At 71.1% G+C, this 50300-nt stretch carries 40 protein-coding genes (1 of these 40 cut by a window edge); 32 read left to right on the top strand and 8 right to left on the bottom strand.

Annotation, left to right across the window (positions count from 1 at the left end; translation table 11 throughout):
• From ACHFIV_RS05945 to serA, 4 genes are all read left to right on the top strand, one after another.
• Positions 1 to 769, top strand: the 3' portion of a protein-coding gene (locus ACHFIV_RS05945; protein WP_398964415.1) for an acetolactate synthase large subunit. The gene continues 1088 nt to the left of window position 1, outside the view; 769 of the gene's 1857 nt are visible here — the last part of the coding sequence; its start codon lies off the left edge, out of view; it ends in the stop codon at positions 767 to 769.
• A 23-nt stretch (positions 770 to 792) separates the two neighbouring features.
• Positions 793 to 1320 carry an acetolactate synthase small subunit gene (gene ilvN, locus ACHFIV_RS05950; RefSeq protein ID WP_398964418.1) on the top strand — a complete coding sequence of 176 codons (528 nt, stop codon included), beginning with the start codon at positions 793 to 795 and terminating at the stop codon, positions 1318 to 1320.
• Positions 1321 to 1425: 105 nt separating this feature from the next.
• The gene (ilvC, locus tag ACHFIV_RS05955; RefSeq protein WP_398964419.1) at positions 1426 to 2427 is read left to right on the top strand and encodes a ketol-acid reductoisomerase; all 1002 of its coding nucleotides are present in this window, start codon (positions 1426 to 1428) and stop codon (positions 2425 to 2427) included.
• A 300-nt stretch (positions 2428 to 2727) separates the two neighbouring features.
• On the top strand, positions 2728 to 4320 hold the full coding sequence (gene serA, locus ACHFIV_RS05960; protein WP_398964421.1) for a phosphoglycerate dehydrogenase: 1593 nt from the start codon (positions 2728 to 2730) through the stop codon (positions 4318 to 4320).
• 143 nt (positions 4321 to 4463) lie between these two features.
• Here serA and ACHFIV_RS05965 read toward each other — a convergent pair whose 3' ends face one another.
• Positions 4464 to 5603, bottom strand: coding sequence for a PucR family transcriptional regulator (locus ACHFIV_RS05965; protein ID WP_398964423.1), 1140 nt, complete (start codon positions 5601 to 5603; stop codon positions 4464 to 4466).
• A gap of 177 nt (positions 5604 to 5780) precedes the next feature.
• Here ACHFIV_RS05965 and ACHFIV_RS05970 point away from each other — a divergent pair, with 177 nt between their 5' ends.
• The gene (locus tag ACHFIV_RS05970; RefSeq protein ID WP_398964425.1) at positions 5781 to 6707 is read left to right on the top strand and encodes a proline dehydrogenase family protein; all 927 of its coding nucleotides are present in this window, start codon (positions 5781 to 5783) and stop codon (positions 6705 to 6707) included.
• Between the two features lie 81 nt (positions 6708 to 6788).
• Positions 6789 to 8420: an L-glutamate gamma-semialdehyde dehydrogenase gene (pruA, locus tag ACHFIV_RS05975; RefSeq protein WP_398964426.1), complete on the top strand. Its 1632-nt coding sequence runs from the start codon at positions 6789 to 6791 to the stop codon at positions 8418 to 8420.
• 123 nt (positions 8421 to 8543) lie between these two features.
• On the opposite strand, the gene ACHFIV_RS05980 is transcribed toward pruA, so the two are convergent.
• Positions 8544 to 10835: an exo-beta-d-1,3/1,6-glucosidase gene (locus ACHFIV_RS05980; RefSeq protein WP_398964427.1), complete on the bottom strand. Its 2292-nt coding sequence runs from the start codon at positions 10833 to 10835 to the stop codon at positions 8544 to 8546.
• A gap of 171 nt (positions 10836 to 11006) precedes the next feature.
• Between ACHFIV_RS05980 and ACHFIV_RS05985 the strand changes: the two genes are divergently transcribed.
• From ACHFIV_RS05985 to ACHFIV_RS06075, 19 genes are all read left to right on the top strand, one after another.
• A complete protein-coding gene (locus tag ACHFIV_RS05985; protein ID WP_398964429.1) occupies positions 11007 to 11606 on the top strand; it encodes a TetR/AcrR family transcriptional regulator in 600 nt (199 codons plus the stop codon).
• Positions 11607 to 11875: 269 nt separating this feature from the next.
• Positions 11876 to 12004: a hypothetical protein gene (locus ACHFIV_RS05990; protein WP_398964431.1), complete on the top strand. Its 129-nt coding sequence runs from the start codon at positions 11876 to 11878 to the stop codon at positions 12002 to 12004.
• Positions 12005 to 12115: 111 nt separating this feature from the next.
• Positions 12116 to 13159: a 3-isopropylmalate dehydrogenase gene (locus ACHFIV_RS05995; RefSeq protein ID WP_398964433.1), complete on the top strand. Its 1044-nt coding sequence runs from the start codon at positions 12116 to 12118 to the stop codon at positions 13157 to 13159.
• 293 nt (positions 13160 to 13452) lie between these two features.
• On the top strand, positions 13453 to 14556 hold the full coding sequence (locus ACHFIV_RS06000; protein ID WP_398964435.1) for a branched-chain amino acid aminotransferase: 1104 nt from the start codon (positions 13453 to 13455) through the stop codon (positions 14554 to 14556).
• Between the two features lie 125 nt (positions 14557 to 14681).
• Positions 14682 to 15371 carry an urease subunit gamma gene (gene ureA / locus ACHFIV_RS06005; RefSeq protein ID WP_398964436.1) on the top strand — a complete coding sequence of 230 codons (690 nt, stop codon included), beginning with the start codon at positions 14682 to 14684 and terminating at the stop codon, positions 15369 to 15371.
• Positions 15371 to 17053, top strand: a complete 1683-nt coding sequence (locus tag ACHFIV_RS06010) for an urease subunit alpha (RefSeq protein WP_398964438.1) — start codon at positions 15371 to 15373, stop codon at positions 17051 to 17053. The genes ureA and ACHFIV_RS06010 overlap by 1 nt, the downstream gene beginning before the upstream one ends.
• Before the next feature lie 7 nt (positions 17054 to 17060).
• The gene (locus ACHFIV_RS06015) at positions 17061 to 18083 is read left to right on the top strand and encodes an agmatine/peptidylarginine deiminase (protein ID WP_398964439.1); all 1023 of its coding nucleotides are present in this window, start codon (positions 17061 to 17063) and stop codon (positions 18081 to 18083) included.
• A 4-nt stretch (positions 18084 to 18087) separates the two neighbouring features.
• A complete protein-coding gene (locus ACHFIV_RS06020; RefSeq protein ID WP_398964441.1) occupies positions 18088 to 18729 on the top strand; it encodes a TetR/AcrR family transcriptional regulator in 642 nt (213 codons plus the stop codon).
• 279 nt (positions 18730 to 19008) lie between these two features.
• The gene (gene cimA / locus ACHFIV_RS06025) at positions 19009 to 20616 is read left to right on the top strand and encodes a citramalate synthase (protein ID WP_398964442.1); all 1608 of its coding nucleotides are present in this window, start codon (positions 19009 to 19011) and stop codon (positions 20614 to 20616) included.
• A gap of 814 nt (positions 20617 to 21430) precedes the next feature.
• The gene (locus tag ACHFIV_RS06030) at positions 21431 to 22405 is read left to right on the top strand and encodes a LacI family DNA-binding transcriptional regulator (protein WP_398964443.1); all 975 of its coding nucleotides are present in this window, start codon (positions 21431 to 21433) and stop codon (positions 22403 to 22405) included.
• 127 nt (positions 22406 to 22532) lie between these two features.
• A complete protein-coding gene (locus tag ACHFIV_RS06035) occupies positions 22533 to 24212 on the top strand; it encodes an ABC transporter substrate-binding protein (RefSeq protein ID WP_398964445.1) in 1680 nt (559 codons plus the stop codon).
• 196 nt (positions 24213 to 24408) lie between these two features.
• Complete coding sequence (locus ACHFIV_RS06040) at positions 24409 to 25464, top strand: ABC transporter ATP-binding protein (protein ID WP_398964447.1); 1056 nt, start codon at positions 24409 to 24411, stop codon at positions 25462 to 25464.
• Complete coding sequence (locus tag ACHFIV_RS06045) at positions 25461 to 26441, top strand: ABC transporter permease (protein WP_398964449.1); 981 nt, start codon at positions 25461 to 25463, stop codon at positions 26439 to 26441. Before ACHFIV_RS06040 ends, ACHFIV_RS06045 begins: the two co-directional genes overlap by 4 nt.
• Positions 26442 to 26446: 5 nt before the next feature.
• Positions 26447 to 27532: an ABC transporter permease gene (locus ACHFIV_RS06050; protein ID WP_398964451.1), complete on the top strand. Its 1086-nt coding sequence runs from the start codon at positions 26447 to 26449 to the stop codon at positions 27530 to 27532.
• Entirely contained in the window at positions 27529 to 28515 is a 987-nt protein-coding gene (locus ACHFIV_RS06055) for an ABC transporter ATP-binding protein (protein ID WP_398964454.1), read from the top strand. The genes ACHFIV_RS06050 and ACHFIV_RS06055 overlap by 4 nt, the downstream gene beginning before the upstream one ends.
• Before the next feature lie 52 nt (positions 28516 to 28567).
• Positions 28568 to 29980, top strand: coding sequence for a GH1 family beta-glucosidase (locus ACHFIV_RS06060; protein WP_398964456.1), 1413 nt, complete (start codon positions 28568 to 28570; stop codon positions 29978 to 29980).
• A gap of 21 nt (positions 29981 to 30001) precedes the next feature.
• A complete protein-coding gene (locus ACHFIV_RS06065; protein WP_398964457.1) occupies positions 30002 to 31876 on the top strand; it encodes a discoidin domain-containing protein in 1875 nt (624 codons plus the stop codon).
• 49 nt (positions 31877 to 31925) lie between these two features.
• Complete coding sequence (locus tag ACHFIV_RS06070) at positions 31926 to 35021, top strand: glycoside hydrolase family 3 N-terminal domain-containing protein (protein ID WP_398964459.1); 3096 nt, start codon at positions 31926 to 31928, stop codon at positions 35019 to 35021.
• A 70-nt stretch (positions 35022 to 35091) separates the two neighbouring features.
• A complete protein-coding gene (locus ACHFIV_RS06075; RefSeq protein ID WP_398964461.1) occupies positions 35092 to 36474 on the top strand; it encodes a hypothetical protein in 1383 nt (460 codons plus the stop codon).
• On the opposite strand, the gene ACHFIV_RS06080 is transcribed toward ACHFIV_RS06075, so the two are convergent.
• Positions 36471 to 37064, bottom strand: a complete 594-nt coding sequence (locus ACHFIV_RS06080) for an MSMEG_1061 family FMN-dependent PPOX-type flavoprotein (protein WP_398964462.1) — start codon at positions 37062 to 37064, stop codon at positions 36471 to 36473. The genes ACHFIV_RS06075 and ACHFIV_RS06080 overlap by 4 nt on opposite strands.
• Positions 37065 to 37323: 259 nt before the next feature.
• Here ACHFIV_RS06080 and ppk2 point away from each other — a divergent pair, with 259 nt between their 5' ends.
• Positions 37324 to 38274 carry a polyphosphate kinase 2 gene (ppk2, locus tag ACHFIV_RS06085; protein ID WP_398964463.1) on the top strand — a complete coding sequence of 317 codons (951 nt, stop codon included), beginning with the start codon at positions 37324 to 37326 and terminating at the stop codon, positions 38272 to 38274.
• A gap of 6 nt (positions 38275 to 38280) precedes the next feature.
• Here the strand turns inward: ppk2 and ACHFIV_RS06090 are convergent, their stop codons facing one another.
• Together ACHFIV_RS06090 and ACHFIV_RS06095 are read right to left on the bottom strand one after the other, a co-directional pair.
• Positions 38281 to 38904, bottom strand: a complete 624-nt coding sequence (locus ACHFIV_RS06090) for a DUF4097 family beta strand repeat-containing protein (RefSeq protein WP_398964465.1) — start codon at positions 38902 to 38904, stop codon at positions 38281 to 38283.
• A gap of 535 nt (positions 38905 to 39439) precedes the next feature.
• Positions 39440 to 40813 carry a cellulase family glycosylhydrolase gene (locus ACHFIV_RS06095; protein WP_398964466.1) on the bottom strand — a complete coding sequence of 458 codons (1374 nt, stop codon included), beginning with the start codon at positions 40811 to 40813 and terminating at the stop codon, positions 39440 to 39442.
• A gap of 748 nt (positions 40814 to 41561) precedes the next feature.
• On the opposite strand from ACHFIV_RS06095, the gene ACHFIV_RS06100 reads away from it, so the two are divergent.
• The 4 genes from ACHFIV_RS06100 to ACHFIV_RS06115 all read left to right on the top strand — a co-directional run bounded on the left by ACHFIV_RS06100 (position 41562) and on the right by ACHFIV_RS06115 (position 44895).
• Positions 41562 to 41786, top strand: coding sequence for a hypothetical protein (locus tag ACHFIV_RS06100; protein ID WP_398964467.1), 225 nt, complete (start codon positions 41562 to 41564; stop codon positions 41784 to 41786).
• A gap of 124 nt (positions 41787 to 41910) precedes the next feature.
• Positions 41911 to 42966: a sigma-70 family RNA polymerase sigma factor gene (locus tag ACHFIV_RS06105; RefSeq protein WP_398964468.1), complete on the top strand. Its 1056-nt coding sequence runs from the start codon at positions 41911 to 41913 to the stop codon at positions 42964 to 42966.
• Between the two features lie 262 nt (positions 42967 to 43228).
• Positions 43229 to 44266, top strand: coding sequence for an NAD(P)/FAD-dependent oxidoreductase (locus ACHFIV_RS06110; RefSeq protein ID WP_398964470.1), 1038 nt, complete (start codon positions 43229 to 43231; stop codon positions 44264 to 44266).
• Positions 44263 to 44895: an SAM-dependent methyltransferase gene (locus ACHFIV_RS06115; protein ID WP_398964472.1), complete on the top strand. Its 633-nt coding sequence runs from the start codon at positions 44263 to 44265 to the stop codon at positions 44893 to 44895. The genes ACHFIV_RS06110 and ACHFIV_RS06115 overlap by 4 nt, the downstream gene beginning before the upstream one ends.
• A 151-nt stretch (positions 44896 to 45046) precedes the next feature.
• On the opposite strand, the gene ACHFIV_RS06120 is transcribed toward ACHFIV_RS06115, so the two are convergent.
• Positions 45047 to 45661, bottom strand: coding sequence for a YceI family protein (locus ACHFIV_RS06120; protein ID WP_398964474.1), 615 nt, complete (start codon positions 45659 to 45661; stop codon positions 45047 to 45049).
• Between the two features lie 232 nt (positions 45662 to 45893).
• On the opposite strand from ACHFIV_RS06120, the gene ACHFIV_RS06125 reads away from it, so the two are divergent.
• On the top strand, positions 45894 to 46418 hold the full coding sequence (locus ACHFIV_RS06125; protein WP_398964476.1) for a hypothetical protein: 525 nt from the start codon (positions 45894 to 45896) through the stop codon (positions 46416 to 46418).
• A gap of 176 nt (positions 46419 to 46594) precedes the next feature.
• Here ACHFIV_RS06125 and ACHFIV_RS06130 read toward each other — a convergent pair whose 3' ends face one another.
• A complete protein-coding gene (locus ACHFIV_RS06130; RefSeq protein ID WP_398964478.1) occupies positions 46595 to 47281 on the bottom strand; it encodes an SDR family oxidoreductase in 687 nt (228 codons plus the stop codon).
• A gap of 103 nt (positions 47282 to 47384) precedes the next feature.
• On the opposite strand from ACHFIV_RS06130, the gene ACHFIV_RS06135 reads away from it, so the two are divergent.
• Entirely contained in the window at positions 47385 to 47945 is a 561-nt protein-coding gene (locus ACHFIV_RS06135) for a TetR/AcrR family transcriptional regulator (RefSeq protein ID WP_398964480.1), read from the top strand.
• A 124-nt stretch (positions 47946 to 48069) separates the two neighbouring features.
• On the opposite strand, the gene ACHFIV_RS06140 is transcribed toward ACHFIV_RS06135, so the two are convergent.
• Positions 48070 to 49281, bottom strand: coding sequence for a glycoside hydrolase family 64 protein (locus tag ACHFIV_RS06140; protein WP_398964484.1), 1212 nt, complete (start codon positions 49279 to 49281; stop codon positions 48070 to 48072).
• Positions 49282 to 50300: the final 1019 nt, after the last annotated feature.

A 50300-nucleotide genomic window follows, 5' to 3' on the forward strand; every position in this document is an offset into this window, starting at 1 on the left:
CACCGAGGGCAACACCGGTGACTACGGCGCCTGGTGGAAGGACCTCAACCGCTGGCGCGAGACCTACCCGGTCGGTTACGACCTGCCGGAGGACGGCAGCCTCTCGCCGCAGCAGGTCATCCAGCGCATCGGTGAACTCGCCCCCCAGGGCACGATCTTCGCGGCGGGCGTCGGCCAGCACCAGATGTGGGCCTCGCACTTCATCCAGTACGAGCAGCCCGCCACCTGGCTGAACTCCGGCGGCGCCGGAACCATGGGGTACGCCGTCCCGGCCGCGATGGGCGCCAAGGCGGGCATGCCCGACCGCGCCGTCTGGGCGATCGACGGCGACGGCTGCTTCCAGATGACCAACCAGGAACTCACCACCTGCGCGCTCAACAACATCCCGATCAAGGTCGCGATCATCAACAACGGCGCACTCGGGATGGTCCGCCAGTGGCAGACCCTGTTCTACAACCAGCGCTACTCCAACACCGTGCTGCACTCCGGCCCGGACGCCGACGGCAACGCCGCCAGGGGCACGCGCGTGCCGGACTTCGTCAAGCTGTCCGAAGCCATGGGCTGCCACGCGATCCGCTGCGAGGACCCGGCCGACCTGGACAAGGTCATCGCCGAGGCCAACGCGATCAACGACCGCCCGGTCGTCATCGACTTCATCGTCCACGAGGACGCCATGGTGTGGCCGATGGTCGCCGCCGGCACCTCCAACGACGAGGTCATGGCGGCGCGCGGTGTCCGCCCCGACTTCGGCGACAACGAAGACGACTGAGAGACAGAGAGAGACCGACTCCAATGTCCAGTAAGCACACGCTCTCCGTCCTGGTCGAGAACAAGCCGGGTGTCCTCGCCCGGATCACGGCCCTGTTCTCCCGGCGCGGCTTCAACATCGACTCGCTCGCGGTCGGTACCACCGAACATCCCGACATCTCACGCATCACCATTGTCGTGAACGTCGCGGGCCTGCCCCTGGAGCAGGTGACCAAGCAGCTCAACAAGCTGGTCAACGTCCTGAAGATCGTCGAACTCGAGCCCGCCGCAGCGATCCAGCGGGAGCTCGTCCTGGTGAAGGTCCGCGCCGACAACGAGACCCGCTCCCAGATCGTCGAGATCGTCCAGCTGTTCCGCGCCAAGACCGTGGACGTCTCCCCGGAGGCCGTCACGATCGAGGCGACGGGGGGCGCCGAGAAGCTGGAGGCCATGCTCAAGATGCTCGAGCAGTTCGGCATCAAGGAGCTCGTCCAGTCCGGCACCATCGCCATAGGGCGCGGCGCGCGCTCGATCACCGACCGTTCCCTGCGCGCACTCGACCGTACGGCGTAACCCCTTCCGGCCATCTCGCCGCTCGCATGGCGAGACCCGGCAACGTACCCCACGCACCCCGCCGTACGGTGGGACGCAACACCTGCACACCAAGGAGAAGACCCAGTGGCCGAGCTGTTCTACGACGACGATGCCGACCTGTCCATCATCCAGGGCCGTAAGGTCGCGGTCCTTGGTTACGGCAGCCAGGGACACGCCCACGCGCTGTCGCTGCGGGACTCGGGTGTCGACGTCCGCGTCGGTCTGCACGAGGGTTCGAAGTCCAAGGCCAAGGCCGAGGAGCAGGGCCTGCGCGTGGTGACCCCGTCCGAGGCCGCGGCCGAGGCCGACGTCATCATGATCCTCGTCCCGGACCCGATCCAGGCCAAGGTCTACGAGGAGTCCGTCAAGGACAACCTCAAGGACGGCGACGCGCTGTTCTTCGGCCACGGCCTGAACATCCGCTTCGACTTCATCAAGCCGCCGGCCAACGTCGACGTCTGCATGGTCGCCCCGAAGGGCCCGGGCCACCTGGTCCGCCGCCAGTACGAGGAAGGCCGCGGTGTCCCGTGCATCGTGGCCGTCGAGCAGGACGCGACGGGCAAGGGCCTGGAGCTCGCCCTCAGCTACGCGAAGGGCATCGGCGGCACGCGCGCCGGCGTCATCAAGACGACCTTCACCGAGGAGACCGAGACCGACCTGTTCGGCGAGCAGGCCGTCCTCTGCGGTGGTACCGCCGCTCTGGTCAAGGCCGGTTTCGAGACCCTGACCGAGGCCGGCTACCAGCCGGAGATCGCGTACTTCGAGTGCCTCCACGAGCTGAAGCTCATCGTCGACCTCATGTACGAGGGCGGCCTGGAGAAGATGCGCTGGTCCATCTCGGAGACCGCCGAGTGGGGCGACTACGTCACCGGCCCGCGCATCATCACGGACGCCACCAAGGCCGAGATGAAGAAGGTCCTCGCGGAGATCCAGGACGGCACCTTCGCCAAGAACTGGATGGCCGAGTACCACAACGGCCTGCCCAAGTACAACGAGTACAAGAAGGCCGACAGCGAGTCCCTGCTGGAGACCACCGGCGCGGAGCTCCGCAAGCTCATGAGCTGGGTCGACAACGAGGAAGCCTGAGTTCTCGCCGGGGGCGGGCCCGCACGGGCCCGCCCCCGGCACACGGCCGGCCTCACACCCCGTGTCACTGCGGGACGAGGAAGGCGGCAAGGAGGCGGCGCCGTACGTCTGTACACGCCGTCCACCCCGTGCGGGTGATCCTTCCACCGGGGCACACCGTGTGCTCGGCCGCATGACTACACTCTCAACAACACATACACGCGTCAGGGCCCACAGTGTCGTGCGTCTTCCACGCGGCTAGCCCCTCCACCGCCTGCGGCCGTCGGGACGGCCGTCCGCACTGGACTTGTGAGGACACACGTGAGCTCGAAACCTGTCGTACTCATCGCCGAAGAGCTGTCGCCCGCCACGGTTGACGCCCTGGGTCCGGATTTCGAGATCCGGCACTGCAACGGCGCGGACCGCGCCGAACTCCTCCCCGCGATCGCCGACGTCGACGCGATCCTGGTGCGCTCCGCCACCAAGGTCGACGCCGAGGCCATCGCTGCGGCCAAGCAGCTCAAGGTCGTCGCCCGCGCGGGCGTGGGTCTGGACAACGTCGACGTCTCCTCGGCCACCAAGGCCGGCGTGATGGTCGTCAACGCGCCGACGTCCAACATCGTCACCGCCGCCGAGCTCGCCTGCGGCCTGCTCGTCGCCACCGCGCGCAACATCCCCCAGGCCAACACCGCCCTGAAGAACGGCGAGTGGAAGCGCTCCAAGTACACGGGTGTCGAGCTCAGCGAGAAGACCCTCGGCGTCGTCGGCCTCGGCCGGATCGGCGTGCTGGTCGCCCAGCGCATGTCGGCCTTCGGCATGAAGATCGTCGCGTACGACCCCTACGTGCAGCCCGCGCGCGCCGCCCAGATGGGCGTCAAGCTCCTCACGCTGGACGAGCTGCTCGAGGTCTCCGACTTCATCACGGTGCACCTGCCCAAGACCCCCGAGACGCTCGGCCTGATCGGCGACGACGCGCTGCACAAGGTGAAGCCCTCGGTGCGCATCGTCAACGCCGCGCGCGGTGGCATCGTCGACGAGGACGCGCTGGCCTCCGCTCTCAAGGAGGGACGGGTCGCCGGCGCCGGGCTGGACGTGTACACGAAGGAGCCCTGCACGGACTCCCCGCTGTTCCAGTTCGACCAGGTCGTCTGCACCCCGCACCTCGGTGCCTCCACCGACGAGGCGCAGGAGAAGGCCGGCATCGCGGTCGCCAAGTCCGTCCGCCTCGCACTCGCCGGTGAGCTCGTTCCCGACGCGGTCAACGTCCAGGGCGGCGTCATCGCCGAGGACGTCCGCCCCGGCCTGCCGCTCGCCGAGAAGCTCGGCCGGATCTTCACCGCCCTCGCGGGCGAGGTCGCGGCCCGTCTCGACGTCGAGGTCTACGGCGAGATCACCCAGCACGACGTGAAGGTGCTCGAACTCTCCGCGCTCAAGGGCGTCTTCGAGGACGTCGTCGACGAGACCGTCAGCTACGTCAACGCCCCGCTCTTCGCGCAGGAACGCGGTGTCGAGGTCCGCCTCACCACCAGCTCCGAGTCGCCGGACCACCGCAACGTGGTGACCGTCCGCGGCACGCTGGCCAACGGCGAGGAGGTCGCGGTCTCCGGCACGCTGGCCGGCCCCAAGCACCTCCAGAAGATCGTCGCGATCGGCGAGCACGACGTCGACCTGGCGCTCGCCGACCACATGGTCGTCCTGCGGTACGAGGACCGTCCCGGCGTCGTCGGCGCGGTCGGCAAGATCCTCGGAGAGGCCGGTCTGAACATCGCCGGCATGCAGGTCTCGCGGAAGGACGCCGGCGGCGAGGCGCTGGTCGTACTGACCGTCGACGACACCATCCCGCAGTCGGTGCTCACGGAGATCGCCGAGGAGATCGGCGCCGCCTCGGCGCGTTCGGTCAACCTCACGGACTGATCCCCGCCCGTACGACGACCGCGCCCGGCCGACGGATTCCGATCCGTCGGCCGGGCGCGGTCGTGCGTGGTGCCGGGGTTCCCGCGCCCAGGACCTCAGCCGGCGTCTGCCGGCTCCTCACGGCGCCGGGGGGCCCGGCCGGCTCAGAGCCTGGCCCGTTTCAGCGCCATGTGCAGCAGCAGCCGGTCCTCGCCGTCGTTCAGGTCGAGGCCGGTGAGCTGCTGGACCCGGGCGAGTCGGTAGTAGAGCGTCTGACGGTGGATGCCCAGCTCGGTGGCGGTCCGGCTCGCCTGGCCGGCGCGGTCGAGGAACATCTCGGCTGTGCGGGCCAGTTCGGCGTGGGGCGGGGCCAGCAAGGGGCGGACGGCCTGGTCGGGCGCCGTCTCGGGGGCCGGGGGAAGCGCCGTCAGGAGCCGGTACGGGCCGATGGCCGACCAGTCGGCGACCGGGCCGAAGCGGGATTCCGCCGAGGCGGCGCGGGCGGCGGACAGCGCCTCGTGCCAGGACTCGGCCAGCCCGGCCAGGCCCCGGCGGGCGGTGGCGAGACCTCCGGTCGCGGCCGTCCCGGCGGCGCTGCGCAGCCGTTTGGCCGCGGTCGCCGCCGGGTCGAGGGCCTCGGGGGAGCGCAGCCGGACCAGGGCGGCCAGGGCCTGGGCGCCCGCGCCGGGAACCGTGGCGAGGGCCGCCGCCGACGGCACCGTACGCACGGACGGGATCCCGCCCGGCCACGGGAGCACGCAGACCACGGTGTGCAGCCCCTCCGCGTCGGCTCCCAGGGCGTCGTGCAGGGCGGCCACCGCCATGTCCCGCTGCCAGCCGCGCCCGGCGACGAGCACCGCGCCGAACTCCCGCGACAGGTCCGTCCCCGCCCGCTCCTCGTCGGCGAGCAGGGCGCCGATCCGGGACGCCACGTCCATCGCCGCGGTCAGCTGCTCGTCCGTCGGTCCCGGGTCGGCGTCCAGCAGCCACACATAGCCGAGAACGACACCCCGATGGCGTACCGGAAGGCAGACGCGGCCTCGGAAGACGCCGGCCTCCGGGGCGGCCGGGATGCGGACCGGCCCGGTGGCGCGGGTGATGCCGAAGCCCTCGAACCACGCGCGGACCGCCGGGGTGGAGCGCCGGGTGAGGATCGAACGCGTACGGACGGGGTCCATGGCGGTGTCGTCGTCACTGTCGTGTGCCCCGAAGGCGACCAGCCCGAAGTCGCGGTCCTCCAGGGTCGCGGGTGCGCCGAGCAGCGTGGAGATCTCGTCGACCAGCTCCTGGTAATCGCCCTTCACTCCGCCATTCTCGCACCCCTTCAGACATATGTCTGAGATCCAGTGCACGGACGCGTGACAGCTGTCGATGGCACGAGCCGGCCGGGATCCCTAGATTTCACAGTGGTTCTCCGTGCCGTCCCGGTCTGTTCACCTGTGTACCGGTCCGGCCTCGTTCGTACTCCGTGGAGGTGCCCCGTGCTGGGTCCCGTCATTCTCGCCGCGTCCCGCAGCGACAGAATGCGTCGTTTCGTCTCGGCCGCGCCGGGCACCAAGCAGGTCGTCGACCGCTTCATCGCCGGCGAGAGCGTCGACCAGGTCGTCCCCGTCATCCAGGACGCGGCCGCCAAGGGGCTCGAGGTCACCCTGGACGTCGTGGGCGAGGACATCACCACTCCGGAGCAGGCCGCCGCGGCGCGCGACGCCTACCTGGAGCTGGTCGGCCGCCTCGAGGAGCTGGGGCTCGGGGAGCGCGCGGAGATGTCCGTCAAGCTGTCGATGTTCGGCCAGGCGCTGGAGGGAGGACACGAGCTCGCCCTCTCCAACGTCCGCCCCGTCGTCGAGGCCGCCGCCGCGATCGGCACCACGGTCACGCTGGACGCCGAGGACCACACCACCCTCGACTCGATGTTCGCCATCCACGAGGAGCTGCGGAAGGACTTCCCGCAGACCGGCTGCGTGATCCAGTCCTACCTGTTCCGCACGGAGGCCGACGCCCGCCGCCTCGCCGCCGCGGGCAGCCGGGTCCGCCTGGTGAAGGGCGCCTACAAGGAGCCCGCCTCCGTCGCGTACCAGAACAAGCCGGAGATCGACAAGGCGTACGTCCGCATCCTGAGGACGCTGATGCGGGGCGAGGGCTACCCGATGATCGGCTCCCACGATCCGCGTCTCATCGCCATCGGCCAGGAGCTCGCACGCCAGGCCGGGCGCAAACTGGATGAGTACGAGTTCCAGATGCTGTACGGCATCCGCAGCGAGGAGCACGTCCGGCTCGCGGCCGAGGGCCACCGGATGCGCGTCTACACGGCGTACGGCACCGACTGGTACGGATACTTCATGCGCCGCCTCGCGGAGAAGCCGGCCAACCTGTTGTTCTTCGGCCGCTCCGTGCTCACCAAGGGCTGAACCAGCGGGCTGAACCAAGGGCTGAACCAGGGCTGACCTGCCCGGCCGACCACCCACCTCAACCAAGGAGACAAGGCACTCATGGACGCTGTCACCCAGGTCCCCGCGCCGGTCAACGAGCCGGTCCACTCCTACGCCCCCGGCACCGCCGAGCGAGCCCGTCTGGAGGCGAAGCTCAAGGAGCTCAGCGAGAACCCCATCGACCTGCCGATGACCATCGGTGGCGAGAAGCGCATGGGCGGTGGCGAGCGCGTCGACGTCGTGCAGCCCCACAACCACAAGTCCGTGATCGGCACCTTCGCCGCTGCCACCGAGCAGGACGCCCAGGACGCGGTCGACGCGGCTCTCGCCGCCGCCCCGGCCTGGCGCGCGATGTCCTTCGACGACCGCGCGGCCATCATCCTGCGCGCCGCCGAGCTCCTGTCCGGCCCCTGGCGCGAGACGCTGGCCGCCTCCACGATGCTCGGCCAGGGCAAGACCGCCCAGCAGGCCGAGATCGACTGCCCCTGCGAGCTCGTCGACTTCTGGCGCTTCAACGTGCACTACGCGCGCCAGATCCTGGCGGAGCAGCCGCCGGCGAACTCCCCCGGCGTGTGGAACCGCATGGACCACCGCCCGCTCGAGGGCTTCGTCTACGCGATCACGCCGTTCAACTTCTCGGCCATCGCGGCGAACCTTCCCACCGCGCCCGCCCTCATGGGCAACGTCGTGGTGTGGAAGCCGTCCCCGACGCAGACCCACGCCGCCGTGCTGCTGATGCAGCTCCTGGAGGAGGCCGGGCTGCCCAAGGGCGTCATCAACCTGGTCACCGGCGACGGCATCGCCGTCTCCGAGGTGGCGCTGAACCACCGCGACCTGGCCGGTGTCCACTTCACCGGATCGACCCCCACCTTCCAGCACCTGTGGAAGACGGTCGGCAACAACATCGCCAACTACCGCACCTACCCGCGGCTCGTCGGCGAGACCGGCGGCAAGGACTTCGTCGTCGCCCACCCGAGCGCCGACCGTGCCGTCCTCAAGACGGCGCTGACCCGCGGTTCCTTCGAGTACCAGGGCCAGAAGTGCTCCGCGTCCTCCCGCGCGTACATCCCCGCCTCCATCTGGAACTCCGGGTTCAAGGAGGAGTTCGCGGCCGAGGTCGACGGCATCACCATGGGTGACGTCACCGACCTGTCGAACTTCATGGGCGCCGTGATCGACGCGCGTTCCTTCGCGAAGAACAAGGCCGCGATCGACCGCGCCGCCGCCGACCCGGCCTGCACGATCGTCGCGGGCGGCACCTACGACGACTCCGTCGGCTACTTCGTCCGCCCGACCGTCATCGTGTGTGACGACCCGGCCAACGAGGTGTTCACCACCGAGTACTTCGGCCCGATCCTCGCCGTCCACGTCTACGAGGACGACACGTACGACGCCATGCTGGAGCAGATGGAGTCGGTCTCGGACTACGCGCTGACCGGCGCGGTCATCTCCAACGACCGCGCGGCTGCCGCCTACACGATGGACAAGCTCCGCTACGCGGCGGGCAACTTCTACATCAACGACAAGTCGACCGGCGCCGTCGTCGGCCAGCAGCCTTTCGGCGGTGGCCGTGGCTCGGGCACCAACGACAAGGCGGGCGCCCCGCAGAACCTGCAGCGCTGGACGCTGACCCGCGCCATCAAGGAGACGCTGGTCCCGCCGACCGACTACACCTACCCCCACCAGGGCTGACCGCCCTCCGGGGCGCCCGTGCCGGGCGCCCCGCCCCGCACTCCGCCTCCCGACCGGCTCCCCCCGCCGGCCGGGAGGCGGTTCCCGTTCCGGCCGGGACCGCCGGACGGGCGTCGAGTGGGGTCAGCCCTTCACGGTGAAGCCCGCCCGCAGGAGGACGTCGTCGGCCGAGGACGGGCCCACCAGCAGCTCGAACGCGCCGGGCTCCACGACCCGGCGGCCCGCCGCGTCCACCAGGGTGCACTCGGAGACCGGCAGCTCAAGCACCACCTCGCGCGCCTCACCAGGGGCGAGGGACACCTGCCGGTAGGTCTTCAGCTCCTTGTCGGCCCAGGTCACGGACGTCACCGTGTCGCTGATGTACACCTGTACGGTCTCCAGGGCGGGCCGCGCTCCGGTGTTGTGGACGGTGACGCGCGCCCGCAGTGTGTCGCTCTCCCCGACACTCGCCGTGAGGACCTCCAGGCCGGAGTAGGCGACGGTCGTGTACGTCAGGCCCTCCCCGAACACGAAGGCGGGACGCTGGGTGAGGTCGGCGTAGCGCGAGCCGTGCTGGCCGCGGATCTGGTTGTAGTACGTCGGCTGCTGCCCCGCGTGCCGGGCGAAGGAGACGGGCAGCCGGCCCGAGGGCTCCACGAGACCCAGCAGCACCTCGGCCACCGCCCGGCCGCCCTGCATGCCCGGGTTGGCGGCGTACACGACGGCCGCCGCGCCGAGGGCGGAGGGCGGGAGCACCAGGGGCTTCGAGCTGATGACCACGACGACGAGCGGCTTGCCGGTCGCGGCGAGCGCGTCGAGCAGGGCGACCTGCCCGCCGACGAGTTCCAGGGTCGCCGTCGAACGCCCCTCGCCGACCAGCTCGATACGGTCACCCACCACGGCGACGACGTGGTCGGCGGCCTCGGCCGCGGCGACGGCCTCGGCGATCAGGGTCCCGGAGGGCTCCGCCGGGACGACGACGTCCGGGCGGGGCTGGCCGTCCGGGAAGAACGCGCCCTCCGGGTCGGGGCCCACGGAGAGGATCTCGGCGCCCCGCGCGTAGGTGACGTCCCAGCCCTCCGGCACATGGTCGCGGAAGCCGTCGAGCACGGTGCGGATCATGGCTCGCGGCTGACCGTCCGGCATCCAGTCCGTCTGGCCGGAGGAACCCGCCCAGTCACCCAGCTGGGTCTGCGCGTCGTCCGCGTTGGGCCCGATGACGGCGACCGTGCGCGGGGCCGAGCCGGCTTCCGCGACGGCGCGTCCGTCCCGGCCCGCCACGTACCCGCCGGCCAGCGGCAGGGTGCCGTCGTTGGTGAGCAGGACCAGCGAACGGCGGGCGGCCTCCAGATTCAGGGCGGTGTGCCCGCTGCCGCCGATGACAGCGGTCTGGCGGGCGGGGTCCGGGTGGCGGGGGTCCTCGAAGAGTCCGAGCTCGAACTTCAGGGTCAGGATCCGTCGCACCGCCGCGTCGATCTCCGCCTCGTCCAGAGTGCCCTGGGCGACGGCGCTCTGCGCGCCCTCGAAGAACTGCGGGGTGGTCATCACCATGTCGTTGCCCGCCCGGACCGCCGCCGCGGCGGCCTGGGTGTGGTCGGCGTAGATCCTCTGCTCCCACACCATGCGGCCGACGTTGTCCCAGTCGGTGACCAGCGTGCCGGTGTAGCCCCACTCACCGCGCAGCACCTCGCCCAGCAGCCAGTCGTTGACGGTGATCGGCACCCCGTCCATGGACTGGTAGCCGAGCATGAACGTACGGCAGCCCTCGCGGGCGACCCGCTCGAACGGCGGGAGAAACCAGGAGCGCAGCTTGCGCCGGGAGATGTCGGCCTCGCTCGCGTCACGGCCGCCCTGGGTCTCGGAGTAGCCCGCGAAGTGCTTGGCGCACGCCAGGACGGCCGTCGGGTCGCTCAGGCCGTCGCCCTGGTAGCCGCGGACCATGGCCGAGGCCAGCTCCCCGATCAGGAAGGGGTCCTCGCCGAAGGTCTCGCTGACCCGGCCCCAGCGCAGGTCCCGGGTGATGCAGAGCACCGGCGAGAAGGTCCAGTGGACACCCGTCGCCGACACCTCGACGGCCGTGGCCCTGGCGACGCGCTCCACGAGGTCCGGGTCCCAGGTGGCGGCCAGACCGAGCTGGGTTGGGTAGATCGTGGCCCCCTCCCAGAAGGAGTGGCCGTGGATGCAGTCCTCCGCCACCAGCAGGGGGATGCGCAGCCGGGTCCGAGCGGTCAGCTCCGCCGCTTCCAGGACGCGCTCGGGCGAGGCGTGGACGACCGAACCCACGTGCAGGTCCTCGACGAGGTGGCGTACCCCCTCCTTGGCGTTCAGCTGGAGCATCTGACCGGTCTTCTCGGCCAGGGTCATCCGGCCGAGGAGGTCGTCGACCCGCTCGGCGACGGGGAGCGCGGGGTCGAGGTAGGGCAGGGAGGGGGACACGGAGGGTCCTTTCGCGACACGGTTCGCCTTCACCATAGAGTCAATACCGACCACCTGGTAAGTATCTTCGGGGGTCGGATCTCCGGTGCCGGCTCCGGCAGGGAGTTCCATGGGTATCCGATGCACCGAAGTGCCGGCCGGACGCGGACCGGCGGACCGGGAGAGTGCCGAGTGACGGCCGAAGTGCGGCGGGGCTACGCGAAGGGCCGTGCCAAGCGGCGCGAGATCCTCGACCAGGCCATGTCCCTGTTCGGGGAGGCCGGCTACCGGGGCGCGTCGCTGCGGGTGATCGCGACGCGGTGCGGCATCTCGCACACCGGTCTGCTGCACCACTTCGCGACCAAGGAGGCGCTGCTGCTCGCGGTGCTGGAGCACCGCGACGACGTGGACGGCGAGTGGCTCTCGCTCGGTGGCACCACGGGTGTCGCACGGCTGCGGCGGTTCGCCGAGCTGGCCGCGCTGAACTCCGCACGGCGCGGGATCGTCGAGCTGTTCTCGGTGGTCTCCACCGAGGCGACGGCCGCCGACCACCCGGCCCACGGGTACTTCGTGCGGCGTTACGAGAACTCGGTGGCGGGCGCCCGGCTCGCGTACGCGCAGGCGAGCCGTGACGGCGCCCTGCGAGCCGGTATCGCCCCCGACGCCGCGGGCAGCCAGCTGATCGCGCTGATGGACGGGCTCCAGGTGCAGTGGCTGCTCAGCGACTGCACGACGGACATGGCCGGCGTCCTGCGCGCGCACATCGAGGCACAGCTCACCGTCGAGTTCTGAGACCTGGCCGGAGAGGTCCGGGTGTCCGGCCGTCTCAGATAGTAGGAAGTCCGAGTAACTGTGGAGACAGATGGCTCGAGCTGTCCTAGCTTTGTAGGAGCCGAACGAATCGCTGATCCAGCGACCGGTGTGCGTGAGCGTGCCCGATGCAGGCAATCCCTGCGGCATCCGCTCCCCGCCCCTTCAGGCGCTTCGAAATCCCGATCTCGACATCCGTTGCGCGAAGTCCCGATCCCGAAATCCACGCGATCTCAAGGAGTCGATCCCTCATGGCCCAGACCACGGTCCGCCGCGTCCGTCACACCGCCCGCCCCGCCGATTCGGAGCGCCAGGCCGCCGCCGCAGCTCTGCAGCGAGCCCTCGACCGCCGCGACAACGGCGGGTCCACCGGTCACTGAGGGCGCGAGCCCGGCTCCGGGGTCCGTCCCGCGCACTGTCGGACGGATCCCGGAGCGTCCGCATCGTGGACGTCGAGTGTCATGGGGTGGGACGGCGGCTAGGCTTCCCCCATGTCTCGCAGCATCGATCTCGCAGTGATCCCCGGCGACGGTATCGGCCAGGAGGTCGTCACCCAGGGCCTCAAGGTTCTCAACGCTGTTCTCCCGCAGGATGTGAAGCTGGAGACCAAGGAGTACGACCTCGGCGCCCAGCGATGGCACCGCACCGGTGAGACCCTTCCCGACGCGGAGCTCGAAGCCCTCAAGGGCCACGACGCCATCCTGCTCGGCGCCATCGGAGACCCCTCCGTGCCGTCCGGCGTGCTGGAGCGCGGGCTGCTGCTGAAACTGCGCTTCGCCTTCGACCACTTCATCAACCTCAGGCCGTCGAAGCTCTTCCCGAACACCGCCACCCCGCTGGCCGGACGGCCCGAGATCGACTTCGTCGTCGTCCGCGAGGGCACCGAGGGCCCGTACACGGGCAACGGTGGTTCCCTGCGCACGGGCACGGAGCACGAGATCGCCACCGAGGTGAGCGTCAACACCGCCCACGGTGTGGAGCGCGTGGTGCGGGACGCCTTCGCGCGTGCCGCCGCCCGTCCGCGCAAGAAGCTGACGCTGGTCCACAAGAACAACGTCCTCGTGCACGCCGGGCACCTGTGGAAGAACACCTTCGACAAGGTCGCGGCCGAGTTCCCCGAGGTCACCACCGACTACCTGCACGTCGACGCGGCGACGATCTTCTTCGTCACCCAGCCGGAGCGCTTCGACGTCATCGTCACCGACAACCTCTTCGGTGACATCCTCACCGACCTCGCCGCGGCCGTGACCGGCGGCATCGGCCTGGCCGCGTCCGGCAACATCAACCCGACGGGTGCCTTCCCGTCCATGTTCGAGCCGGTGCACGGCACCGCGCCCGACATCGCGGGCCAGGGGAAGGCCGACCCGACGGCCACGATCCTCTCCGTCGCACTCCTGCTGCGCCACCTGGGCTACGAGGCCGAGGCCGTGCGCATCGAGGAGGCGGTCTCCGCCGACCTCGCGGAGCGTGACGGGAAGAACGCGCGCACCACCGACGAGATCGGCGACGCACTCGTGGAACGCGTAGCGAGCTGACCCGACGTCTCCACTTCGAAGCCGCCGGGTCGCAACCGCACCCGGCGGCTTCACCTCGCGGTCCCCGGGTGCCACCATCGACCCCTGGACCGCGTTCTCGCGTCGCGTGAGCGTCACCGTGGACGTCACCGCAAACGAGTCATTTCGTGCAGGGCCGCCCCCGGGAGATAATCGAACGCGGGACCGCGGCTCGCCGTAGAGCTCGGACGTCCTACAACCTGCCCGGCGCTGCCGGACAGGGGCAGACGTGAGCGCGGTCCATCACACACAAGACCGGTGAAGGACACGCACTCATGACGACGCCCACGATCGAGCTCAAGCCCTCCTCGCACCCGCTGTCCGACGCGGAGCGCGAGGCGGCGATGGCCAACCCCGGCTTCGGCCGGCACTTCACCGACCACATGGTGACGATCAGCTGGACCGAAGGCCGCGGCTGGCACGACGCGCAGCTCGTGCCCTACGGCCCGCTGTCGCTCGACCCGGCCAACATGACGCTGCACTACGCGCAGGAGATCTTCGAGGGCCTCAAGGCCTACCGGCAGCCCGACGGCACGGTCGCCACCTTCCGTCCCGAGGCCAACGCCGCCCGTTTCCAGCGGTCCGCCGCCCGGCTCGCGATGCCGGAGCTCCCCGTGGAGACCTTCATCGAGGCCTGTGACGTCCTGGTCCGGCAGGACCAGGCCTGGGTCCCGCCGCACGGCGGCGAGGAGTCCCTCTACCTGCGGCCCTTCATGATCGCCGCCGAGGTGGGCCTCGGTGTCCGGCCGGCCAACGAGTACCTCTTCATCGTCATCGCCTCTCCCGCCGGCGCCTACTTCCCCGGCGGCGTGAAGCCGGTCTCGATCTGGCTCTCCCAGGACCGGGTGCGCGCCGTCCCCGGTGGCGTCGGCGACGCCAAGACCGGGGGCAACTACGCCGCCTCCCTGCTCGCCCAGGCCGAGGCCGCGGCGCAGGGCTGCGACCAGGTCGCCTACCTCGACGCCGTCGAGCACAAGTGGGTCGAGGAGCTCGGCGGCATGAACCTCTACTTCGTGTACGGGCAGGAGGACGGCAGCAAGCGGATCGTCACCCCCACCCTCACCGGCTCGCTGCTCGCCGGCATCACCCGTGACTCCCTGCTCACCGTCGCCCGTGACCTCGGCTACACCTCCGAGGAGGGCCGCGTCTCCATCGACCAGTGGCGCGCCGACACGGAGAACGGCACCCTCACCGAGGTCTTCGCCTGCGGTACCGCCGCCGTCATCACGCCCGTCGGCACCGTGAAGTCCGCGGACGGCGAGTGGACCCAGGGCGACGGCACCCCCGGTGAGGTCACCCTGAAGCTGCGCGAGCGCCTGCTGGACATCCAGCGCGGCATCGCCGAGGACACCCACGGCTGGATGCACGAACTCGGCTAGTCACCGGCCGTACCCGCCAGGCCGCGCCCCTCCCCGGGGCGCGGCCTTCGCCGTTTCCGGGTCCGAGTTTTGAGCGCCGCTCAAAACCTGGTTAGAGTGCTGCTCCAACCAGGAGGTGCGGCGACGTGCGACTGACCCCGACCGAACGTGACCGGCTGCTGCTCTTCGGCGCGGCCGAGCTGGCCAGGGCCCGGCGCGCCCGCGGCCTGCGGCTCAATGTCCCCGAGGCGACCGCGCTGATCGCGGACACCGTCTGCGAGGCCGCCAGGGACGGACGGCGGCTGGCCGAGGCGATCGCGGCCGCCCACGCCGTGCTGGGGCCGGACGACGTGCTGCCGGGTGTGGCGGACGTGGTCACCGAGGTCCAGGTGGAAGCCGTGTTCGACGACGGCTCGCGGCTGGCGGTGGTCAGTCACCCTCTCTCCGGCGGCACGCTGGGCGACGACGCGCCCGGCGCACTCCTCCCCGGCCCTCCCACGGCCGCCCCGGAACCGTCCGTGCGGCTCACCGTCCGCAACACCGCGACCGTCCCGGTCAGCGTGACGTCCCACTTCCACTTCTTCGAGGCCAACCCCCGGCTCCGCTTCGACCGCGCGGCGGCCTACGGGATGCGGCTGGGCGTGCCCGCCGGCTCCTCCCTCCGCTTCGGCCCGGGGGAGACGGCCGAAGCGCCTCTGGTCCCGATCGGCGGCGACCGGATCGCGATCGGGTTCGCGGGGCTCGTCGACGGACCGCTGGACGCGCCGGGCGCGAAGGAGGAGGCGCTGCGCAGGGCGGCGGCCTGCGGCTACCTCGGAGCGGGGGAGGGGAACTGATGGATCCGTACGAGTACGCCTCCGTGCACGGGCCGCGTGCCGGGGACCGCGTCAGGCTCGGCGACACCGGGCTGACCGTCCGCGTGGAGTCCGACGCCCAGAGGCAGGGGGACGAGTTCCTCGCCGGATTCGGCAAGACGGCCCGGGACGGCCTGCACCTCAAGGCCGCCGCGGTCCGGGAGACCTGCGACGTCGTCATCAGCAACGTCCTGGTCATCGACGCGGTGCTGGGAATCCGCAAGGTCTCGATCGGTATCCGCGAGGGCCGTATCGCCGCGGTGGGACGGGCCGGCAACCCGGACACCCTCGACGGGGTGGACGTGGTGACCGGCACGGGCACGACGATCGTCTCCGGCGAGGGCCTCATCGCGACGGCCGGTGCCGTCGACCCCCATGTCCACCTGCTCTCCCCGCGCATCATGGAGGCGTCCCTGGCCTCCGGTGTCACCACGATCATCGGCCAGGAGTTCGGCCCGGTCTGGGGTGTCGGCGTCAACTCCCCGTGGGCCCTGCGCCACGCCTTCAACGCCTTCGACGCGTGGCCCGTCAACATCGGCTTCCTCGGCCGCGGTTCCTCCTCACACGAGGCGCCGCTGGTGGAGGCCCTCGCCGAGGGCGGCGCCTGCGGCTTCAAGGTCCACGAGGACATGGGAGCCCACACCCGCGCCCTGGACACCGCCCTGAGGGTGGCCGAGGACCACGACGTCCAGGTCGCGCTGCACAGCGACGGGCTGAACGAGTGCCTGTCCGTCGAGGACACCCTGAGCGTGCTCGAGGGCCGCACGATCCACGCCTTCCACATCGAGGGCTGCGGCGGCGGGCACGTGCCCAACGTGCTGAAGATGGCGGGAGTGCCCAACGTCATCGGGTCCTCCACCAACCCGACGCTCCCCTTCGGCCGTGACGCGGTCGCCGAGCACTACGGGATGATCGTCTCCGTCCACGACCTCAAGACGGACCTGCCCGGCGACGCCGCCATGGCCCGCGACCGGATCAGGGCCGGGACCATGGGTGCCGAGGACGTGCTGCACGACCTCGGCGCCATCGGGATCACCTCGTCCGACGCGCAGGGCATGGGCCGGGCGGGCGAGACCGTACGGCGCACCTTCGCCATGGCCGCGAAGATGAAGGCCGAGCTCGGTCCCATGGACGGCGACGGTCCCGGTGACGACAACGCCCGGGTGCTGCGCTACATCGCCAAGCTCACCGTCAACCCCGCCATCGCGCACGGCCTGTCGCACGAGGTCGGCTCGATCGAGACCGGCAAGCTCGCCGACATCGTCCTGTGGCGACCCGAGTTCTTCGGCGCGAAGCCCCAGCTGGTCCTGAAGTCGGGCTTCCCCGCCTACGGGGTCACGGGCGACCCCAACGCCGCTACCGACACCTGCGAACCGCTCGTCCTGGGACCGCAGTTCGGCTCCTACGGGGCCACGGCCGCCGATCTGTCCGTCGCCTTCGTCGCGGAGGCCGCCACCCAGCTGGGCGCCGACCTCATGCCCACCCGCCGGCGCAGGGTCGCGGTCCGCGGCACGCGCGGCATCGGGCCGGCGGACCTGCGCCTCAACTCACGTACCGGGCAGGTCGGTGTCGACGGCGACACCGGTCTCGTCACCCTCGACGGCGACCCGCTGCGCTCACCGGCCGCCGAATCCGTCTCCCTCAACCGCCTCTACTTCCTCTAGGACCGCCATGACCTTCCGCATGCCGCCCGAGTGGGCCCCCCACGAGCGCACCTGGATGGCCTGGCCGGGCCCCAACCCCACCTTCACCACGGCGGCCGAGCTGGACGAGGCGCGCGGCGCCTGGGCGGCCGTCGCCCGCGCCGTGCGCCGCTTCGAACCGGTCACCGTCGTCGTCGGACCCGGGCAGGAGGACAGCGCGCGGGCGCTCCTCGGGCCGGACGTCGAGACAGCCGTACGCCCCCTCGACGACGCCTGGATGCGGGACATCGGCCCGACCTTCGTCGTCGACCCCGAGGCCCGGCAACTCGCGGCCGTGGACTGGACGTTCAACGGCTGGGGCGCCCAGGGCTGGGCCCGCTGGGAACACGACCGGCACATCGCGCGGGGCGTGGCCGAGCTGGCCGGAGTGCCTGTGCACAGCTCGCCGCTGGTCAACGAGGGCGGCGCCGTCCACGTGGACGGCGAGGGCACCGTGCTGCTCACCGAGACCGTGCAGCTGGGCAAGGAACGCAACCCCGGCTGGACCCGGAGTGCCGTGGAGGAGGAGATCCACGCCCGCCTCGGCACCGAGAAGGCCGTCTGGCTGCCACGGGGCCTGACCGGGGACTACGGCACCTACGGCACTCTCGGCCACGTCGACATCGTCGCCGCGTTCGCGCGTCCCGGAGTCGTCGTCGCCCACGTCCAGCCCGACCCCTCCCACCCGGACCACGAGGTCACCCGTGAGACGGTCCGCATCCTGCGCGCCGCCACCGACGCGCAGGGCCGCCCGTTGGAGGTGGTCGAGATCCCCGCTCCCACGGCGCTGAGGGACGCCGACGGCGGGTGGAACGACTACTCCTACATCAACCACTACCTCTGCAACGACGGCGTGGTCCTCTGCGCGTTCGACGACCCCAGGGACGAGGAGGCGGCCGCCGTCCTCGCCGACCTGTTCCCCGACCGTACGGTGACACCCGTCGACGCCCGTACGATCTTTGCCGGTGGTGGAGGCATCCACTGCATCACGCAGCAACAGCCCAGGATCTGAGACCGTGCCCCGTAGCCCGCGCCGTCGCAACATCGCCCCGCCCCGCGAGGACGTGCTCGCCGCCGTCATGGCCACCGTCGCCGAGCGGGGCCTCGACGGGCTCACGATGGCGGGGCTCGGCCGCGAGGTGCGGATGAGCAGCGGGCACCTCCTCTACTACTTCCGTACCAGGGACGAACTGCTGCTGCAGACCCTGGAGTGGAGCGAGGCGCGGCTCGGTGCCGAGCGCCGGGCCCTGCTCGCCGGGCCCGGCAGCGCACGCGAGCGGCTCGGCGCCTACATCGCGCTGTACGTCCCCGACGGTCACCGCGACCCGCACTGGACGCTGTGGCTGGAGGTCTGGAACCGCTCCCAGGGAGCCGACGAGGACGCCCACGCCCGCCAGGCCGCCATCGAGGACGCCTGGCACCGCGACCTCGTCGGACTCCTGTCCGACGGCATCGCACGCGGTGAGTTCCGCGCCGTGGACACCGACCGGGCCGCGACCCGGCTGCGGGCGCTGCTCGACGGGTTCAGCGTCCACGTCACCGTCGGCATCCCCGGAACCGGCCGTGAGCAGGTCCTGGACGAGGCGCGCCGGTACGTGGAGGAGACGCTCCTGCCCGGGCAGGCCTCCGGGGCGACGGGCATCCCGCCCGCATCCTGAGACACCCCGGGACGGGGGCGGGCCGTTGTGCCACACTGCTGCCGTGTCCTCGTTCGCCATGATTACCGGCAGCAGGCGCGCCGGTCCGCAGTGACCGTCCTGTACCACCACGTACGGAACGGACATCGTGCCCCAGACCCGCGCGCAGACCTCTCGCACCCGCGAGGGGTTTTTTCGTTTTCCGGCCCACACCACGGCCGCAAGCGAGGCACGCGAGAGGATGGGGGCAAGTGGAGCCGATTCGTCCGGATCCGCTCACCCGACAGGAGTCAGATCAGCATGACCACCAAGGCCAAGGTCCCCGACGACACGTTCCATGTCTTCGACACCACCCTGCGCGACGGTGCGCAGCGTGAAGGCATCAACCTGACGGTCGCGGACAAGCTGACCATTGCCCGGCATCTGGACGACTTCGGCGTGGGCTTCATCGAGGGAGGGTGGCCCGGCGCCAACCCCCGTGACACCGAGTTCTTCGCCCGTGCCCAGCAGGAGATCACCTTCGAGCACGCACAGCTCGTCGCGTTCGGCGCCACCCGCAGGGCCGGTGGCAAGGCCGCCGACGACCCGCAGGTCCAGGCGCTCCTGGACTCGGGCGCCCCGGTGATCACGCTGGTCGCCAAGTCCCACGACCGTCACGTGGAACTGGCCCTGCGCACCACCCTGGAGGAGAACCTGGAGATGGTCCGCGACACGGTCGCCCATCTCCGGGAGCAGGGCCGCCGGGTCTTCGTCGACTGCGAGCACTTCTTCGACGGCTACCGCGCCGACGCCGAGTACGCCAAGGCGGTCGTGCGCACCGCCCACGAGGCCGGCGCCGACGTGGTCATCCTCTGCGACACCAACGGCGGGATGCTTCCCGCCCAGGTCCAGGCCGTCGTCGCCACCGTCCTCGCCGACACCGGCGCCCGGCTCGGCATCCACGCCCAGGACGACACGGGCTGCGCCGTCGCCAACACGCTGGCCGCCGTCGACGCCGGCGCGACCCATGTGCAGTGCACGGCCAACGGATACGGCGAACGGGTCGGCAACGCCAACCTCTTCCCGGTCGTCGCCGCCCTGGAGATCAAGTACGGCAAGACCGTCCTGCCCGAGGGCGCGCTCGCGGAGATGACGCGCATCTCCCACGCCATCGCCGAGGTCGTCAACCTCACGCCCTCCACCCACCAGCCGTACGTGGGCGTCTCCGCCTTCGCGCACAAGGCCGGACTGCACGCCTCCGCGATCAAGGTCGACCCGGACCTCTACCAGCACATCGACCCCGAACGCGTCGGCAACACCATGCGGATGCTCGTCTCGGACATGGCCGGCCGTGCCTCCATCGAGCTCAAGGGCAAGGAGCTCGGCATCGACCTGGGAGGGGACCGCGCACTCGTCCAGCGGGTCGTCGAACGTGTCAAGGAACGAGAGCTCAAGGGCTACACCTACGAGGCTGCCGACGCCTCCTTCGAGCTGCTGCTGCGCACCGAGGTCGAGGGCAGGCCCCGGCGTTACTTCCGCACCGAGTCCTGGAGGGCCATCGTCGAGAACCGCCCCGACGGGACCCACGCCAACGAGGCGACCGTGAAGCTCTGGGCGAAGGGCGAGCGGATCGTCGCCACGGCGGAGGGCAACGGCCCGGTCAACGCCCTGGACCGGGCGCTGCGCGTCGGCCTGGAGCGGATCTACCCGCAGCTCGCCAAGTTCGAGCTGGTCGACTACAAGGTCCGCATCCTCGAGGGCCGCACCGGCACGGAGTCCACCACCCGGGTGCTCATCACCACGAAGGACGGAACCGGCGACTGGGCGACGGTCGGAGTGGCGGAGAACGTCATCGCCGCGTCCTGGCAGGCGCTCGAGGACGCGTACACCTACGGGCTGCTGCGTGTGGGCGTGGAGCCGACCGACTAGGGGCCCGCCGCGAAGTCCCGTCGTACGCCGGGGAACACGGCGGACCGGGCGGGACGGTGCGGACACCCCTGGGACCGCCGCGGCCGCTCGTGCCGCCCCGGAACTCCTGCCGGGGCGGCACGAGCGGCCGTCCGCGTACTCCCGCCGTGGCCGCCCCTCCACGCGCCCGCGCCCGTGTACGCAGGACTCCGGACACCTCCGGACACGGGCACCGTCCGCCGTGGCCCGGTCCGTCGCTCCCGGGCACGCGTGCGCCGCCGCGCCGGCCCAGCCCCGGCCGCGCCGCCCCGGACCGTTGCAGGTGTGCAGCCGGGCCTTTGCTCCGTCGCCCTCGTTCCCGGGACCACGACCAGGCGATCCGGGCGCCGCTGACGGAGTCCCGGCAGTGGATCGTGTCCGGGGGCGGCAGGCGGGCCCGGAACCCTCCCGGTCCCTCGGCCGTCGTCAAGCCCTGGCCGGGTCGCGCGGCCTGCCCGGGGGGCGGCGGCACCTTCCTCGTGCCGTGTGCGATCGAGAAGCCGGCGCGAAGCGGACCACCGGTACGCCACCGGGGTCGGAGCGCGCCGCACGGGGGCCACCCGTCGGACCGCCGAGGTGAGTCCCCTGGCGCGAGAGCGCGTTCAAGCAGTGAACACAAGCCCGGTGGGACGTGCCTCGGCCATGGGTACGGACCAATCTCGACGTGAAGTATTGACGCCTCTGTTCCGGCGCGGTTAACTCCAGCCGCAACGCCGGTACCGGTTCCGGTACCGGTTGCGGAACCGGTACCGAGCCCGTCCCGTCACCCTGCCCTGTCCGGCCCATGGAGGCCCCGTTGCGTGTCACCATCGCCGATGTCGCCCGCGAGGCCGGTGTCAGCAAGACGACCGTGTCGCGGGTCATCAACCTCAAGGGCGAAGTGGACGTCTCGACGGCCGCCCGCGTTCGTGAAGTGATCGCAGACCTCGGCTACGTACCCAGTTCGGGAGCCGTCGGACTGGCCCGCGGCAGCAGTCGCACGGTCGGCATGCTGGTGCCCTCGCTCACCTGGCCCTGGATGGGCGAGGTGCTCCAGGGAGTCGTCGACACGGTCGAGGCCGCCGACTACGGGCTGCTGCTCTTCACCTGCAACCGGGGCGCCGAGTCCGTCGAGCGCTTCACCACCCAGGTGTCGGCGCGTGCCTTCGACGGGCTCGTCGTCGTCGAACCGGAGAACACGCTCGACCAGCTCACCGCACTGCACCGTTCCGGCCTGCCGATCGTCCTGATCGACGACAGGGGCCACCACCCCGAGTTCCCCTCCGTCGTGACCACCAACCACGAGGGAGGCGCGTCCGCCGCCCGTCATCTCCGGGCGGCCGGGCGTACCAGACCCCTGGTCGTCACCGGCCCGGAACACTTCGGCTGTGTGCGTGACCGGCTCGCCGGCTTCCGCTCGGTCCTGCCCACCGAGCTGGTGGTGGACGGAGACTTCACCGAACGCCGGGGCCGCCTCGCCGTGGAGGAACTCCTCGCGTCGGGAACCGAGTTCGACTCCGTCTTCGCGCACAACGACATCAGCGCCGCCGGGGTGCTGCGCGCCCTGAGGGCCGCCGGCCGGCGCGTACCCGACGACATCGCGGTGGTCGGCTTCGACGACATCCCGATGGCCGAACACACCGAACCGCCGCTGACCACCGTGCATCAGCCCACGCGGCAGATGGGCGAGGCGGCTGCCCGCCTGCTGCTCTCCCACCTCGGCGGCACCGCCGTACCGGACGGCCCGGTCGTGCTGCCCACCGAACTGGTCGTGCGCCACTCGGCGCCGTAAGGGACCCGGCCCCGCCGGTCACCCGTCCGCATCCCCGCACCAGCCGCACCCGCACCGCCCGCCCCAGGCGCGTCCAGCGCTGCCACGCCACCGGATCTCCCAGACCCGCAGTCCTCCTGGAGTAGCCATGTCCGTACGCCGTCGTCACACCGTGAGAGCGCTCTCAATCGCCATCGCGGTGGTCGCGCTCGCCGCCGGCTGTTCGTCCGCCAACTCGGGCGCCAACAAGGGAGGTGGCGCCGGTGCCTCCGGCGTGCTGACCCTCGGCAAGCCGGACGGGCCGCAGACCAACAACAGCAACCCGTTCCTCGCCACCTCGGCGGGTGCCACACTCGGATACCGGTTCATGATCTACGAGCCGCTGGCGATGACGAACCAGATCCGCCCGACCGACAAGGCGGACCCCTGGCTCGCGACCGCGTGGGACTGGGAGTCCAACTTCACCAAGCTCACCTTCACGCTCGACAAGCGGGCCAAGTGGGCCGACGGGAAGCCGCTGACCGCCGCCGACGTCGCCTTCACCTTCGAGCTGCTCAAGAAGCACCCGGCGCTCAACGGGAACGGCATCCCCTACGACGGCATCGCGGTCGAGGGCGAGAAGGTCGTCCTGACCTTCAAGGAATCCCAGTTCGTCAACCAGAACAAGATCATCACGACGTACGTCGTGCCCAAGCACATCTGGGAGAAGGTCGAGAACCCGGAGACCTGGCCCAACCGCAACCCGGTCGGCTCCGGCCCGTACAAGCTGAAGACCTTCACACCGCAGACCACCACCCTGACCGCCACGCCCTCCTACTGGAAGGGCGAGACCAAGGTCAAGGAGCTGCGCTACTCCGCGTACAACGACAACAGCGCGGCGACGACGGCCCTGGCGAACGGCAAGCTCGAGTGGTCGTTCGTCTTCATGCCGAACTACAAGCAGCTGTACATCGCCAAGGACCCCAAGAACCACAAGCTGTGGTTCCCCTCGGGGCTCGGCATCCACGGCCTGTGGTTCAACACCGCACGCAAGCCGTTCGACAACCCGGCCCTGCGCAAGGCGATGGCCATGGTCATCGACCGCAAGGCGATCCACGTGCAGGCCCAGGCGACCCTCTACCCGGAGATCAGCAACCCGACCGGGATCCCGCTGCCCGCCGGGGAGCCCTTCCTCGCACCCGAGTACAAGAGCGCCACCACGGCGCCCGATGTGGCCGGTGCCAAGAAGATCCTCGACGAGGCCGGGTTCGAGCTCAGCGGCGGAGTCCTGAAGGACCCGGCCGGCAAGCCCGTCGAGCTCACCTTCACCGACCCGGCCGGCTGGAACGACTACATCACCGGGCTGTCCATCATCAAGGACAACATCAAGCAGCTCGGCATCGAGGCGAAAGTCAAGACGCAGACCGCCGAGGCCTGGGGCAACGACGTCGCCACCGGCAACTTCGACGCCACCCTGCACTGGACCAACAGCGGTGCCACGCCGTACGACATGTACCAGAACATCATGGACGGGGCGATCCTCCAGCCCATCGGGAAGAGCTCGCAGCTCGGCAACTTCGGACGCTTCAAGAGCCCCGAGGCCACCGCCGCGCTGAAGGAGTACGCGAACGCGACCGACGACGCCACGCGCACCAAGGCCATGAACACCCTCCAGAAGATCATGGTCGAGCAGGCGCCGGTCGTCCCGACGGCCGCGGCCCCCATCGGTGCCGAGTACTCCACGAAGAACTGGGTGGGCTGGCCGACGGAGAAGGACCCGTACGCAGCCCCGCAGCACACCCAGCCCGACGCGCTGGAAGTCGTGCTGAACCTCAAGCCCGCCAAGTGAGGGACCGGCGACCGGGGGGCGGCGGAGCGGGGGCGGGCACACACGCCCACCGAGCCCCCGGCTCCGTCCGGGCAGGGGGAGGCCCCGGCCGCCCCCCGTCGCCGCCTTCGTCCTTCTCGCCGCCGCACGCGGCCGAACCCGCTCCTCGTCCCACCCCCCAATTGCCGGACCCTCTGAGCCCGGGGAAGAACCGACCATGACCACCGAACAGTCCGCAGACGTGCGCACCGAGAACGACGTGGTGCTCGAAGCACGCGGAGTCACCAAGCACTTCCCCGTACGGCGCACCGCGGGCGACCTCCTCGCCCGCAGACGCCGCACCGTCCACGCCGTCGACGACGTCTCGCTGAAGCTCCGGCGCGGCACCGTCACGGCCCTGGTGGGGGAGTCGGGCTCCGGAAAGTCCACCGTCGCACGGCTGCTCGCCCAGCTGTACCCGCTCACCTCGGGGGAGATACACCTCGGCGGCACGGCGGTGAAGGCCGGGCGCGGCCGGTCCTTCCGCACGTACGTCAAGCAGGTCCAGCTGATATTCCAGGACCCCTTCGCCTCGCTCAACCCGGTGCACACCGTGCGCTACCACCTGACCCGTGCCCTCAGGATCCACGACAGGGCGGGGAACGGGGACGCGGACCTGGACGGCAACCTGGCCGCCCTGCTGGAACGCGTCCAGCTGACCCCTCCTCATCAGTTCCTGGACAAGTTCCCGCACGAGCTGTCGGGCGGACAGCGCCAGCGCGTCGCGATAGCGCGCGCGCTCGGCGCCGACCCGCAGGTCCTGCTCGCCGACGAGCCGGTGTCCATGCTGGACGTGTCGATCCGGCTCGGCGTCCTCAACCTGCTGCGCGACCTCAAGGAGCGCCTGCACCTCGCGATCCTCTACATCACCCACGACATCGCGTCCGCCCGCTACTTCGCGGACACGACCCTGGTGATGTACGCGGGCAGGATCGTCGAGGGCGGTGACAGCGAGACCGTCACCCAGCGCCCCGCGCACCCCTACACCCAGCTGCTGATCGCCTCCGCGCCGGACCCCGACCGGGTGGCCGACGAGGAAGCGCAGGAAGAGACCGGAAGCGGCGAGCCGCCCTCACTGATCGCCCCGCCGGACGGCTGCCGCTTCCACCCCCGCTGCCCGAAGGCCATGGAGCGCTGCCGCACCGAACTGCCGCCGCGCTTCGACCTGGCGGACGGCCAGTGGGCCGCCTGCTGGCTGTACGAGGGCACCACCGCCGAGGGAGCAGCGAAGTGAAGTACATCCTCCAGCGGCTCGCCTTCTACGCGGTCACCGCGTGGGCCGCCATCACCATCAACTTCCTGATCCCGCGCCTGATGCCCGGCGATCCGGTCGAGGCCCTCATGAGCCGCTACCAGGGGCAGCTCGACACCACCGCCATCGCCTCCCTGAAGGCGCTGTTCGGACTCGACGAGGACCAGTCCGTCTGGTCGCAGTACACCGACTACTGGTCACACCTGCTCGACGGCGACCTCGGCCTGTCCTTCACCTTCTTCCCGACCCCGGTGGGCGAGGTGATCTCCCAGTCGTTGCCCTGGACGCTGGCGCTGGTCGGCATCACCACCCTGATCAGCTTCCTGCTCGGCACCGGCATCGGCGTCTACAGCGGCTGGCGGCGGGGCTCCTGGCTTGACGGCCTGCTGCCCGTGACCACCTTCATCTCGGCCATCCCGTACTTCTGGCTCGGCCTCATCGCCATCGCGTTGTTCGCGGTGAAGTGGCAGATCTTCCCGGCCGCCGGAGGCTACGACAACTCCCTGGTCCCGGCCTTCGACTGGCCGTTCATCTCCAGCGCGCTCTACCACGGGGTGCTCCCCGGGGTGACGATCGTGCTCAGCGCCATCGCCGGCTGGATCCTCGGCATGCGCAACATGATGGTGACCGTCTCCTCCGAGGACTACGTCATGGTGGCGCAGGCCAAGGGGCTGTCCGAGCGCCGGGTGATGTTCTCGTACGCGGCCCGCAACGCCGTCCTGCCCAACATCTCGGGTTTCGCCCTCTCGCTGGGCTTCATCGTCGGCGGCACCCTGCTGGTGGAGATGGTCTTCTCCTACCCGGGCATCGGTTTCCAGCTGTTCCAGGCCGTCGGAGCCAAGGACTACCCGCTGATGCAGGGCGTCTTCCTGATCATCACGCTCTCCGTCCTCGCCGCGAACCTGCTGGCCGACATGGCCTACGCCCTCCTCGACCCGCGCACCCGCAAGGAGGCCTGATCCCGATGGCCGTCACCGCCACCGACGTCGCCGTACTCGACGACCCTCCCGCCCCGGCCGCCGCGGGCCGTGCGAAGTTCCGCTTCCTGCGCGGCGGGAAGACCCGTACCGGGCTGCTGATCCTCGCGTTCTTCGTGGTCCTGGCCGTGGCGGGTCCCTGGCTCGCCCCGTACGACCCGGACGCGATGAGCGACCAGCTCCTGCAGCCGCCCTCCGCCGACCACTGGTTCGGTACGACACAGACCGGACAGGACGTCCTCTCGCAGATCCTGGTCGGCACCCGCGGTGTGCTGCTCGTGGGGTTCCTCGCCGGCATCCTGGCGACCGTGCTGTCCGTGCTCATCGGGGTCAGCGCCGGATTCCTCGGCGGAGCCGCCGACGAGATCCTCTCGATGCTCTCCAACATCTTCCTCGTGATCCCCGGCCTGCCGCTGATCATCATCATCGCGAGCTTCGTCGAGGACACCGGGGACCTGCTGATCGCCGCGGTCATCGCCCTCACCTCCTGGGCCTGGGGGGCCCGCGTGCTGCGCGCCCAGACGCTGTCGCTCCGGCGCCGTGACTACGTGGAGGCGGCACGGGCCACCGGCGAGTCGACCTGGCGGATCATCCTGTTCGAGGTCCTGCCCAACCTCACCGCCGTCATCGCGTCCGGTTTCGTCGGCACCGTCATCTTCGCGGTCCTCTCGGAGATCACCCTCGCCTTCATCGGCGTCGCCGACATCTCCCACTGGAACTGGGGCACCGTGCTCTTCTGGGCCCAGTCCAACCAGGCCCTGGCCCAGGGCGCGTGGTGGTGGTTCGTGCCCGCCGGGCTGTGCATCGCCCTGCTGGGGACCGCTCTCTCCCTCATCAACTTCGGCATCGACGAGTTCGTCAACCCGCGTCTGCGCACCGCGACGGGCGCCTCCCGGAAGGTCCGGATGCGGGTGGGCTTCACCCCCGTGGCCCGCACCGCCGCGCCGAAGGAGCCCGCGTCGCCCGGCTTCACCCCGGTCGACCGTGCCGGCGCAGTCCAGCCGTCCGGTGAGCCCTCGCCGTCCGGCACCCCCGAGTCGCCCGGAACGCCCAGCAAGGAGCCCAGCGCATGACCGCCGAGCCGATCCTCACCATCAGCGGCCTGAACGTCGACTACGGCACCGGCGCGAGCGGCGTCCGCGCCCTGCGGGACATCGATCTCACCCTGCACCGCGGTGAAGTCCTCGGCCTGGCGGGCGAGTCGGGCTCGGGGAAGTCCACGCTCGCGTACGCGGTCACCCGGCTGCTCTCCCCGCCAGGGGTGATCACCGGCGGCGACGTCCACTACCACCGGCCGGGCGGGGACAGCATCGACATCCTCTCCCTCACCCCGGACGAGCTGCGCGCCTTCCGCTGGCAGGAGCTGTCCATCGTGTTCCAGGGGGCGATGAACTCCCTCAACCCGGTGCACACGGTCCACAGCCAGCTCACCGACGTCCTCGCCGCGCACCGCCCCGGCATGCGGGCCGCCGAACGCACCGCGCGGGCCGAGGAACTGCTGAGCCTCGTCGGCATCTCCGCCGACCGGCTCGCCGCCTATCCGCACCAGCTCTCCGGCGGCATGCGCCAGCGCGTGATGATCGCGATGGCACTCGCCCTGGAACCCGAGATCGTCATCATGGACGAGCCCACCACCGCCCTCGACGTCGTGATGCAGCGCCAGATCCTGCGCAAGCTGGTGGAGCTGCGGGAGCGCCTCTCCTTCTCCGTCGTCTTCATCACCCACGACATCTCGCTGCTGATCGAGTTCTCCGACCGGATCGCGATCATGTACGGCGGACGGATCGTGGAGCAGGCGGGCGCCGCCGAGATCTACCGCGACCCCCGCCATCCCTACAGCGAGGGCCTCCTGCACTCCTTCCCCGCGCTGCACGGCCCCCGCCGCGAGCTCTCCGGCATCCCCGGGTCGCCCCCGCACCTGTCCGCGATGCCCGCCGGCTGCGCCTTCCACCCACGCTGCGGCAAGGCCTTCGAGCCGTGCTCGGAGCGCGTCCCGGTGCTCGCCGCGCCGGACGCCGGCGCGCCCCGCGAGGTCGCCTGCTGGCTGCACCACTGACCCTCCGCACCGCCGCTCACCACCCCCAGACCACCCGGATCTACGGAGTCCCATGAATCTCGTCACGCCCCGCAGCAGCCTGCAGCCCGCCGTCGTCCGGGGACTCCCCGCCGGCTTCCGCTGGGGCGTCGCCACGTCCGCGTACCAGATCGAGGGCGCGGCCTCCGAGGACGGCCGTACGCCATCGATCTGGGACACCTACTGCCGCGTGCCGGGTGCGGTGCACAACGCGGAGCACGGCGACGTGGCCTGTGACCACTACCACCGGATGCCCGAGGACGTGGAGCTGATCGCGGGCCTCGGCGTCGACACGTACCGCTTCTCGCTGGCCTGGCCGCGCATCCAGCCGGGCGGCCGGGGCCCCGCGAACGCCAAGGGCCTCGACTTCTACAAGCGGCTGGTCGACGAGCTCCAGGGCAAGGGCGTCACCCCGTGGATCACCCTCTACCACTGGGACCTGCCGCAGGAGCTGGAGGACGCGGGCGGCTGGCCGGCCCGCGACACCGCGCTGCGGTTCGCCGACTACGCCATGCTCGCCTACGAGGCCCTCGGTGACCGGGTCGAACACTGGACGACGCTCAACGAGCCGTGGTGCTCGGCGATGCTCGGATACGCCTACGGTGCCCACGCCCCGGGCCGCACCGACATGGGCGACGCCATGGGGGCCGTCCACCACCTGCTCCTGGGCCACGGCCTCGCCGCCCGGCAGATGCGCGAGGCCGCGGGCACGCGTCCGCTCGAACTCGGCATCACCCTGAACCTCGGCACCGCCACCCCGGAGACCGACAGCGAGGCCGACCGGGAGGCCTGCCGCCGTGCCGACGGCATGGGCACCCGCCTCTACCTCGACCCGATCGTCCACGGGCGCTACCCGCAGGACGTGGTGGACGACCTCGCCGCCCAGGGCATCGAACTGCCCGTCCAGGACGGCGACCTGGACGCCGTCTCCACCCCCCTGGACGTCCTGGGCGTCAACTTCTACCGGGGCGCGCTGTTCTCCGGCGTCACCGAGGAGGGATCGCCCACCGGCGCCGACGGCCTCCCCGTCGTCCGGGGGGTGGAGCGCGACCTGCCCCGTACGGCCATGGACTGGGAGATCACCCCCGGTGAACTGACCGATCTGCTGCTGCGGCTCCAGCGCGACTACGCGCTGCCGACCGTCATCACGGAGAACGGCGCCGCCTTCGACGACACCGTCGCCGCCGACGGCTCCGTACCCGACACCGACCGCACCGCGTATCTCGCCGACCACATCGAGGCCGTCCGTGAGGCCCGCGCGCAGGGCGCCGACGTCCGGGGCTACTTCGCCTGGTCGCTGATGGACAACTTCGAGTGGGCCTACGGCTACGACAAGCGGTTCGGCATCGTCCGCGTCGACTACGACACCCAGGTGCGGACCCTCAAGGACAGCGCGAAGTGGTACCGCGACACGATCCGCCTCACCCGGAACAGCCGGTCCGACTGACTCGCACAGGAGCACCCCCACATGCCCTCCCGCACGATGCTGATCGCCACCACCGCCGCCCTCGCCGCACTCGCCGTCCCCGCGGCCGTCGCGGCACCCGCCCCCGGCCCCGCCGCCACGGCCGCGGCAGCCGCCTGGGACACGGACAGAGCCGCGTCCGCCCACACGGCGGACCCCGCCGCGGTCACCGCGTCCGGCAGCGAGAACGCCGGTGTCCAGCCCGGCGCCGCCGCCGACGGCAACCCGGCCACCCGCTGGTCCAGCAACTTCGCCGACGACGCCTGGATACGCGTCGACCTGGGCGCCACCATCCGCATCAACCAGGTGAGACTGGAGTGGGAGGCGGCCTACGGCAAGCGCTACGTCCTGGAGGTCTCCAAGGACGGAACGAGCTGGACGCCCTTCTACACGGAGACCGAGGGCGCGGGCGGCACCGTCACCGCCCACACCTACCCCCAGGAGGTCACCGGCCGCTACGTCCGGATGCGCGGAGTGGAGCGCGCGACCCCCTACGGCTACTCCCTCTTCTCCTTCCAGGTGTACGGCGGTGAGCCGGCTCCCGCCTCGACGACCCGCACCAACCTGGCCCTGAACCACCCCGCCTTCGGCAACCTCTACCAGCACGCGGGCAACTCGCCCGCCTACGTCACCGACGGCGGCTGGCCCGCCGACCTCAAGGCGGACAGGTCCCGCTGGGCGTCCGACTGGAACGCCGACCGCTGGGTGGGCGTCGACCTCGGCGCCACCTCCACCATCAGCAGCCTCGACCTCTACTGGGAGGCGGCCTACGCCGTCGACTACGAGATCCAGGTCTCCGACGACAACAGGACCTGGCGCACGGTGCACCGCCCGTCCGCCGCCGAGGCCGCCGCCCGCCGCGCCGACGTCGAGGCACCGGGCGACGCCGTCGGGCGCCACGACACGATCACCCTGCCGACCCCGGCCACCGGCCGCTACGTCCGCATGCTCGGCAAGGAGCGCCGCTCCTTCCACAACCCGGCGCCCTCCACCGCCCAGTTCGGCTACTCCCTCTACGAGTTCCAGGTCTGGGGCACCGGCGGCAGCGCGAGCGCCGCCTACCCGGCCCTGCCCAGGAACCCCGGTGGCGCCTACACCACGAAGTTCTTCGACGACTTCACCGGCCCTGGCCTCGACCGCTCCAAGTGGCGTGTGGTGCGCACCGGCACGGAGATGGGCCCCGTCAACGGCGAGTCGCAGGCCTACGTCGACTCGCCCGCCAACATCCGCACCGAGAACGGCGCCCTCGTCCTGGAGTCGAAGTACTGCAAGGGCTGCACCTCCACGCCCGACGGCACCTTCGACTTCACCTCGGGCCGCGTCGACACCAACACCAAGTTCGACTTCACCTACGGCAAGGTCAGCGCCCGCATGAAGCTGCCGGTCGGTGACGGCTACTGGCCGGCCTTCTGGATGCTGGGCAGCGACGTCGACGACCCGGCGGTCTCCTGGCCCGGCTCCGGCGAGACGGACATCATGGAGAACATCGGCTACGGCGACTGGACCAGCTCCGCCCTGCACGGCCCCGGGTACTCGGCCGACGGCAACGTCGGCAGGCAGCAGACCTACCCGAACGGCGGCCGGGCCGACCAGTGGCACACCTACGGCGTCGAGTGGACGCCCGAAGGCATGACGTTCACCGTCGACGACCGCGTCGTCCAGCAGACCTCCCGCCAGAAGCTGGAGTCCACCCGCGGCAAGTGGGTCTTCGACCACGACCAGTACGTCATCCTCAACCTGGCTCTCGGCGGCGCCTACCCCGCCGGGTGGAACAAGGTCACCCAGCCCTACTGGGGGCTCCCGCAGTCCAGCGTCGACCGGGTCGCGCAGGGCGGCATCAAGGCGGAGATCGACTGGGTGCGCGTCGAGCAGAAGTAGCCACCGGCCCCCCCGGGCCACCAGCCACCGGAGAAGGAAAGAGCCGCACATGCCCCGTACACCGCACGCCCGCGCACGCCACCGAGCGAGACCGGCGACCGCCGCGCTCGCCGCCGCCACCGTCCTCGCCTCGCTGCTCGCCGGGGCCGTCCCCAGCGCGGCGGCCGGCGCCGAGGACCCGGCACCCGTCCTCGTCGACCGCTTCGAGGGCGAGGTCCCGCTCGGTGGCCCGCCCGCCGACTCGCTCTTCACCTGGGGCGGTGACGCGGACGACCACCCGGCCCTGGCGTTCGAGGAGCGCGCCGACGCACCCGAGGGATCCAAGGTCCTCCAGGGCACGTACGACATCAGCGCCTGGGGCGGACTCAGCCACGAGTTCGCCGTCGACCAGCCCCCGAAGGACTGGACCGCCCACAAGGGCATCCGCTTCTGGTGGTACGGGCAGAACACCGCGCCCCTGCCCCCCGGTTCCGGCAAGCGCATCAGCTTCGAGATCAAGGACGGAGGGGCGAACGGTGGCGCCTCCGAACTGTGGACCACCTCCTTCACCGACGACTGGGAGGGCTGGCACCAGGTCGAGATCCCCTTCGCCGACTTCGTCTACCGGGCCGACTACCAGCCCGTCGGAGGCATCGACCAGGTCCTCGGCCTGAACGAGATGTGGGGTTACGCCCTCACCCTCCCGACCGGCGCGCCCGGCTCGTTCGCCATGGACGCCGTCGAGCTGTACGGAAAGGCCGACCCGGCCCTCAAGTCGAGCGTCGTCGTCGACTCCGCCGTGCACCCGGTCGAGGAGGGCGGCACGGCGGACATCAGGATCTCCGTCGCCACGACCGGCTCGCTCCCCATCGAGGAGCCCGTCACCGTCGCGTACACCACGAAGGGCGGCAGCGCCGGCGCCGGCAAGGACTACACACCGGTCACCGGCACCCACACCTTCCCCGCGGGCACCGCCTCCGGCACGGCCCACACCGTCTCCGTCGCCACGGCGAAGGACAGGGGCGCCGAGTCGGCCGAGACGATCCCGCTCGAACTCACCGTCACCGGGGCCAAGGCGCCGAAGGAGAACCCCCAGGTCGTCATCGACGCCCACGGGTTGCCGTACCTGAACGCGAAGCTCCCGGTGAAGAAGCGCGTCGCCGACCTGCTGGCGCGGATGTCACCGGCCGAGAAGGCCGGCCAGATGACCCAGGCGGAGCGCAACGCACTGAGGTCGCAGGGCGACATCGCCACGTACGACCTCGGCTCGCTCCTCTCCGGCGGCGGTTCCGTGCCCACCCCGAACACGCCCGAGGCCTGGGCGAGGATGACCGACGCCTACCAGCTGCGCGCGCAGGCCACACGCTTCCAGATCCCGCTCATCTACGGCGTGGACGCGGTGCACGGCCACAACAACGTCATCGGCGCGACGATCATGCCGCACAACATCGGCATCGGCGCGGGCCGTGACCCGAAGCTCGCGGAGAGGACGGGAGCCGTCACCGCCAGCGAGGTCCGCGCCACCGGCGTCCCGTGGGACTTCGCCCCCTGTGTGTGCGTCACCCGTGACGAGCGCTGGGGCCGTTCCTACGAGGCGTACGGCGAGGACCCGGCCCTGGTCGAGGCCATGGAGACCGTCATCACCGGCATGCAGGGCCACCCGTCGGGCAAGGACCTCGACCGCAACGACAAGGTGCTGGCCAGCGCCAAGCATTTCGTCGGTGACGGCGGCACGGAGTTCGGCTCGTCGGCCACCGGCTCGTACACCATCGACCAGGGCGTCACGAAGGTCACCCGCAAGGAACTCGAAGCGGTCCACCTCTCGCCGTTCGCCGAGTCCGTGAAGCGGGGCGTCGGCACGGTCATGCCGTCGTACTCCTCGCTGGACGTCCTCGGGGACGACGCCGGCCCGGTGAAGATGCACGCCAACGCCGAGATGATCAACGGCGTGCTCAAGGACCGGATGGGCTTCGAGGGCTTCGTCATCAGCGACTGGCAGGCCATCGACCAGATCCCCGGTGACTACCCGAGCGACGTCCGCACCTCGGTGAACGCCGGGCTGGACATGATCATGGTTCCGACCGCCTACCAGGACTTCACCAAGACCCTCCAGGACGAAGTGACGGCCGGCCGGATCGCACAGGCCCGCGTGGACGACGCCGTCGCCCGCATCCTCACCCAGAAGTTCCGCCTCGGCCTCTTCGAGAAGCCGTACGCGGACACGTCGAACCTGGACCGGGTCGGTTCGGCCGGGCACCGCGCGGTCGCCCGCGAGGCAGCCGCCAAGTCCCAGGTGCTGCTGAAGAACGACGGTGCGGTGCTGCCCCTCAAGGCGTCGCAGAAGGTCTACGTCGCCGGCTCCAACGCCGACGACCTCGGCAACCAGGCCGGCGGCTGGACCATCAGCTGGCAGGGTGCCTCCGGTGCCACCACCACGGGCACGACGATCCTGGAGGGCATCGAGAAGAACACCTCGTCGGCCACCTACTCCAAGGACGCCTCCGCCCCGACCGACGGGTACGACGTGGGAGTCGTGGTCGTCGGGGAGAAGCCGTACGCCGAAGGCATCGGAGACGTCGGCAACGGTCACGACCTGGAGCTCACCGACGCCGACAAGGCGGCCGTCGACACGGTCTGCGCCGCCATGAAGTGCGCCGTGCTCGTCGTCTCGGGGCGCCCCCAGCTCATCGGCGACCGGCTCGGCGACATGGACGCCCTGGTCGCCTCCTGGCTGCCGGGCACCGAGGGCGACGGCGTGGCCGACGTCCTCTACGGCAAGCGGGCCTTCACCGGGCAGCTCCCGGTGACCTGGCCGAAGTCCGAGGCGCAGCTGCCGGTCAACGTCGGCGACGCCGCGTACGACCCGCAGTTCCCCTACGGGTGGGGACTGACCACCCTGCGCAAGGCGCCGTCGGGCGGCGAAGCCACTCTCACCGGCCTCGCCGTCGCCGCGCAGCTCGCCGAGCGGGCGGGTCTCGGGAGGACCGCCACGGGCAAGGAGATCGTGGACCGGGCGAGGCTCCTGGTCCAGCAGAGGACCGGCGGGAAGCTCGGCGAGGCGGTGTCCAAGCCGTTCGCCGAGGCCGATCACCTGCTGCTCACCGGTGACCTGACCGGAGCGGTGGCGAAGCTGCGTACGGCGTACCGCGCCGCGTCGCAGCACTGAACGCGCACAACCGCATGAAAGGACCCGGGCGGGCGACGCATTATTCGCCCGTTCGGGTTACTTTCGGAGTATGCGGAAGAGGCTGTTCGCTCCCCTGTGGGCCTGCCTGCTGCTGATGCTCTCGGCGGCACTGCTGGCCATGTCCCCGGCTGCCCAGGCCGCCCCCTCCACGATCGGCGACGCGGCGAGCGCCCTGCGCCAGGGCCCCGTGTACGTCGACCCGGCGGCGTCCGGTCAGCTCTCGGCGTCCCAGGAGGCCGCCCTGGAAAAGAAGATCATCGACGCCGACAAGCCGGTCTTCGTGGCCGTGCTGCCCGCGACGTCCGAGTACCCACCCGAGAACCTCCTGCAGAACCTGCGTACGGACACCGGGGTCACCGGCGTCTACGCGGTCCGGCTCGGTGACGGCTTCGACGCGGGCGCCGACCCGCAGGTGATGCCGACCCGGGCCGTCGACAACCTCGCCACCGCTGTGCGGGAACCCGGCACGGACACCGATGCCGCGGCCCAGCTCAACGCCTTCGTCGACCGTGCCGTCGACGAGGCCCGGGGGAGCGCCCCCGCCTCCTGGTCCGGTGGCGGAGCGGACGACGGCGCGGGGACGGGCGTCCCGGTGGCCGGCCTGGTCGTCCTCGGAGGCGTGGTCCTCGTGGGCGGAGGCACCGCCCTCGCCGTGGCCCGCCGCAACAGGAGGCGGAAGGAGGAGGAGGACCGGGCCGCCCTGGAGAAGCTCAGGGTCGTCGTGGACGAGGACATCACCGCCTACGGCGAGACCCTGGACCGGCTGGACTTCCATCCCGCCGAGAAGGGCGCGGACGACGCCATGCGCATCGACTACGAGCGCGCGCTCGACTCCTACGAGGACGCCAAGTCCCGCATGGGGAACGCGCAGCACCCCTCCGACGTGCGCGGGGTCACCAAGGCCCTGGAGGACGGCAGGTTCTCCCTGGCCGTCCTGGAGGCCCGCCGTAAGGGCCGGGCGCTCCCGGCGCGCCGGCCGCCCTGCTTCTTCGACCCGCGCCACGGCCCCTCGGTCGCGGACGTCCTGTGGACGCCGTCCGGCGGCGCGGCCCGCGAGGTCCCGGTGTGCGGCGCCGACGAGGTGCGGCTGCGCGAGGGCGAGGACCCCATGAGCCGCACGGTCGACGTCGGCGACGGCCGACGGCGCCCCTACTGGGAGGCGGGCCCTGCCTACGGCCCCTGGGCAGGCGGCTACTTCGGCGGCGGACTGCTCCCCGGCCTGCTGGTCGGCACCATGCTGGGCTCGATGCTCGCCACCCCGGCCTACGCGGGCGAGTACGGCGGCGGTGACTTCGGCTCAGGCGGCGGAGGCGACTGGGGCGGCGGCGACGTCTCCGGTTCCGACTTCGACTCGTCCGGCTTCGGCGGAGGCGGTTTCGGGGACGGCGGTGGCTTCGGAGGCGGTGGAGGCTTCGACGGCGGCGGGTTCTAGCGGCCCGTCCCCGCTCCGGCCTGCTTCTCCCAGGTGTCCGGAGCCCACACGCCCGAGCGCTTGAGTGACGCCGGGCAGTGCAGGTAGATCTCGTCGATGTCCACGACGAGGGCGAGGTCGGGACGGCGGCCCCTGACCTTCATCTCGTCGAAGACCGGAGCGTCCGTGAGGATGCGGGCCCGGCCGTTGATCCGCAGGACCGTCATCACGCCCGGTATCAGGTACAGCAGGCCCACATGCGGGTTGGACAGGATGTTGTGGAAGCTGTCACCGCGCCGGTTGCCCGGCAGGTCGGGCAGCACGAGGGTGCGCGGGTCCAGGACCCGGGTGAAGCCGGGCTCCCCACCGCGCGGGGAGGTGTCGCAGTTGCCGTCGGCGTCCGAGGTGGACACGGCGCAGAACGGCGCGCGGGCCAGCAGGCCGAGGTCGGCCTCGGTGAGCTCGTCGTGGACCTTCTCGATGACGATCGGCCACGGTTCGCCCAGGATCTCGCGCAGCTCTTCGGCCGACCGGAGGGGCACGGCCCCGGCCAGGGGGCCCGTGGTGTCGACGGGGGCGGCCGTGACGGTCGCGGGCGCGGCGTTCGACAAGGGGTTGCTCCGAACCTCGTGGGGCGCAGCGGCGTATCGCTGACCTGGCGTTGTTAGGGTCACCTTATTTCATGTGAGCGGCTGTGCCCCGCCCCGGGGGCGGCCACGGCGTAGGCCACAGGTCCGCCACCGTCGACCGTCTTCGCCCGGAGGAGGTTGTTCCGCTCGTGGCGGAGAAGACGAGGTGGGCGAGGGGAACCACTTCGTGCCGCGCGCCACCTGGTGGCGAGGGGCGCGAACGGATGGGAGGCTGGAGCAGATGGACCGTGACCGGGTGGAGAAGCAGTTGCTGGACGGCTTGACCGTCGACACCAGCAGGCCGGAGCAGCCGATCCTGCTGGACGAGGCGGGCAGGCCGATCAAGACGTGGCGGGAGAACTACCCGTACGACGTCAAGATCCGCCGCGGGGAGTACGAGCGGGCCAAGCGCATCCTCCAGATCGAGATGCTCAAGCTCCAGCGGTGGACCAAGGAGACCGGGGCGCGGGTCGTCGTGGTCTGCGAAGGGCGGGACGCGGCCGGCAAGGGCGGCACCATCCAGCGCTTCACCGAGCGCCTCAACCCGCGTGGCGCGCGCATCGTGGCCCTGGACAAGCCCACGGACCGTGAGCGGGGCCAGTGGTACTTCCAGCGGTACGTGGCCCACCTGCCCGCCCCCGGCGAAATAGTCTTCTTCGACCGTTCCTGGTACAACCGCGCCGGGGTCGAACGCGTCATGGGCTTCTGCACCCAGCCGGAGTACGAACTCTTCCTGAAGCAGTGCCCGGCGTTCGAGGAGATGCTCGTCGACGACGGGATCATCATGGTGAAGTTCTGGTTCTCCGTCTCCCGCGCCGAGCAGCGCACCCGTTTCGCGATCCGGCAGGTCGACCCCGTGCGTCAGTGGAAGCTGTCGCCCACGGACGTCGACTCCCTCGACCGCTGGGACGACTACACCACGGCGAAGATCGACATGTTCCGCGCCACCGACACCGAGCACGCGCCGTGGACCGTCGTGAAGAGCAACGACAAGCGCAGGGCGCGCCTGGAGGCGATGCGCAGCCTGCTCGCGCGCATCGACTACACGGCGAAGGACAGCGACGTCGTCGACAAACCGGACCCCCTCATCGTGGGTGCGGCGGCCACCCTGCTGGAGCCGGGCGAGGAGGACACCGCTCTCTCGCCCACCCGCCTCGTGCCGAATGCCGAGGGTCCGGGGGAGCACCCCTGAGGGGTCTCAGCCGCGTGTGGCGGTGACGTCACCGTTGACGGTGGCCAGAGTCATGCCGTGCCCGCTGCCCTTCCCGGCGGCGGGCACGGCCACCGTGGTCCGGCCGTTGCGCGACGTGGCATCGACGTCGTAGCCGGGCGCGTCCCGGGGGAGTGCCACCCGCACCGAGCCGTTGGTCGTGGCGGCGGTGAGACGGGACGGCGAGGTCGCGCTGCCGAGCGTCACGTCCCCGTTGACGGTCTCGGCGTGCAGGTGCTCCGAGCGCAGGGCGCCCGTGTGCACCGAGCCGTTGCGGGTCGCGAGGCGGATCGCGGCGTCGCCGGAGCCGGAACGGGTGACGGTCACGTCCCCGTTCACGGTGGTCAGGTCCAGACCCGCCGCTATGCCGACCGCGTCGATGCCCGCGTTCCTGGCCGTGACCGTGACGGAGACGCCGGCGGGAACGCCGATCGCGGGCATGCGCGGACACGGCCCCCCGTCGCGATCCTCATGCCCCTCGTGCTGCGGACATGACAGATCGAGCACCCAGGTGTCGTCCCGGTGTGACCAGCGGCTGACGATCCGGGCACCGGTGACCGCCCGGTCGCCATCGGCCGGCCGCAGGCGCACGCCGTTGTCCGTCGTGAGCACCAGGTGCGTTCCCCGGCCCAGGGCAGGCGGTGCCGCGCCGGTTCGTGCGCCGGGGGTCGCCGCCCCCGCCGCACGCGGCCAGGAGGGGGACGGCCGCCAGGAGCGGTGCCCATCGCCGTCTGCGTGCCAACGCCGTGATGTCCATGCCTGCTCGTCTTCCCGTCCCCGGTCGTCCCATGGCACACGTTCGTGCGCGGCCCTCCCCTGGACGGGGCGGCCTCACCGGCGCCCGCGCTCCCGGCGGGGCGCGGGAGCGAAGCCGTCGTACGGGAAGTCCTCGTCCCACTCCGGTTCGGCATAGCTGGCGGGGGCGTGGGTGCTACGGCCGCTGTCGGTGACGAAGGGCGTCCGGGAGGACGAGGGCCTGCGGCTGCGGCTGCGCTCCCGTTCGGGTTCGGGCTCGGGTTCGAAGGCTCCTACGTCGACGGAGCGCCGGGTCCTCCTCCGCGACGTCCTCTCGTCGGCGGAGCCGTCGAGGTAGCTCGGGGCGACGTGTCGAGGCGGGGCTCCGGACCGGCCGGAGCCCCGCCCGGGGTCAGCTCGTGGGGAAGCTGTCGGGAGTGCTGATCCGGCTCTTGAGCAGGGCCCCGGACTCGGTCAGGACGCCACTGCTGCTGTAGTCACCGCCGTCGCAGGTGCCCGGCCTGAACGCCGCGCTGCTCTCGGGGGCCTCGCTGTAGGTCCAGTTCGCGTAGCTGATCTTCAGCTGGTCCAGCAGGTCCAGCCAGGACGTGGTGCTCGCCCGGTCCATCGTTCCGCCGCCGGTGGCGGTCACCGTGCCGAACTCCGACACGAACAACGGCAGTCGTGAGGCCGCCCGGCTCACCGCGGAGCGGTAGTTGTCCTTGTGGCTCGCGGCGTAGAAGTGGAACGCGTACATGATGTTGGAGGCGTTGACGGGGTTGTTGACGACCTCGCTCTCGCTGGAGCCGTCCGAAACCCCCAGCGAGGACCAGCCCCGGGTGCCGACGATGACGACGGCGTCCGGGTCGGCGGCCCGGATCACGGGGATGACCTGCTCGGCGTAGTTCTTGATGGCCGACCAGCTCACACCGTTGGGCTCGTTGGCGATCTCGTAGATCACGTTCTTCTTGCCCGCGTTGCGGGCGGCGACGGAGGCGAAGAACGTCTTCGCGCGCTCGAGGTTGTAGTTCGGGTCGCCCGGCGTCAGGGTGTGGAAGTCGATCACCGCGTACATGCCGCGGTCCTCGGCCATGTCGACCAGGCTGTTGACGCGGCTGGTGAACCCTGCGGGGTCGGTCTCGTAGCCGTCCTCCTGCACGTACATGGCGATGCGGAACAGGTCCGACTTCCAGTCGTTCGCCAACGCGTCCAGGGACGCTGCGTTGTAGCACCGGTCGAACCACTGGATGCCGTGCGTGCTCATGCCGCGCAGCTGCACGGGGCGGTCGTACTGATTGCACAGGTTCACGCCGCACACGTGGAGTTGGCCGTTGACGTCCACGGGGGTGCCGTCGGCCGGGACGGGCGGGGGCTCCTCCTCGAGCGAGCCCGTACAGGCGACGCCGTTGAGCGTGAACGCCGTGGGCTTCGGGTTGGAGCCGGTGAAGGTGCCCGTGAACCCCACGTCCGCCGCCGCGCCGGTGGCCAGGGTGCGGTTCCAGTCGGCGCCGGCGACGGTGACCGCCGAGCCGGACTGCGACCAGGTGGCGTTCCAGCCCTGGGCGACCCTCTGTCCCGCGTCCGGCATGGTGAAGCCGAGGGTCCATCCGGTGACGGGGGCGCCCAGGTTGGTGATCTTCACTCCGGCCTGGAAGCCGCCGGTCCACTGGCTGGTGACCGTGTAGTCGACCTTGCAGCCGGCGGCGGCCGCCGCCGGGGGGCTGAGTGCTGCTGTGAGACCCAGAACTGTCGCGAGGGTGGCAAGTAAGGCACACAGGCGTTTCATGGCGTTCCTCCTCGTGCGAAGTGGACACGGTGGGGGGTGGGAGCGCTCCCAATCCCATCGGCCCGAGACCGTACACGGTGCGCCGATGTGCGTACAGACATGCGACGGGCTTCGGCGGAACACCTGCGGAAGGCGGCGGGCCGGTGCGACCGGGCCATCGGCGGGAAGCCCTGGCCTCCAGAGCCTGGTCAAGCGGGGCGCGGAGTTCGCGACGGGGGTCTCCGGGGCCGATGTGCCGTGCGCGATGCGGTGCCGACGGCGGGCGGGGGACGTGAACCCGAGCTGAGGGCCAAGGGTCCCCGGCCTAGCTCCCGGCGGGGCCGCGCCCCCTCCTGCGACAGATCTGCACACCGTGCACGCAGGCGGCACGCGGCCCCCGGCGACTGCCCACGCCCGGCCTCGATCCAGCACGCCCGTAGCCGCGCATGTCCCTTTCGCGGCGTCTTGAGGAACCGGCCGCCGGAACGTCCGTCGGTCGATCAGGTGAAGAAGCTGTACCGGTCCCCAGGAGTTGTGTGACCGCACGGGCCCTTCTGCCGCGAATGCTTTACGAGGGGAAGCCGGGCGGGTGGCCTGTCGGCACGCTTACGTGCTTACATCTTCCATATCGCGGAAGCCGCACGACAATTGGCCGCGTCCCCAGGTGGGACCCGGTGAACCGGCGGCAACCGCGAAAGCGGCAAGGGCCGGAATTCCTGACGGAGCCGTCCCGGGCCATTTCAGAATTGCAGCGAAAGGAATTCACCTCATGAGCTCCGCCCCCCAGGTACAGACCCAGGAAATCTCCGACGCGGACCTGGACAACGTGTCCGGTGGCCTCGCCGGCGCGGTGTCCCTCGACGCGCCGCTCGTCGGTGGCGTCGCGGGTGGCGTCAGTGCCGACCTGCTGGACGTGGCGTCGCTCTCCGGCGCCGTCGGCGCCAACGTGCTGGGCGTCGCCGGGCTCGGCTCCGCGGCCACGCTGTCGGCCTGATCCGACGCACGGCCCGTGTGTCCGTATGCCCCGATGCCGACCAGGCCGCGGGGCGTACGGGCCGTGGGGCGGCATGATCAGGCGCACACCCCACCCTGAGACCGAGGACCAGAGGGCTTTGCACGTGAGGGACCCGCGTACCGCGCGTCGACCGAGCGGACCTGGCAACCGCTGGGAGCTCGTCTGGAGCCACAGGGACGAACTGCTGGAGATCGCGCGCAGTCGCTCGGCGAGTGCCGAGGAGGCCGAGGACGCCGTCCAGGAAGCGATGATCCGTGCGGTGGAGGACCCCGGCGTCCAGTACGGCCGGGTACGCGCGTGGCTCAGACGCGCCACCCTGCGCGCGTGCGCCGAACGGCACCGGCAGGTCGCCCGCGAGGCGGAGCTGAGCCGGAGCCTCCACGCCGCTCCGGTCGAGCCCCTCCTGGTCGAGGAGGTGGCATGCGACCGGGCGGAGGCCCGGTGGCTGGCCGCCCGCAGCGAGGAACTGCTGCCCGCGCGGCAGGCTGAGGCGCTGCGGCTGCACTCCCAGGAGCTGGACGTCGGACAGGTGGCCCGGGCGATGGGGCTGAGCTACCGGGCCACCGAGTCGCTGCTCGCCAGGGCCAGGCGCGCACTGCGCCACGCTCTGGCCGGGGGGCTCACCCTGGCCTTGACCCTGTGGCCGGCCGTGCGGAGGTTCCCGCGCACGGGCGTCAGCCGGCAGGCGGTGGCGGCGACGGCCGCGGCGACGGCCGCCGTGGTGGGTGTGGCCCTGCCCGCAGGCCCCTCCCTGCGGGCGGAAGCCCGGCCTCCGGCGGACAGGCCCGAGCGCGCCGCCCCGCGAGCCGTGGACCCTCCCGCTCCCCGGGGGCCGGCCGAACGTTCCCGCGCGGCCTCCCCCTCCCCGGACCCCGGTGACCGGAAGGGCCAGGACACCTCGCGGCCCGTGACCGAAGAGCCGGCGGAAAGGGGTGAACCGCGGAGTGCGGCAGCCGTGCGGATATCGATCGGAGCCGGCACGCATTCGTCCGTGCTGCCGTCGACGGCCGTGCGCGTGTCGATAGCGGAACTGCCCGGGAAAGCGACCGTCGCCGATGTGCCGGAGAATTCAGCGCCGCCGGTCGGGATATCCGTCGAAGGGCTCACCGTGCCGGTCGATCCGCGCCGGACGGACCGTCAGGGAATTCTCCCGCGCTGAGCGGCCGATAAGCGGACACGCGGGCGAAGCCGCTCACCGGGAGCGGGCGCGGTGCCGGCCGTGGATCGGTGCCGGCGAACGCGTTCCGGGCGGCCGGGTGCGTGGCCGCCGGGGAGCTCGGAGTCGCGGAGGCGCACGGCGTCGGGATGCGCGGAGACCGCGACGCACCAGCAGCCCCGGGCTCGATTTTGCCGCTTCGGCAAGTAAGTTTGTCGAACTGGTCCCACGGGCGCACCATCTCCCCCAACAGGAGGTGATCCGCATGAGTGGGACCGACCAGCGGTACGACGTAGTGGTGATCGGCGGTGGGGCCGCCGGGCTGAGCGGGGCGCTCGCGCTGTCCAGGGCGCGGCGTTCCGTGCTCGTGATCGACGCGGGCAGCCCGCGCAACGCCCCCGCGGCGCACGCGCACAACTATCTGGGCCGGGAGGGCGTGCCGCCCCTGGAACTGCTGGCCATCGGCCGGGGCGAGGCGGCGGGTTACGGCGCCGAGATCGTGCAGGGCCGCGCCGTCTCGGCGGAGAAGCTGCCCGACGGCTTCCGGGTCGTGCAGGAGGACGGGAGTACCGTCCACGCCAGGCGGCTGCTGGTGACGACCGGGATCGTCGACGAGCTGCCGGCGGTCGAGGGCCTCGCCGAGCGCTGGGGCAGGGAAGTGCTGCACTGCCCGTACTGCCATGGCTGGGAGGTGCGGGACCGGCCGGTCGGTGTTCTGGCGCTCAGTCCCATGGCGGTGCACCAGGCGCTGCTCTGGAGGCAGTGGACCGATGACGTGGTGCTGTTCCGCGACGGCCGGCCCGACTTCACCGACGAGGAGTACGAACAGCTGGCGGCCCGGGGCGTCTCCGTGGTCGACGGCGAGGTGACCGCGCTGGAGATCACCGAGGACCGGGTCACCGGTGTGCGGCTGGCCGGGGGCAAGGTGATCCCGCGCGAGGCGCTCGTCGTGCAGCCGCGGTTCACCGCACGGTCGGCGGTGCTGGAGAGCCTCGGGCTGGTGCCCACCGAGATGGTGATGGGCGACCACGTCATCGGCACCTACGTCGCGGCCGACCCCGCAGGGGCCACCGACGTGCCCGGCGTCTGGGTGGCCGGTAACGTCGCCAACCTCATGGAGCAGGTCGTCGGAGCGGCGGCAGCCGGGCTGAAGGCGGCCTCGATGATCAACATGGACCTCGTCACCGACGACACCCGGCGCGCGGTCGAAGCCCGCCGCGCCCCCTTCTCGGCCGACGCCGAGCGCCAGGTCACCGAGCGCGTGCTCGGAGACCGCCGTCACGGACTTCAGGAGATGCGATGACCACCGACAGCACCCGCACCGACGCCGAGATGTGGGACGACCGCTACCGCGAGAGCGACCGGATCTGGAGCGGTGACCCCAACGTCGCCCTCGTGCGCGAGGTGGCGGGCCTCACGCCGGGCCGCGTCCTCGACCTGGGGTGCGGCGAGGGCGCCGACGCCGTCTGGCTCGCCGGGCAGGGCTGGACGGTCACCGCCACGGACATCTCACGTGTCGCCCTGGAGCGGGCGGCGGTGCACGCCGCCGAGGCCGGTGTCGCCGACCGGGTCGACTGGCAGTGGCACGACCTGGGGGCCTCGTTCCCCGAGGGGGAGTACGACCTGGTGTCCGCCCAGTTCCTGCACTCGATGGGCGACCTGCCCCGCGAGAAAATTCTGCGCAGGGCCGCCGCGGCCGTCGCCCCCGGCGGTGTGCTCCTGATCGTCGGGCACGCCGGTTTCCCGTCCTGGGAGCACGACCACCCGGACATGGAGCTGCCGACCACCGACCAGGTGCTCGCGTCCCTCGAACTCCCCGAAGGCGAGTGGGAGGTGCTCCTCAGCGAGGAGCACGAGCGCATCCAGAACGATCCCGACGGCAACCCCACGACCCGCACCGACAACGCGCTGAAGGTCCGCCGCCTGCGGTGACCGGGGCGCATCGCGGGCTCGGCCCCGGCCGCGGAAACGGCGACGCTTTCCGGCCAGGGATGACAAGTGCCTCCGGTCCCGCCGGGAACAGCCGAGCGCCCGCCGTCCTCCCCCGAAGGGGAGAGCCGGCGGGCGCGCTCGGTCCAGCGGCTCAGGCCTGCGGAGCGGCCTTGACGGCGGAGATGTCGAGGTTCAGCCGGACCTTGTCGCTGACCATCACACCGCCGGTCTCCAGGGCGGCGTTCCAGGTCAGGCCCCAGTCGGAGCGCAGGATGTCGGCGCTGCCCTCGAAGCCGACGCGCTCGTTGCCGTAGACGTCGGTGGCGGAGCCGTGGAACTCCAGGTCGATGGAGAGCGGACGGGTGACGTCCTTGATCGTCAGGTCGCCGGTGACGCGGTAGGTGTCGCCGCCGAGCTGCTCGGCCCGCGTGGAGCGGAACGTCATCAGGGGGAACTTCTCGGCGTCGAAGAAGTCACCGCTGACCAGGTGGCCGTCGCGGTCGGCGATGCCGGTGTCCACGCTGGCGATCCTGACGTCGATGGAGGCGGAGGAGCTGGAAGGGTCGGAGCCGTCCAGGTGCAGGGTGCCCTCGTGCTCGCCGAACGAACCGCGCACGTTGGTGACCATGGCGTGGCGCACCGTGAAGCCGATGCTGCTGTGGGCCGGGTCGATCGTGTAGGTGCCGGTCAGGGCGGCCAGCGCGGGGTCCACCGCGAGGGTGGCGGTGGTGGACGGGGCGGTGTTCCTGCGGTTGAACAGAGCCATGGCTCCTCCTCGGGGGACGTGTCCAGACGGATGGCCGTCGACGTTCTTGTTTAACCTTCAACGAGTTTGACTGTAGACCCATTTTGTTCAAAGTTCAACATCAAGGGTCCAGGCCCTTCCGGAAGTCGCGGAAGGGGCGCTGCCGGGGCGCGTCACCCCCTGGCGGACGCGCGTAGAGCTGGGGCACTATCTCCCTGCCCCCAAAATTGTCATGAGCAGGAGGATTCCCCCCATGCTGACCCGTCCCAGACTCCGCTCGGCCCTCACCGCCCTCGCCCTGGTCCTCGGCGCGCTCTTCGCGCCCGGCGTCGGTGTCCTGGGCGGCGGCGCCACCGAGGCGCACGCCGTCACCAAGCTGACCCACTCCCAGGCGACCTCCCGCTTCAGTTCGTCCGGGATCACCTGGTCGTCCTCAGGCGGCTGTTCCAACCGCAACGTCCCCACCTGCACCTCGTTCGACCAGCTCAACCTGACCAGCGCCCAGGGCGCCCAGACGCTGAGGAGCGCCACGGGCTGCGGGCTCAACATCACGGGGGGCACCGAGACCGGACACGCGGGCGGCACCTACTCGCACTGGAACGGCTACAAGCTGGACTTCGGCAAGACCACCTGCCTGACCAACTACGTGAAGGGCACGTTCACCTACATCGGCGTACGGGGCGACGGCGCCCCGCAGTACCGGTCGGGCTCCGGCAACGTCTACGCGGACGAGGGCAACCACTGGGACGTGACGTACTACAACTGCGGCGGCTGCTGACCCGGTGACCCGGCGCCCTGCGCTGCTCCCCGCGCGCACAGAAACGCCCCCGTCCACCGGACGGGGGCATTTCTGTGTGCCGCGGCCTGGGGGCGGGGCTGCCTGCGGGACCGTCACGCTCCCTGGATCCACCCGCCGGGGCGGCCGGGGCGGGCAGCGGTCCGGTGGCGTGCGTCCTACGCCGCGTGCGGCGAAGCGGCCAGGCTCCGCCTGACGTACCGGGTGGTCTCGTCCGCGAGGACCTCGGACAGTCCGGCCTCGACACCGTCCAGCGCCTGCGCCGCCACGCCGGCGGGGTCGGTCTTCTGGTCGGCGGGCACACCCGTGGCCATGTCGGTGTCCATGTAGCCGACGTGCAGCGCCGAGACGGCGATGCCCCTGGGTGCGAGTTCCTCCCGGGACGCGTCGGTCAGTGCCCACGCCGCCGCCTTGGCCGCCGCGTAGGACCCGAGGCCGGCGGGGTGCAGCCAGGAGAGGACGGACAGCACGTTGAGCACGGAGCCGCCGCCGTTGCGCTCGATGACGGGGGCGAACGCCCGCGTCACGGCGAGGGGGCCGAAGAAGTTCGTCTCCATCTCCAGGCGCACCGCGTCGAGGTCGCCCGCTATCAGGGGCGTGGCGGTGGAGATGCCGGCGTTGTTCACCAGCAGGGTCGCGTCCGACGCGGTCCGGGCCGCCGCCCGGACCGACTCCTCGTCCGTCACGTCCAGCAGCAGGGGGATCACACCCGGCAGGTTCACCGTTCCGGGGCGGCGGGCCGCCGCGTAGACCGTCGCTCCCCGCTCGACGAGCTGGGCTGCCAGATGCCGCCCGAGCCCCCGGTTGGCGCCGGTGACCACCGCGACCGCGTCCTTCAGTTCCATGTCTGCTCCCGGTGCTGCGGGCGTGGAGCCCTGTTAGATGATGACTGCAATCTAAGCCTGGCCTAGGATAGATTGCAAACGACATCGAAATGGGAGGTGGCTGATGGGCCGCGTGTCTAAGGCGCAGGCGGAGGAGAACCGCCGACGGGTCGTGGAGACCGCCTCCCGGCTGTTCCGGGAACAGGGCACCCACGTCAGCGTCGCCGACCTGATGAAGGCGTCCGGTCTGACCCACGGCGGCTTCTACAAGCAGTTCGCCTCCAAGGAGGCACTCGTCGACGAAGCCACGGCCCACGCGTTCGGCGAACTCACCCGGCGCCGCGACGACGGACTCGAGCAGTACGGCGGGCGGCGCGAGGACGCCCAGCGGGCGCTGATCGACACCTATCTCTCCGTGGAGCACCGCGACAGTGCGGCGGACGGGTGCCCCGCTGCCGCGCTCGCCACCGACATGGCGCGTGAGTTGGGAGCCCTCGAGGCCCGCCGCGCGTACACCGAGGGGGTGGGTGACTTCGCCGAGTGGCTCGCCACCGAGGACCAGGAGGGCGTCACCCGGCTGTGCACCATGCTCGGCGCGCTCGTCCTGGCCCGGGCCACCAAGGGCTCGCCCCTCTCCGAGGAGATCCTCACCACCGCGCGCACGGCTCTGACGGCACGGAGCTGAGCCGGCGCCGTGGGAGAGGCGTGCCTACGGGCCACCGGCGCGCGGCGTCGCGCGCACGGCACAAGGATCCGCCCCGCCGGCCGCGGCAGCGGACGACGGGGCGGATCGTGGGCGGTGGGGGACGTCAGGAGCCCACGCTCACCGTGAAGCGGCGGGGGTTGCCGTCGTGGGCTGCCCCCGACACGTCCGGCTCACCGTCAGGGCGCACGTCGTCGTAGGGGAACGCGTAGCCGATCGGTGCGTTGGCGTGGACGACGCGCGACCAGTGGTTCGTCACCGCGCCCTTGTAGTAGTCCGCCACCGTGGTCCCGTTGGGCTGCTGCGGGTGGCTGAGCATGATCGAGCGGTTGAACCCCGCCGCGATCCGTGCCAGCAGCGCCTTCTTGTCGTCTGAGTCCCCGGGGTTGTTCGTGAAGGGGCCGTGATTGCAGGTGAAGACGTCCTTCGACGTCGGCTTGACGAACGTGTGGCCGCCCTCGAAGGTCAGGGTGTCCCCGCTGACGCGGCCAGCCAGGGTGCCCCGCCCGCCTTGCAGGTCGATCCGCAGGTCGGTGGAGCGGTACTTCTCCCAGACCTCGTCGATCTGCGCGGTGAACAGATCCCTGAACGGCATCTGGTCCGGCCGGTCGAAGAACGGGGCCATCAGGTTCTGGGGCGAGACGACCCGCAGGACCTGCCCGTCCGGGCCGCGGGTGACCAGCTTGTCCCAGGGCTGCCCGTCGGAGGCCGCCTGGGCGGTGAGGTCGTCGGCGATGCGCTGGACCGCGCCGTCCGGGAGGGGGGCCACCGTGTGCGTGCCGTCGCCCTCCAGGGTGAGCCCGATCGGCAGGGCGGTCACCAGGTCGACGTAGCTGATGTTCGCGTACAGCTGCTGCGGATTGAAGGTGAACTCGCAGAACGACCAGGTCCTGCCGTAGTTCGGGTCCGTGGGGGTCGCGAACGCCGGCTCGACCAGGGACGGCCCCGGGTTGAGGTAGAAGTCCAGCTTGTCGTCGCGCACGAAGTACACGCGCGCCCCGTACATCTGGGGCAGGGTCAGGACGACGGGCCCGGCGCCTGCGGCTTTCAGGGGGATGGCGCAGTCCACCGGCAGGGGGGTCTGCGGCGCGCCGGGGGAGTCGGGGCGGTAGACGCTGCCGTCGGGACGCAGGAGCACCCAGCGGTCCGTGCCCTGCTCGTGGCCGGTGACGTACGCGTGCACCGTGCCGGGCAGGGAGCGGTTCTCCAGGGCGAGTTCGCACGTCGCGGGGGCCGCGGACGTGCGCGGGCTCAGGGCGCTGCCCCAGACCGGGTAGGTGAGCGCGGTCGCGGAGGCGGCGGCGCCCGTCAGGAACATTCTGCGCGAAATCACGGAGTAACTCCCGGAGTGTGGGGGGACGCAGGCAGGGGTCAGGGAATGCTGTGGGGAGGTGGGACAAGGGGGGCTGCCTGCGGTGCGCACCACTCTTGCGACGCCTCCGGTGAGCGTCAAGAGTTATGACTGAGAGCGCTCTCAAGAAGTTGCCGTTCTTCACAACTCGACGCGTCGAACCGGGATTTGGCCACTCCTGGTCGATCACCGCATGCGCGGAGTGAACAGGAACTGAACGCGACGAGCGCAGGGCCCGGGGCAGTTGGCGGGGTGCCGGGCCGACCGGGTCAGGGGGGCGGGCGCGCGCCGTCGCGGCATCACCGGCCGTCGGCGCCCACTCGGACGGAAGCCCTGCCGCGCCGGAGCCGGTCCTGACGTCCGGGCGGCAGCCGGTGACGTACGCGACCGGCCGGGCACCGCGCCCGGTGCCGGACGGCCGTATGCTCGCGCCTGCGGTACGCCTCCTGACGGAGGGCGGCAGGGCGGTATCCGGAACTCTCGATCGGCGGGACGGGCGGAGGAGCAGCTCCGTCGATCGCGGGACGTCCGACGAGTGGGAGGGTGCGTGCGGGTCGCTCCGGTCCCGCCGGGGGAGGACGGGCATGCGCCCGGCGTGTCGACGGGGGTCGCCGTGCGGGACCGCCCGTGGGAGGGGTCCGTCCGGTGCCGACCCCTGCCATTGCGGTACGTCCAGTCGTCCGGCCCGGTACATCCGCGGCGTGGCGCGCGCGCTCCTGTGTGGCCGGGGCCACATGTACGGCTTTGTCGGAGACCTACAATGCCGAAGCTCTGTGAGCTGGCGGATGGGTTACATGGCGCAGTGCTTCTGTCAGGTGCCACCAGGAAACGGGGCAGGAGACTGTCCGGAGTCGACGGCAGGGTTTGCGTGGTCGAGTTCGTAGGGTCGACGTATGACCGTTGTGGACGAAATCCCGGGCGAGCCGAGCGACACGCGTGGCCGGGTGGCCGAACTGCTGGCGCTGCGTGAGCAGGCCCGGCGTGGC

The organism is Streptomyces sp. ALB3 (assembly GCF_044385685.1).
Lineage (GTDB): Bacteria > Actinomycetota > Actinomycetes > Streptomycetales > Streptomycetaceae > Streptomyces.

What these genes read in the sequence shown, in the direction of transcription:
- ilvN (WP_398964418.1), top strand. Translation starts at nt 793, where the DNA reads ATGTCCAGTAAGCACACGCTCTCCGTCCTGGTCGAGAACAAGCCGGGT.
- pruA (WP_398964426.1), top strand. Translation starts at nt 6,789, where the DNA reads ATGGACGCTGTCACCCAGGTCCCCGCGCCGGTCAACGAGCCGGTCCAC.
- ACHFIV_RS05990 (WP_398964431.1), top strand. Translation starts at nt 11,876, where the DNA reads ATGGCCCAGACCACGGTCCGCCGCGTCCGTCACACCGCCCGCCCCGCC.
- ACHFIV_RS05995 (WP_398964433.1), top strand. Translation starts at nt 12,116, where the DNA reads ATGTCTCGCAGCATCGATCTCGCAGTGATCCCCGGCGACGGTATCGGC.
- ACHFIV_RS06000 (WP_398964435.1), top strand. Translation starts at nt 13,453, where the DNA reads ATGACGACGCCCACGATCGAGCTCAAGCCCTCCTCGCACCCGCTGTCC.
- ACHFIV_RS06010 (WP_398964438.1), top strand. Translation starts at nt 15,371, where the DNA reads ATGGATCCGTACGAGTACGCCTCCGTGCACGGGCCGCGTGCCGGGGAC.
- ACHFIV_RS06015 (WP_398964439.1), top strand. Translation starts at nt 17,061, where the DNA reads ATGACCTTCCGCATGCCGCCCGAGTGGGCCCCCCACGAGCGCACCTGG.
- cimA (WP_398964442.1), top strand. Translation starts at nt 19,009, where the DNA reads ATGACCACCAAGGCCAAGGTCCCCGACGACACGTTCCATGTCTTCGAC.
- ACHFIV_RS06035 (WP_398964445.1), top strand. Translation starts at nt 22,533, where the DNA reads ATGTCCGTACGCCGTCGTCACACCGTGAGAGCGCTCTCAATCGCCATC.
- ACHFIV_RS06040 (WP_398964447.1), top strand. Translation starts at nt 24,409, where the DNA reads ATGACCACCGAACAGTCCGCAGACGTGCGCACCGAGAACGACGTGGTG.
- ACHFIV_RS06050 (WP_398964451.1), top strand. Translation starts at nt 26,447, where the DNA reads ATGGCCGTCACCGCCACCGACGTCGCCGTACTCGACGACCCTCCCGCC.
- ACHFIV_RS06055 (WP_398964454.1), top strand. Translation starts at nt 27,529, where the DNA reads ATGACCGCCGAGCCGATCCTCACCATCAGCGGCCTGAACGTCGACTAC.
- ACHFIV_RS06060 (WP_398964456.1), top strand. Translation starts at nt 28,568, where the DNA reads ATGAATCTCGTCACGCCCCGCAGCAGCCTGCAGCCCGCCGTCGTCCGG.
- ACHFIV_RS06065 (WP_398964457.1), top strand. Translation starts at nt 30,002, where the DNA reads ATGCCCTCCCGCACGATGCTGATCGCCACCACCGCCGCCCTCGCCGCA.
- ACHFIV_RS06070 (WP_398964459.1), top strand. Translation starts at nt 31,926, where the DNA reads ATGCCCCGTACACCGCACGCCCGCGCACGCCACCGAGCGAGACCGGCG.
- ACHFIV_RS06075 (WP_398964461.1), top strand. Translation starts at nt 35,092, where the DNA reads ATGCGGAAGAGGCTGTTCGCTCCCCTGTGGGCCTGCCTGCTGCTGATG.
- ppk2 (WP_398964463.1), top strand. Translation starts at nt 37,324, where the DNA reads ATGGACCGTGACCGGGTGGAGAAGCAGTTGCTGGACGGCTTGACCGTC.
- ACHFIV_RS06095 (WP_398964466.1), bottom strand. Translation starts at nt 40,813, where the DNA reads ATGAAACGCCTGTGTGCCTTACTTGCCACCCTCGCGACAGTTCTGGGT.
- ACHFIV_RS06100 (WP_398964467.1), top strand. Translation starts at nt 41,562, where the DNA reads ATGAGCTCCGCCCCCCAGGTACAGACCCAGGAAATCTCCGACGCGGAC.
- ACHFIV_RS06110 (WP_398964470.1), top strand. Translation starts at nt 43,229, where the DNA reads ATGAGTGGGACCGACCAGCGGTACGACGTAGTGGTGATCGGCGGTGGG.
- ACHFIV_RS06115 (WP_398964472.1), top strand. Translation starts at nt 44,263, where the DNA reads ATGACCACCGACAGCACCCGCACCGACGCCGAGATGTGGGACGACCGC.
- ACHFIV_RS06120 (WP_398964474.1), bottom strand. Translation starts at nt 45,661, where the DNA reads ATGGCTCTGTTCAACCGCAGGAACACCGCCCCGTCCACCACCGCCACC.
- ACHFIV_RS06125 (WP_398964476.1), top strand. Translation starts at nt 45,894, where the DNA reads ATGCTGACCCGTCCCAGACTCCGCTCGGCCCTCACCGCCCTCGCCCTG.
- ACHFIV_RS06130 (WP_398964478.1), bottom strand. Translation starts at nt 47,281, where the DNA reads ATGGAACTGAAGGACGCGGTCGCGGTGGTCACCGGCGCCAACCGGGGG.
- ACHFIV_RS06135 (WP_398964480.1), top strand. Translation starts at nt 47,385, where the DNA reads ATGGGCCGCGTGTCTAAGGCGCAGGCGGAGGAGAACCGCCGACGGGTC.
- ACHFIV_RS06140 (WP_398964484.1), bottom strand. Translation starts at nt 49,281, where the DNA reads ATGTTCCTGACGGGCGCCGCCGCCTCCGCGACCGCGCTCACCTACCCG.